General features: G+C 60.2%; 41 protein-coding genes and 3 tRNA genes. 34 read left to right on the top strand and 10 right to left on the bottom strand.

The window, feature by feature from the left end:
* Nucleotides 1-77 precede the first annotated feature (77 nt).
* Nucleotides 78-153, top strand: a tRNA-Gly gene (locus ACQRAX_RS24895).
* A 105-nt stretch (nucleotides 154-258) separates the two neighbouring features.
* On the opposite strand, the gene ACQRAX_RS24890 is transcribed toward ACQRAX_RS24895, so the two are convergent.
* Complete coding sequence (locus ACQRAX_RS24890; protein ID WP_045187118.1) at nucleotides 259-666, bottom strand: PA2817 family protein; 408 nt, start codon at nucleotides 664-666, stop codon at nucleotides 259-261.
* A gap of 68 nt (nucleotides 667-734) precedes the next feature.
* Entirely contained in the window at nucleotides 735-3,182 is a 2,448-nt protein-coding gene (locus ACQRAX_RS24885) for an acyl-CoA dehydrogenase (protein WP_412040736.1), read from the bottom strand.
* A 183-nt stretch (nucleotides 3,183-3,365) separates the two neighbouring features.
* On the opposite strand from ACQRAX_RS24885, the gene ACQRAX_RS24880 reads away from it, so the two are divergent.
* The 3 genes from ACQRAX_RS24880 (at nucleotide 3,366) to ACQRAX_RS24870 (ending at nucleotide 5,836) form a co-directional block, all read left to right on the top strand.
* Nucleotides 3,366-3,989 carry a glutathione S-transferase gene (locus ACQRAX_RS24880; RefSeq protein WP_412040735.1) on the top strand — a complete coding sequence of 208 codons (624 nt, stop codon included), beginning with the start codon at nucleotides 3,366-3,368 and terminating at the stop codon, nucleotides 3,987-3,989.
* Between the two features lie 138 nt (nucleotides 3,990-4,127).
* Nucleotides 4,128-5,060, top strand: coding sequence for an ABC transporter ATP-binding protein (locus ACQRAX_RS24875; RefSeq protein ID WP_412040734.1), 933 nt, complete (start codon nucleotides 4,128-4,130; stop codon nucleotides 5,058-5,060).
* On the top strand, nucleotides 5,057-5,836 hold the full coding sequence (locus tag ACQRAX_RS24870; protein ID WP_412040733.1) for an ABC transporter permease: 780 nt from the start codon (nucleotides 5,057-5,059) through the stop codon (nucleotides 5,834-5,836). Before ACQRAX_RS24875 ends, ACQRAX_RS24870 begins: the two co-directional genes overlap by 4 nt.
* Here the strand turns inward: ACQRAX_RS24870 and ACQRAX_RS24865 are convergent.
* Nucleotides 5,804-6,346 (bottom strand): DUF2062 domain-containing protein, encoded by a 543-nt coding sequence (locus tag ACQRAX_RS24865; protein ID WP_412040732.1) that lies wholly within the window; start codon nucleotides 6,344-6,346, stop codon nucleotides 5,804-5,806. The genes ACQRAX_RS24870 and ACQRAX_RS24865 overlap by 33 nt on opposite strands.
* Before the next feature lie 143 nt (nucleotides 6,347-6,489).
* On the opposite strand from ACQRAX_RS24865, the gene ACQRAX_RS24860 reads away from it, so the two are divergent.
* From ACQRAX_RS24860 to murB, 8 genes are all read left to right on the top strand, one after another.
* Entirely contained in the window at nucleotides 6,490-8,712 is a 2,223-nt protein-coding gene (locus ACQRAX_RS24860; RefSeq protein ID WP_412040731.1) for a DNA internalization-related competence protein ComEC/Rec2, read from the top strand.
* 70 nt (nucleotides 8,713-8,782) lie between these two features.
* Nucleotides 8,783-9,418 (top strand): MotA/TolQ/ExbB proton channel family protein, encoded by a 636-nt coding sequence (locus ACQRAX_RS24855; protein ID WP_167332113.1) that lies wholly within the window; start codon nucleotides 8,783-8,785, stop codon nucleotides 9,416-9,418.
* On the top strand, nucleotides 9,415-9,846 hold the full coding sequence (locus tag ACQRAX_RS24850; RefSeq protein ID WP_412040730.1) for an ExbD/TolR family protein: 432 nt from the start codon (nucleotides 9,415-9,417) through the stop codon (nucleotides 9,844-9,846). The genes ACQRAX_RS24855 and ACQRAX_RS24850 overlap by 4 nt, the downstream gene beginning before the upstream one ends.
* Nucleotides 9,846-10,856 (top strand): tetraacyldisaccharide 4'-kinase, encoded by a 1,011-nt coding sequence (lpxK, locus tag ACQRAX_RS24845; protein WP_412040729.1) that lies wholly within the window; start codon nucleotides 9,846-9,848, stop codon nucleotides 10,854-10,856. The genes ACQRAX_RS24850 and lpxK overlap by 1 nt, the downstream gene beginning before the upstream one ends.
* 38 nt (nucleotides 10,857-10,894) lie before the next feature.
* The gene (locus ACQRAX_RS24840; RefSeq protein WP_045187141.1) at nucleotides 10,895-11,080 is read left to right on the top strand and encodes a Trm112 family protein; all 186 of its coding nucleotides are present in this window, start codon (nucleotides 10,895-10,897) and stop codon (nucleotides 11,078-11,080) included.
* Nucleotides 11,077-11,841, top strand: a complete 765-nt coding sequence (gene kdsB, locus ACQRAX_RS24835; RefSeq protein ID WP_412040728.1) for a 3-deoxy-manno-octulosonate cytidylyltransferase — start codon at nucleotides 11,077-11,079, stop codon at nucleotides 11,839-11,841. The genes ACQRAX_RS24840 and kdsB overlap by 4 nt, the downstream gene beginning before the upstream one ends.
* The gene (locus ACQRAX_RS24830) at nucleotides 11,841-12,305 is read left to right on the top strand and encodes a low molecular weight protein-tyrosine-phosphatase (RefSeq protein WP_412040727.1); all 465 of its coding nucleotides are present in this window, start codon (nucleotides 11,841-11,843) and stop codon (nucleotides 12,303-12,305) included. Before kdsB ends, ACQRAX_RS24830 begins: the two co-directional genes overlap by 1 nt.
* On the top strand, nucleotides 12,302-13,321 hold the full coding sequence (murB, locus tag ACQRAX_RS24825; protein WP_412040726.1) for a UDP-N-acetylmuramate dehydrogenase: 1,020 nt from the start codon (nucleotides 12,302-12,304) through the stop codon (nucleotides 13,319-13,321). The genes ACQRAX_RS24830 and murB overlap by 4 nt, the downstream gene beginning before the upstream one ends.
* Before the next feature lie 129 nt (nucleotides 13,322-13,450).
* On the opposite strand, the gene rne is transcribed toward murB, so the two are convergent.
* Nucleotides 13,451-16,552 carry a ribonuclease E gene (rne, locus tag ACQRAX_RS24820; RefSeq protein ID WP_412040725.1) on the bottom strand — a complete coding sequence of 1,034 codons (3,102 nt, stop codon included), beginning with the start codon at nucleotides 16,550-16,552 and terminating at the stop codon, nucleotides 13,451-13,453.
* A 744-nt stretch (nucleotides 16,553-17,296) separates the two neighbouring features.
* Here rne and rluC point away from each other — a divergent pair.
* The 3 genes from rluC to ACQRAX_RS24805 are packed head-to-tail and all read left to right on the top strand — an operon-like array spanning nucleotide 17,297 to nucleotide 19,928.
* Nucleotides 17,297-18,253 carry a 23S rRNA pseudouridine(955/2504/2580) synthase RluC gene (rluC, locus tag ACQRAX_RS24815; protein WP_412040724.1) on the top strand — a complete coding sequence of 319 codons (957 nt, stop codon included), beginning with the start codon at nucleotides 17,297-17,299 and terminating at the stop codon, nucleotides 18,251-18,253.
* Nucleotides 18,243-18,920 carry an HAD family hydrolase gene (locus ACQRAX_RS24810; protein WP_412040723.1) on the top strand — a complete coding sequence of 226 codons (678 nt, stop codon included), beginning with the start codon at nucleotides 18,243-18,245 and terminating at the stop codon, nucleotides 18,918-18,920. The genes rluC and ACQRAX_RS24810 overlap by 11 nt, the downstream gene beginning before the upstream one ends.
* 6 nt (nucleotides 18,921-18,926) lie before the next feature.
* Nucleotides 18,927-19,928: a S49 family peptidase gene (locus ACQRAX_RS24805; protein WP_412040722.1), complete on the top strand. Its 1,002-nt coding sequence runs from the start codon at nucleotides 18,927-18,929 to the stop codon at nucleotides 19,926-19,928.
* 74 nt (nucleotides 19,929-20,002) lie between these two features.
* On the opposite strand, the gene ACQRAX_RS24800 is transcribed toward ACQRAX_RS24805, so the two are convergent.
* Nucleotides 20,003-20,581: a Maf family protein gene (locus tag ACQRAX_RS24800; protein WP_412040721.1), complete on the bottom strand. Its 579-nt coding sequence runs from the start codon at nucleotides 20,579-20,581 to the stop codon at nucleotides 20,003-20,005.
* A 95-nt stretch (nucleotides 20,582-20,676) separates the two neighbouring features.
* Here ACQRAX_RS24800 and ACQRAX_RS24795 point away from each other — a divergent pair, with 95 nt between their 5' ends.
* From ACQRAX_RS24795 to ACQRAX_RS24740, 12 genes are all read left to right on the top strand, one after another.
* Nucleotides 20,677-21,204, top strand: coding sequence for a YceD family protein (locus ACQRAX_RS24795; RefSeq protein WP_045187160.1), 528 nt, complete (start codon nucleotides 20,677-20,679; stop codon nucleotides 21,202-21,204).
* A 13-nt stretch (nucleotides 21,205-21,217) separates the two neighbouring features.
* The gene (gene rpmF, locus ACQRAX_RS24790; RefSeq protein ID WP_010223221.1) at nucleotides 21,218-21,400 is read left to right on the top strand and encodes a 50S ribosomal protein L32; all 183 of its coding nucleotides are present in this window, start codon (nucleotides 21,218-21,220) and stop codon (nucleotides 21,398-21,400) included.
* A gap of 3 nt (nucleotides 21,401-21,403) precedes the next feature.
* Nucleotides 21,404-22,414 carry a phosphate acyltransferase PlsX gene (plsX, locus tag ACQRAX_RS24785; protein ID WP_412040720.1) on the top strand — a complete coding sequence of 337 codons (1,011 nt, stop codon included), beginning with the start codon at nucleotides 21,404-21,406 and terminating at the stop codon, nucleotides 22,412-22,414.
* 129 nt (nucleotides 22,415-22,543) lie between these two features.
* Nucleotides 22,544-23,482 carry an ACP S-malonyltransferase gene (fabD, locus tag ACQRAX_RS24780; RefSeq protein WP_412040719.1) on the top strand — a complete coding sequence of 313 codons (939 nt, stop codon included), beginning with the start codon at nucleotides 22,544-22,546 and terminating at the stop codon, nucleotides 23,480-23,482.
* A gap of 16 nt (nucleotides 23,483-23,498) precedes the next feature.
* Nucleotides 23,499-24,239, top strand: coding sequence for a 3-oxoacyl-ACP reductase FabG (gene fabG / locus ACQRAX_RS24775; protein ID WP_045187164.1), 741 nt, complete (start codon nucleotides 23,499-23,501; stop codon nucleotides 24,237-24,239).
* 195 nt (nucleotides 24,240-24,434) lie between these two features.
* Nucleotides 24,435-24,671: an acyl carrier protein gene (gene acpP, locus ACQRAX_RS24770; RefSeq protein WP_003175607.1), complete on the top strand. Its 237-nt coding sequence runs from the start codon at nucleotides 24,435-24,437 to the stop codon at nucleotides 24,669-24,671.
* Between the two features lie 104 nt (nucleotides 24,672-24,775).
* On the top strand, nucleotides 24,776-26,020 hold the full coding sequence (gene fabF, locus ACQRAX_RS24765; protein ID WP_412040718.1) for a beta-ketoacyl-ACP synthase II: 1,245 nt from the start codon (nucleotides 24,776-24,778) through the stop codon (nucleotides 26,018-26,020).
* A complete protein-coding gene (gene pabC / locus ACQRAX_RS24760; RefSeq protein ID WP_412040717.1) occupies nucleotides 26,020-26,835 on the top strand; it encodes an aminodeoxychorismate lyase in 816 nt (271 codons plus the stop codon). Before fabF ends, pabC begins: the two co-directional genes overlap by 1 nt.
* 3 nt (nucleotides 26,836-26,838) lie before the next feature.
* Nucleotides 26,839-27,987, top strand: coding sequence for an endolytic transglycosylase MltG (gene mltG / locus ACQRAX_RS24755; RefSeq protein WP_412040716.1), 1,149 nt, complete (start codon nucleotides 26,839-26,841; stop codon nucleotides 27,985-27,987).
* A 19-nt stretch (nucleotides 27,988-28,006) separates the two neighbouring features.
* Nucleotides 28,007-28,639, top strand: coding sequence for a dTMP kinase (gene tmk / locus ACQRAX_RS24750; protein WP_412040715.1), 633 nt, complete (start codon nucleotides 28,007-28,009; stop codon nucleotides 28,637-28,639).
* On the top strand, nucleotides 28,632-29,618 hold the full coding sequence (locus ACQRAX_RS24745) for a DNA polymerase III subunit delta' (RefSeq protein ID WP_412040714.1): 987 nt from the start codon (nucleotides 28,632-28,634) through the stop codon (nucleotides 29,616-29,618). The genes tmk and ACQRAX_RS24745 overlap by 8 nt, the downstream gene beginning before the upstream one ends.
* Nucleotides 29,619-29,660: 42 nt before the next feature.
* Nucleotides 29,661-30,443 (top strand): TatD family hydrolase, encoded by a 783-nt coding sequence (locus tag ACQRAX_RS24740; protein ID WP_412040713.1) that lies wholly within the window; start codon nucleotides 29,661-29,663, stop codon nucleotides 30,441-30,443.
* Nucleotides 30,444-30,683: 240 nt separating this feature from the next.
* Here the strand turns inward: ACQRAX_RS24740 and ACQRAX_RS24735 are convergent, their stop codons facing one another.
* A complete protein-coding gene (locus tag ACQRAX_RS24735) occupies nucleotides 30,684-31,817 on the bottom strand; it encodes an aminotransferase class V-fold PLP-dependent enzyme (RefSeq protein ID WP_412040712.1) in 1,134 nt (377 codons plus the stop codon).
* A gap of 72 nt (nucleotides 31,818-31,889) precedes the next feature.
* On the opposite strand from ACQRAX_RS24735, the gene ACQRAX_RS24730 reads away from it, so the two are divergent.
* The 4 genes from ACQRAX_RS24730 (at nucleotide 31,890) to ACQRAX_RS24715 (ending at nucleotide 34,866) form a co-directional block, all read left to right on the top strand.
* Nucleotides 31,890-32,528: a TetR/AcrR family transcriptional regulator gene (locus ACQRAX_RS24730; protein ID WP_045187184.1), complete on the top strand. Its 639-nt coding sequence runs from the start codon at nucleotides 31,890-31,892 to the stop codon at nucleotides 32,526-32,528.
* Between the two features lie 126 nt (nucleotides 32,529-32,654).
* Nucleotides 32,655-33,623 (top strand): GTP 3',8-cyclase MoaA, encoded by a 969-nt coding sequence (locus tag ACQRAX_RS24725; RefSeq protein ID WP_412040711.1) that lies wholly within the window; start codon nucleotides 32,655-32,657, stop codon nucleotides 33,621-33,623.
* Between the two features lie 66 nt (nucleotides 33,624-33,689).
* A complete protein-coding gene (locus ACQRAX_RS24720; RefSeq protein WP_101292044.1) occupies nucleotides 33,690-34,295 on the top strand; it encodes a DUF4823 domain-containing protein in 606 nt (201 codons plus the stop codon).
* Nucleotides 34,296-34,305: 10 nt separating this feature from the next.
* Nucleotides 34,306-34,866: a DUF1285 domain-containing protein gene (locus ACQRAX_RS24715; RefSeq protein ID WP_412040710.1), complete on the top strand. Its 561-nt coding sequence runs from the start codon at nucleotides 34,306-34,308 to the stop codon at nucleotides 34,864-34,866.
* A gap of 116 nt (nucleotides 34,867-34,982) precedes the next feature.
* Here the strand turns inward: ACQRAX_RS24715 and ACQRAX_RS24710 are convergent.
* Together ACQRAX_RS24710 and ACQRAX_RS24705 are read right to left on the bottom strand one after the other, a co-directional pair.
* Nucleotides 34,983-35,058, bottom strand: a tRNA-Asn gene (locus tag ACQRAX_RS24710).
* Nucleotides 35,059-35,120: 62 nt separating this feature from the next.
* Nucleotides 35,121-36,317, bottom strand: coding sequence for an amino acid aminotransferase (locus ACQRAX_RS24705; RefSeq protein ID WP_412040709.1), 1,197 nt, complete (start codon nucleotides 36,315-36,317; stop codon nucleotides 35,121-35,123).
* 308 nt (nucleotides 36,318-36,625) lie between these two features.
* Here ACQRAX_RS24705 and uvrB point away from each other — a divergent pair, with 308 nt between their 5' ends.
* Nucleotides 36,626-38,641, top strand: coding sequence for an excinuclease ABC subunit UvrB (gene uvrB, locus ACQRAX_RS24700; RefSeq protein WP_045187195.1), 2,016 nt, complete (start codon nucleotides 36,626-36,628; stop codon nucleotides 38,639-38,641).
* Between the two features lie 57 nt (nucleotides 38,642-38,698).
* On the opposite strand, the gene ACQRAX_RS24695 is transcribed toward uvrB, so the two are convergent.
* Both ACQRAX_RS24695 and ACQRAX_RS24690 read right to left on the bottom strand, forming a co-directional pair.
* Nucleotides 38,699-40,189 carry an MDR family MFS transporter gene (locus ACQRAX_RS24695; RefSeq protein ID WP_412040805.1) on the bottom strand — a complete coding sequence of 497 codons (1,491 nt, stop codon included), beginning with the start codon at nucleotides 40,187-40,189 and terminating at the stop codon, nucleotides 38,699-38,701.
* Between the two features lie 49 nt (nucleotides 40,190-40,238).
* Complete coding sequence (locus ACQRAX_RS24690; RefSeq protein WP_412040708.1) at nucleotides 40,239-41,288, bottom strand: HlyD family secretion protein; 1,050 nt, start codon at nucleotides 41,286-41,288, stop codon at nucleotides 40,239-40,241.
* 145 nt (nucleotides 41,289-41,433) lie between these two features.
* Between ACQRAX_RS24690 and gltX the strand changes: the two genes are divergently transcribed.
* Together gltX and ACQRAX_RS24680 are read left to right on the top strand one after the other, a co-directional pair.
* Nucleotides 41,434-42,915 (top strand): glutamate--tRNA ligase, encoded by a 1,482-nt coding sequence (gene gltX / locus ACQRAX_RS24685; RefSeq protein ID WP_412040707.1) that lies wholly within the window; start codon nucleotides 41,434-41,436, stop codon nucleotides 42,913-42,915.
* A gap of 212 nt (nucleotides 42,916-43,127) precedes the next feature.
* Nucleotides 43,128-43,203: transfer RNA gene (locus tag ACQRAX_RS24680), tRNA-Ala, on the top strand.
* Nucleotide 43,204: the final 1 nt, after the last annotated feature.

Here is a 43,204-nt window from a genome sequence, read left to right as displayed (position 1 = left end):
TCCCCTTCGTCTAGTGGCCTAGGACACCGCCCTTTCACGGCGGTAACAGGGGTTCGAGTCCCCTAGGGGACGCCATTGCGGGAATAGCTCAGTTGGTAGAGCACGACCTTGCCAAGGTCGGGGTCGCGAGTTCGAGTCTCGTTTCCCGCTCCAAACAAAAAACGCCGTTCGTTTGAACGGCGTTTTTTTTTTCGTCTGGATTTCTTGCAAACCGTTAGGGGTTGCAGGGCAGGTGTCAGCCCTGCAACCCCTTGTAGATCAATGCTTGCTGTCGTCGTCAGACATGCTCAGCAGCTGCTTTTCCTGGTTCCAGTCGAACGGCTCGTCGTTCTGCTCGGCCTCATAGCGGCGCTCTTCCAGCTCCTGATAGAGGGCCAGCTCCTGTTCGGGCATAAAGTGCAGGCAGTCACCGCCAAAGAACCACAACAGATCCCGCGGCACCAGGTGGGCGATCTGCGGGTAGCGTTGAATGATCTGGCACATCAGGTCCTGACCCAGGTAGGTGCTCTCCGGATCGACCGGCAGCTGCAGCATCAGGTCGTCGAAGCGCTCCAAGAACAGCGCGTGGCTTTCTTCCGGCACTTGTTCGGCTTCGCCCAGAGCCGCGAGGATAGTGCGCAGGTGGGTGAGCAGGGCGAGATGATATTCCAGGCGATCGGTAGCCATGCTGGCAGTCCTCTTGAGCAAAAACGGGCGCGGGAGTATACGGCTCCCGGCGCCCGATGTCCCGGCCCTTAACGAATTTTGCCGGGGGTAGGCAGCAGTTCCTCCTTGCTGAAGGCGTCTACGTCAATGACCTTGCGCCGGGCGGCCTCGGCGGCCTTTAGAGTGGTTGCTTCGGTCTCCTGCAAGATACCCGCACGCAGCGCCGCATCGATCGTCGACTCGGCCGCTGCGGGGCTGACTTCGCCGCCCTTGAGCGCCTGGTGCAGCTTTTTATGCAGCGGCGCGCACGCTTCGAGCAGGGTGCAGGCTTGCTGCAGGGCGCCAACCGGGTCATCGGCAGCCTCTGGGCGATAGCAACCGGCTAGCAGCTCTTCCAGTGCCGGGTCGCCTTTGGCGCGGCCAATCAACGCGGCCACTTCCGCATCGAGGGCGTCACTCGGGCCGGTATGGCGGCGACCGAACGGGAACACCACCAAGCGAAGGGCGCAGCCGAGGAAGCGGTTGGGGAAGTTGTCGAGTAAGCGGTCCAGTGCTTTCTCGGCCTGGCCCAGGCTTTCTTCCAGGGCCCAGCGCAGCAACGGTCGCATGTGCTCTGGGGAACCCAGGTCGTGGTAACGCTTGAGCGCAGCCGAACCCAGGTAGAGGTTGCTGAGCACGTCACCCAGGCGTGCTGACAGGCGTTCGCGGCGTTTCAGTTCACCGCCGAGCAGCATCATCGAGAGGTCTGCGAGCATGGCGAAGGCCGCTGCCTGGCGGTTGAGTGCACGGAAGTAGCCTTGGCTCAGGGCATCACCTGGCACCTTCTCGAAGTGACCCAGGCCGAGTCCGAGGACCAAGGTGCTGGCAGCGTTGCCGACTGCGAAGCCGATGTGCTGCATCAGCAACTGGTCAAACGCCTTGAGGGCCTGGTCGTGGTCTTCGCGCCCGGCCAAGGCCATTTCCTTGAGTACGAATGGGTGGCAGCGGATAGCGCCCTGACCAAAGATCATCAGGTTACGCGAAAGGATGTTGGCTCCTTCGACCGTGATGAAAATCGGTGCGCCCTGCCAATTACGCCCCAGGTAATTGTTTGGGCCCATGATGATGCCTTTGCCGCCGTGCACGTCCATGGCGTGCTGAATGCATTCGCGGCCACGCTCGGTCAGGTGATACTTGAGAATCGCCGACAGCACCGAAGGCTTCTCGCCCAGGTCCACAGCCTTGGCCGTGAGCAGGCGAGCGCTGTCCATCAGGAAGGCATTGCCGCCGATCCGCGCCAGCGATTCCTGGATGCCCTCGAAGGCTGCCAACGGCACATTGAACTGCTCGCGAACCCGCGCGTATTGGCCAGTGACCAGGCTGGTGTACTTGGCGGCACCGGTGCCTACGGCAGGCAGGGAGATCGAGCGGCCCACCGACAGACAGTTCATCAGCATCATCCAGCCTTTGCCGAGCATGTCCTGGCCGCCGATGAGAAATTCCAGCGGGACGAACACGTCCCTACCGCTGTTGGGGCCGTTCATGAAGGCCGCGCCCAAGGGCAGGTGGCGTTGGCCGATCTCGACCCCAGGGGTGTCGGTGGGGATCAATGCCAGGCTGATCCCCAGCTCTTCTTCCTGGCCCAGTAAGTGTTCAGGGTCGTAGGCCTTGAACGCCAGGCCCAGCAGCGTAGCCACTGGCCCCAGGGTGATATAGCGCTTTTCCCAATTCAGACGCAGGCCGATAACTTCTTCGCCCTGCCACTGGCCCTTGCAGATGATCCCGGTGTCGGGCATCGCTCCTGCATCGGAGCCGGCCAGCGGGCCGGTAAGGGCGAAGCAAGGGATTTCCTCGCCACGGGCCAGGCGCGGCAAGTAGTGCTGGCGCTGTTCGTCGGTGCCGTAGTGCAACAGCAGTTCAGCCGGCCCTAAAGAGTTGGGGACCATGACGGTCGACGCCAGGTCGCCGCTGCGGGTTGCCAGCTTCATTGCCACCTGCGAGTGGGCATAGGCAGAAAAGCCTTTGCCGCCGTACTCCTTGGGGATGATCAGAGCAAAGAAACCGTGCGACTTGATGTGCTCCCAGGCTTGCGGCGGCAGGTCCAGGTCCTGACCGATTTGCCAGTCGCTGACCATCGCGCAGAGGTCTTCGGTCGGGCCATCGATGAAGGCTTGTTCTTCTTCGCTGAGCTCAGGCTTGGAATAGTCGAGCAGGGTATTCCAGTTCGGGCGCCCGCTGAACAGCTCGCCATCCCACCAGACGGTGCCGGCATCAATCGCTTCGCGTTCGGTTTGCGACATCGGTGGCAGGGTGCGCTGGAACCATCCGAACAGCGGTCCGCTGAAAACTTTGCGGCGCAGATCCGGCAGCAGCACCAGTGCGGCTTTGGCCGCCAGCACCAGCCAAAGGACCGCCAGCAACCAACCGGGAGCACTACTGAAGACACCCATCAGCAGCACGTACACCGCCAGTACCGCCAACGCCGGTACAGCGGCGATGCGGCGGTGGGCCAGATACGCCGCACCGATCACCAGAACGACTAACCACAACAGCAACATATTCTTTCCTCCGTGAAACCTAAGGGCATTCTGCGATCCATCAGAGCTTAGACGGCATCCGACAATCGGCTTGTCAGAACAGTGACCGGCTGTGGCCGTGGGAGTTCGCCAAAAAGCGTGGGCGATTGTCAGGGCTGGCGCCTGGGGTAGACTGGGCGACCGCACATTTATCAGGACGACGTCATGCTCAAGATCTGGGGCCGGAAGAATTCGACCAATGTCAGAAAAGTACTGTGGTGCGCTGAAGAGTTAGGGCTGGAGTACGAGTCGATCGATGCCGGTGGTGCCTTCGGGCTGGTCAGCGAGCCCGAGTACCGGACGCTGAACCCTAACGGTCTGGTGCCAATGATCGAAGACGATGGCCTGGTGCTGTGGGAGTCCAATGCCATCGTGCGCTACCTGTCGGCGCAATATGGTGCCGAGGCTGGCTGGTATGCCGACGCTGCGCGCCAGCGCGCTGAAGCGGACAAGTGGATGGATTGGGTCACCTCATCGTTGGCCACGCCTTTCCGGCCACTGTTCTGGGGTATTTTGCGCACGCCCGCCGAGCAGCAGGATTGGGTGGCGATCAATGCCGCACACAAGACCTGCGCACAATTGCTGTCCATCGCCGATCAGGTATTGGCGCAGCGTCCGTACCTGTCGGGAGAGCAGTTGGGGATGGGCGACATTCCTTTGGGCTGCTTTGCCTATGCCTGGTTCGAGATGCCGATCGAGCGTCCTGAAATGCGCCATCTGCGTGCCTGGTATGAACGTTTGCAGGAGCGTCCGGCCTTTCAGGTCGCGGTGATGACCGCCTTGACCTGACCACTACGGTCAGCCTGATAGTTATTATCGATACACGTGACTGTACTTGTATGGCCTGGACAAGCACCATGGTCATATTCACTGCGGCCAGCTTGCATGGCCGCGTCTAGAACCTTCCAAACTGGTACGCGACCCGCTATGAGTTCTGCTCTGTCCATAAGGCAGCTAACCAAAACCTACGGCAACGGTTTCCAGGCCCTCAAGGGTATCGACCTGGACGTCGCCGAAGGTGACTTTTTCGCCTTGCTCGGCCCCAATGGCGCTGGCAAGTCCACCACCATTGGCATTCTCTCGACCCTGGTCAACAAAACCGGTGGCACGGTGAGCATCTTTGGCAATGACCTTGATCGCCAGCCGGCGGCGCTCAAGCGCTGCATCGGTGTCGTGCCACAGGAGTTCAACTTCAACCAGTTCGAGAAAACCTTCGACATCGTCGTGACCCAGGCCGGTTACTACGGCATCCCGGCCAAGGTGGCCAAAGAGCGTGCCGAAAAGTACCTGACCCAGCTTGGCTTGTGGGATAAGCGCGACGTGCCGTCGCGATCACTGTCTGGCGGCATGAAGCGCCGTCTGATGATCGCCCGCGCGCTGATCCATGAGCCGCGCCTGCTGATCCTCGACGAACCAACGGCGGGGGTGGATATCGAACTGCGCCGCTCGATGTGGAGTTTTCTCACCGAGCTGAACCAGCAGGGCATCACTATCATCCTCACCACCCATTACCTGGAAGAGGCTGAGCAGTTGTGCCGCCACATCGGCATCATCGACCACGGCACCATTGTCGAGAACACCAGCATGCGCGCGCTGTTGAGCAAGCTGCATGTCGAGACCTTCCTGCTCGATCTCAAGCAGGACCTGCCGCAGGCGCCGAACCTGGTCGGTTATCCGTGTCGGTTGGTCAGCCCGCACACTCTGGAAGTGCAAGTGGACAAGGATGTGGGTATCACGGCGTTGTTCGGCCAGCTGGCCTTGCAGAACATCGAAGTGCAAAGCCTGCGCAACAAGACCAATCGTCTCGAGGAGTTGTTCGTGTCTCTGGTTGAGAAAAATCTGGCGAAGGTGGCGGTATGAGTTCGGAGCTGAGCGCCAATCTGGTCGCCCTCAATACCATCGTCTATCGCGAAGTGCGCCGTTTTACCCGGATCTGGCCGCAGACCCTGCTGCCCCCGGCGATCACCATGGTCCTGTACTTCGTGATCTTCGGTAACCTGATTGGTCGGCAGATTGGCGACATGGGTGGGTTCACCTACATGGAGTACATCGTCCCGGGGCTGATCATGATGTCGGTGATCACCAATTCTTATGGCAACGTGGTCTCGAGCTTTTTTGGCAGCAAGTTCCAGCGTTCGATCGAAGAGCTGATGGTGTCGCCCGTCTCGCCGCATACCATTTTGATCGGCTATACCCTCGGCGGGGTGTTACGCGGCTTGGCAGTAGGGGTGATCGTTACCCTGCTGTCGCTGTTTTTCACCGACCTGCAGGTGCACCATCTGGGTATCACTATTCTGGTGGTGTTGCTGACAGCAACCATCTTCTCGTTGCTGGGCTTCATCAATGCGGTGTTTGCGCGCAACTTCGACGATATCTCGATCATTCCGACCTTCGTCCTGACGCCGCTGACCTACCTGGGTGGGGTGTTCTACTCGATCAACCTACTGCCACCGTTCTGGCAGACCGTGTCGATGGCTAACCCGGTGTTGCACATGGTCAACTCGTTCCGTTACGGCATTCTCGGGGTGTCGGACATTCGTATCGGCGTGGCGATCAGCTTCATGCTGATTGCCACCGCCGTACTGTATTTCGGTTGCAACCGCCTACTGGTCAGTGGGCGTGGAATGCGTACCTGAGACCTTCTGCTTGCGCCGGCGCCACTGCCGGCCTACCCACCAGCGCCAATAGAGCATGGTCAGGCAGTAGGCCAGGGCGCCGAGCAACAAGCCACAGACCACCGAGCCGAGCAGGAAGGGCTGCCACAGCGTCGACAGCTCACCGGTGATCCACTCGAAAGTCAGTTCTTCCGGCAAGGTCCTGGGTGGTACCTGCATCAGCCAGGCGCCCATCTGGTAGGTGCAGAAAAATACCGGCGGCATGGTGATCGGATTGGTCAGCCAGACCAGGCTGACGGCAATCGGCATGTTGCCGCGAATCATGATCGCCAGGCTTGCGGCCAGGAGCATTTGCATCGGCACCGGGATAAAAGCTGCGAACAGGCCAACCGCCATCGCCCGTGCCACTGAATGTCGATTCAGGTGCCAGAGGTTCGGGTCATGCAACAGCCGGCCGAGAAAGCGTAAGGATTTATGTTCCCTGATGCTGGTCGGGTCGGGCATGTAGCGTTTAAAGAGACGACGCGGCATGTAGGCTCTCGACTGGGTGAAGGGCGCAAGTATGCACGGATTCTAAAAAGCCCCCATTACAGACTTTGTGACAATTATTGAGTGAGCCCTCGTGCTAACTGATCTAAGCCTCAGAGCAAGGAATTGTTCTGGAGCTTGAAACCATGCGCACAGGGATGTTGGCGCTGGCACTTGGCCTGTTGTGCCTGAGTGTACTACCGGTTTTGCCATCGGTCGGGATGCTGGCGGTATTGGCCATTATCGGCTTTTTTTGTCTGCCTTGGAGGGCGCGTCCGCTTGGCCTATTTTTGCTGGGGGTGTGTTGGGCTTGCCTGTCGGCGCAGCAGGCGCTGGATGATCGCCTGGCTTCAGTGCTCGATGGGCGCACCCTGTGGCTGGAGGGCAGGGTGGTTGGTTTGCCCCAGCAAAACGGCCGATCCGTACGCTTCGAACTTGAGGGGGCTCAGTCGCGTCGTGCGCAGCTGCCGCAACGCCTGCAATTGAGTTGGTTTGCCGGACCGGCACTCAACAGTGGCGAGCGCTGGCGCCTGGCGGTCACCCTCAAACGTCCCTATGGTTTGCTCAATCCTCACGGCGCGGATCGCGAAGCAGCCTTGCTCGCTCGGCGTATAGGTGCCACGGGTACGGTCAAGGCCGGGCAACGCCTGACGTCTGCCGGGGGCGCTTGGCGCGATAGCCTGCGCCAGCGTTTGCTGAGCGTGGATGCGCAGGGGCGCGAGGCAGAACTGGTGGCGCTGGTGCTCGGCGATGGCGCAGGTTTGGCGCGGGACAGCTGGCAAGCATTGCAGGCGACCGGCACCGTGCATTTGCTGGTGATTTCCGGCCAGCACATTGGTTTGTTTGCCGGCTTGATCTATGGGGTGGTTGCCGGCTTGGCACGTCTTGGTTGGTGGCCGCAGGCTTTGCCGTGGCTACCTTGGGCCTGCGGCTCAGCCTTTGCCGCAGCCTTGGGCTACGGCCTGCTGGCCGGCTTTCAAGTACCGGTACAGCGGGCTTGCGTAATGCTGGCGGTGGTCTTGCTCTGGCGTTTGCGCTATCGCCATCTGGGCGTCGGTTTGCCCTTGTTGCTGGCACTCACGGCAGTGCTGTTGTGGGAACCTTTGGCCAGTCTCTTGCCGGGGTTCTGGTTGTCTTTCGGCGCTGTTGCGGTGTTGATTTTCACCTTCAGTGGCCGACTAGGCCGCTGGCGCCCGTGGCAGGCGTGGGGGCGGGCGCAGTGGTTGATTGCCTTGGGCCTGTTGCCGATATTGCTGGCACTCGGCCTGCCGATTAGTCTCAGTGCGCCGCTGGCCAATCTGTTCGCCGTGCCCTGGATCAGTCTGGCTGTATTGCCGTTGGCGTTGCTGGGAACCTTGCTGTTGCCCGTGCCGTTTGTTGGGCAGAGCTTACTCTGGTTGGCTGGCGGCTTGCTTGACGGACTGTTTCGCCTGCTTGGCCTTCTCGCTCAATTGCAGCCAGCATGGATACCGCAGCCGTTGCCATGGCCGCTGTGGGTATTGTTAGCGCTGGGCACGGTGCTGGTGCTGCTGCCGCCGGGCCTGCCGATGCGCGTTTTGGGCTGGCCCGTGCTGTTGCTGGCGGCGTTTGCGCCGCGAGAGCGAGTGCCGCATGGTCAGCTGGAGGTCTGGCAGCTGGACGTTGGCCAGGGTCTGGCGTTCGTGCTGCGTACCCGTGAGCACGTGCTGCTGTACGACGCCGGCCCGGCGATGGGCGATCACGACTTGGGTGAACGCGTGGTTTTGCCGACCTTGCACAAGCTGGGGGTCAGGGCCGTTGACCTGATGTTGCTCAGTCATGCTGACGCTGATCATGCCGGTGGTGCATCAGCGCTCAAGCGCGGCTTGCCGGTGCGACAAATACTCAGCGGTGAAGCTGCCAAGCTGCCGCCCGCCTTGCAGGCGCAGCCCTGTGTCAGCGGCCATCGCTGGCAATGGGACGGGGTCAGTTTTTCCCTCTGGCAATGGCAAGGCGCGCGTGACAGCAATCAGGATTCCTGTGTCTTGCTGGTCGAAGCGGGCGGCGAGCGTCTGTTGCTCACGGGCGATATCGATGGTGCGGGTGAGCGTGCCTGGCTCGGTGATTGGCAGGCTACTGGCATCGACTGGCTGCAAGCGCCGCATCATGGCAGTCGCACCTCCTCCACTCAGGCCTTGCTGGCAGCGACGGCGCCGCGCGGCGTGTTGATCTCCAGAGGGCGTTATAACGCATTTGGCCACCCCCATGCCGAGGTCATGGAACGCTACCGGATAAATGGCATCGAAGCCTACGACAGCGCCGTGCATGGCGCGCTGCGCCTGCGCCTGGGAGCTTTCGCCGAGCCTTTGGGGGTGCGCAGCCAGCGCCGGTTCTGGCGCGACCCTGGTTGACGACCTTCGGCAGATGAGCGTGCCGGGGTCCTATGGTAGAGTGGCGGACTTTTTCAAGGGGATGCTAACTGTGTGGGAATTGGTCAAGTCCGGTGGTTGGATGATGCTGCCGATCATTCTGAGTTCCATCGCCGCCATGGCTATCATTGCCGAGCGCCTCTGGACCTTGCGCGCAAGCCGGGTCACGCCGCCACACCTGCTCGGTCAAGTATGGATGTGGATCAAAGACAAACAGCTGACCAGCGACAAACTCAAGGCCCTGCGCGCTGACTCACCTTTGGGCGAGATCCTCGCCGCCGGTCTGGCCAACTCCCGCCATGGTCGCGAGATCATGAAGGAGTGCATTGAAGAAGCCGCCGCTCGGGTTATCCACGAGCTGGAGCGCTACATCAATGCCCTGGGCACCATCGCCGCCATGGCGCCGCTGCTCGGCCTGCTGGGTACCGTGCTGGGTATGATCGACATTTTCAGCTCGTTCATGGGCACTGGCATGACCGCCAATGCCTCGGTGCTGGCCGGTGGTATTTCCAAGGCGCTGATCACCACGGCTGCAGGCCTGATGGTGGGCATTCCCGCGGTGTTCTTCCACCGCTTCCTGCAGCGCCGTATCGACGAGCTGGTGGTCGGTATGGAGCAAGAGGCAATCAAGCTGGTAGAAGTGGTGCAGGGCGATCGCGATGTCGACCTGGCCGAGGGCAAGGCGTGAAATTCCGGCGCAAGCCACGGGAGACCGTGGACATCAACCTGGCATCGCTGATCGATGTGGTGTTCATTCTGCTGCTGTTTTTTGTAGTGACCACCACCTTTACCCGTGAAACCCAGCTGCGGGTCGAACTGCCGGAGTCGGTCAGCGGTGCACCGGCAGCCGACAGCGAGGTCAAACAACTGGACATCACCATCAGCGCCGAAGGCGTCTATTCGGTGAATAACAACCTGTTGCCCAAGAGCGACCTGGCGACCCTGATCGAAGCCCTGCAGAAAGAATCTGCCGGTGACACCAAACTGCCGTTGTCGATCAGCGCCGACGGCAAGACCCCGCACCAGGCGGTGGTCACTGCCATGGATGCGGCCGGTAAGCTCGGTTTCAGCCAATTGCGCATGACCACAGTCGAGGCGGCTCAAGGAAATCCCTGATGGCCTTCGCCGACCGTTTACTCGATGCCTGGTACGCCGGGCATCCAGCCCTGGCCTTGCTGCGTCCGTTGGAGGCGCTGTATCGCCGCGTGGTGCTGCGCAAACGCGCGCGTTTCCTGAGCGGGGAAAGTGCCAGTTACCGTGCGCCAGTGCCGGTTATCGTGGTGGGTAACATCACCGTCGGCGGCACCGGCAAGACGCCAATGATTCTCTGGTTGATCGAGCATTGCCGCCAGCAAGGGCTGCGCGTGGGGGTGGTCAGTCGCGGTTATGGTGCCAAGCCGCCGCAGTTGCCCTGGCGGGTCAGTGCCGAGCAAAGCGCAGCCGAGGCGGGTGACGAGCCGCTGTTGATCGTCCAGCGTAGCGGCGTAGCGTTGATGATCGACCCTGATCGTTCGCGCGCCGTGCAGGCGCTGCTGGCCAGTGAGCAACTGGACCTGATTCTCTGTGACGACGGCATGCAGCACTACCGCCTGGCCCGTGATCTGGAACTGGTATTGATCGATGCCGCCCGCGGCCTGGGTAATCGTCGCTGCTTGCCCGCCGGGCCGCTGCGCGAACCCGTCGAGCGTCTGCAGGCAGTGGATGCCTTGCTGTACAACGGCGCTACGGCTGATGCTGATAACGGCTATGCCTTTACCCTCAAGCCGACTGCATTGGTCAACCTGCGCAGTGGCGAGCGTGTCAGCCTCGCGCATTTCCCAGCAGGCCAGGCCGTGCACGCGGTTGCCGGTATCGGTAACCCGCAACGTTTCTTCAATACCTTGCAGGCGTTAAACTGGCAGCCCGTACCGCACCCTTTTGCCGATCATGCTGAGTTCAGTGCCAAGGCCCTGAGTTTCACCCCGGCGCTGCCGTTGATCATGACCGAGAAGGACGCGGTCAAATGCCGCGCCTTCGCGGCAGACGACTGGTGGTACCTTGCGGTCGACGCTGCGCCTTCAGCGGCGTTCGCCGCCTGGTTCGATGGCCAGCTTGAGCGACTGTTGCAGGTGCCATCGCGGCCCTGATTCTTTTCTTTTTCCGGCCACTGGCCTGAGGAATACCCATGGACACCAAATTGCTCGATATCCTCGCCTGCCCAATCACCAAAGGCCCGCTCAAGCTCAGCGCGGACAAGACCGAGCTGATCAGCAAGGGCGCAGGCCTGGCCTATCCGATTCGTGATGGCATTCCGGTGATGCTCGAAAGCGAAGCGCGTACCTTGAGCGATGATGAGCGTCTGGATAAATGAGCCTGACCTTTACTGTAGTCATTCCTGCTCGGTTGGCCTCCACCCGCCTGCCGGGCAAGCCGTTGCTGCCCATCGCCGGCAAACCGATGATTCAGCATGTCTGGGAACAGGCACGTAAAAGCAGCGCCAGCCGGGTGGTGATCGCCACTGATGACGCCGGTATCTACCAGGCCTGTGAGGCGTTTGGCGCTGAAGTGCTGATGACTCGTGCCGATCATGACTCGGGTACTGACCGTCTCGCCGAAGTTGCTACCAAGCTTGGGCTGGCGGCCGATGCAATCGTGGTCAACGTCCAGGGTGATGAGCCGCTGATTCCGCCGATCATCATTGATCAGGTGGCAGCCAACCTGGCGGCGCACCCGGAAGCGGGCATTGCGACGCTGGCCGAACCGATCAGCGATGTGTCTGCAGTGTTCAACCCCAATGCGGTCAAGGTAGTCAGTGATTGCAACGGCCTGGCCTTGACCTTCAGCCGGGCACCGTTGCCCTGGGCGCGAGATGTTTTCGCCCAAGGCCGTGACAGCTTGCCGGCAGGCGTGCCTTACCGCCGTCATATCGGTATGTACGCTTACCGCGCCGGTTTCCTCCAGGATTTCGTTGGCTGGGGGCCGTGCTGGCTGGAGCAGACCGAATCGCTGGAGCAACTGCGGGCGCTCTGGCATGGCGTGCGTATTCACGTCGCTGACGCTATCGAGGCACCGCCGGTGGGCGTTGATACCCCCGATGATCTGGCGCGCGTACGGCGCATTCTGGAGGCTTGATGCGGGTTCTGTTTGTGTGCCTGGGCAATATCTGTCGTTCGCCCACCGCCGAAGGCGTCCTGCGGCATCAGCTACAAGCTGAAGGCCTGGGTGAGCTGATCGAAGTGGCTTCGGCCGGGACCGGCGACTGGCATGTTGGCAAGCAGGCGGACAGCCGCACTCGGCGCGCTGCGCAGTTGCGCGGTTACGATCTGTCGCAACAGCGCGCGCAACAGGTCAAGGCTGCACATTTCCATGACTATGACCTGATCCTGGCCATGGACAACAGCAACCTGGGTCTGTTGCGGGCTATGCAGCCCGCTGGGGCCAAAGCTGAGCTGGACCTGTTCCTGCTTCGCTACCAAGGGGCGCTGGACGAAGTGCCGGACCCTTACTACGGCGGTGAGCAAGGTTTCGAGCAGGTGCTGGACCTGGTCGAAAGCGCCTGCCGCAAACTGGTTATCGAACTCAAAGGACGGCTATGAGCGGGCAATGGCAACAACAGGTATCGCTCAAACCGTACAACACCTTTGCTATCGACGTTAAGGCGCGCTATTTCACCGAGGCGCATAACGACAACGAGGTCCGTCAAGCGCTGGCTGAGGCGAGCGAGCAGGGCATACCAGTGCTGGTGGTCGGCGGTGGCAGCAACCTGCTGCTGACCGCTGACATTCAGGCGTTGGTGCTGCGCATGGCCAGTCGTGGCTTGCGCATCCTTGCCGATGACGACCAGTGCGTAGTGGTTGAGGCCGAGGCGGGTGAGCCTTGGCATGAGTTCGTGCAATGGAGCCTGGCTCAAGGTCTGGCTGGGCTTGAGAACCTCAGCCTGATTCCGGGTACTGTCGGCGCGGCGCCGATGCAGAACATTGGTGCTTATGGCGTCGAGATCAAGGACGTGTTTGCCGGGCTTACGGCCCTGGATCGCCAGACCGGTGAGTTGCGCGACTTCAGCCTGCAAGCGTGTGCCTTTGCTTACCGTGACAGCCTGTTCAAGCGCGAGCCGGGACGTTGGTTGATTTTGCGCGTGCGCTTTGCCTTGAGTCGGGTGATGCACGCGCACTTGGATTATGGCCCGGTGCGTCAGCGCCTGAGCGAGCAGGGTATCGCTCAGCCAACGGCACAGAATGTCAGTGACGCGATCTGCAGTATTCGTCGTGAAAAGCTGCCGGATCCACGTGAGCTGGGCAATGCCGGGAGCTTCTTCAAAAACCCGGTGGTTGCCGCGGTACTGGCTGACAAGATTCGTCTGCAGTATCCGGGGCTGGTGGCTTATCCACAGGCTGACGGGCAGATGAAGTTGGCGGCCGGCTGGTTGATTGAGCAGGCGGGTTGGAAGGGATATCGTGAAGGTGATGCCGGCGTTCACCGTTTGCAGTCGCTGGTGCTGGTTAACTATGGCCAGGCCAGTGGCCTGCAGTTGTATCAGCTGGCGCAGAAGATCCAGGCCGATATCTTTGAGCGCTTTGGCGTTGCGCTTGAGATGGAGCCGAATCTGTATTGACCTTGTGGGGCGCGAGCTAATCCAGCGGCCAAGCACTCAAGTCCAGCCCCGAGAGCAGCTTCCCCCAATAATCCGAGGCAAAAAAAGCCCCGCCAGTTTCCTGGCGGGGCTTTTTTTCAGCCTGGATAATTAGACGAGCGGTTTATGCTCTTCTGCAGTTTCCAGAGTTTCAGCTTGATCAACCGGTGCGGCCTGGGCCGCAGCAGCTGCAGCTTCGGCTTCACGCTTGCGGCGACGCACTTCACGTGGGTCGTTCGGGGCGCGACCGTTCGGCAGCATCACTACCGGGGCTTCAACCACGGCGGGCTCGGCAGCTGGGGTTTGCGCTACGGCAACAGGCGCTGGCTCGGCAGCAACCGGCTGAGTTGCTTCGGCTTCAACCACAGGGGCCTGAACGGCTTCTGGTTCGCGAGGGGCTTCAACAACCGGTTCGGCGACGATAGCGACTTCAACAGGCGCTTCTTCTACCGCTGGTTGAGGGGCAACTTCGACCATTGGCTCAATGCTCGGCTCAACCGCGGCCACAGGCTCGCTGACCGGTTGTTCGAGCACTGGGGCGATTGCCACTTCTTCAGCATCCTCAGGCTTATGCGCTTGCACAGCAACTGGCTCGACCGGAGTCGGCTCGGCTGCCACTTCAACAGCCTCTACAGCGACTGCTTCCACGGCGGCAGGGGCCGCTACAGGTGCGGTCTCTTCAACTGTGGCCGTTGCGCGTTCGGCTTGAACGTTGGCTTGCGCTTCAGCGTCAGCGCTGATGTTGCTGGTCGCAACCGCAGCGGTGACGGCCAGGCCTGCGGCCAGTTCGGCTGCCGACGGCTCATTACCTTCTTCGCTGCCGTCTTCGGCGCCTTCAACAACATTGCCGTTGGCATCACGCTGACGCTCACGACGGTTGCTGCGGCGACGCTGGCCACGGGAGCGACGGCGTGGGCGATCGCCTTCGCTGCCTTCCTGGTTGTCATCCTGCAGCAGCTCTTCGTTTGGCAGTTGCTCTTCAGTCGCTTCAGCAGCCTGTTCGGCTGGGCGCGGCTGACGCTCTTCACGTGGTGGGCGTGGTTGACGCTCTTCGCGTGGCGCACGTTCTTCACGCGGAGCGCGTTCTTCACGTGGGCTGCGCTCTTCACGCGGTGCACGTTCTTCACGAGGCTGACGCTCTTCACGCGGTGCACGCTCAGGGCGCTCTTCACGTACGGCCGGAGTGGCAGCGTCCAGTGGCTCGCGCAGTTCGCGGACCGGACGCTCTTCGCGGGAGCGGCGCTCTTCACGCGGCGCGCGAGGTTGACGCTCTTCGCGTGGCTGACGTGGTGCGCGCTCTTCGCGGACCTGGGTTTCTTCGCGGGCTTCGCGTGGTTGACGCTCTTCACGCGGTGCACGCTCTTCGCGAGGCTTGCGATCTTCATCGCGGCGGCCATTGCGATTGCGGCTCTGCTGGCGACCGTTACGACGCTCTTCGTTGCGCTGCGGACGCTCGGTAGCCGGTTTCTCGGCGACCACTGGTGCGGCGGCAGGTTCTTCTTTGCCGGCGAACAGGCTGACTAGCGACTTCACCAGGCCTTTGAACAGGCTTGGCTCTGGCGCGACGTGAACCGGGGTTGCTGCAGGTTGTTCAGCGGCAGCTGGAGCCGGTGCATTGGCGCGAGCTGGCGCAGTCTTGACCGCAGCTTCCTGGCGAACCAGGGTGCGGGTAGCGGCAGTTGGCTGAACTTCTTCAGTCTCGGTGGCAGTGATTTCGTAGCTCGACTGGCTGTTCAGCGCTTCCGGGCTGTCATCACGCAGGCGTTGAACTTCGAAGTGCGGGGTTTCCAGGTGGTCGTTCGGCAGGATGACGATACGTGCCCGGGTGCGCAGTTCGATCTTGGTGATCGAGTTACGCTTTTCGTTGAGCAGGAAGGCGGCAACTGGAATTGGCACTTGCGCGCGAACTTCGGCTGTGCGGTCTTTCAGGGCTTCTTCTTCGATCAGGCGCAGGATCGCCAGCGACAGGGATTCGACGTCACGGATGATGCCGGTGCCGCTGCAGCGTGGGCAAACGATACCGCTGCTTTCGCCCAGGGATGGACGCAGGCGCTGACGGGACATTTCCAGCAGGCCGAAGCGCGAAATGCGACCGACCTGTACGCGGGCACGGTCAGCTTCCAGGCACTCACGAACCTTTTCTTCGACGGCGCGCTGGTTCTTGGCCGGGGTCATGTCGATGAAGTCGATGACGATCAAGCCGCCGATATCACGCAGGCGCAGCTGGCGGGCGATTTCTTCAGCCGCTTCCAGGTTGGTCTGCAGGGCAGTTTCCTCGATGTCGCTACCTTTGGTGGCGCGCGCCGAGTTGATGTCGATGGAGACCAGGGCTTCGGTTGGGTCGATAACGATCGAGCCACCGGACGGCAGATCGACGACGCGCTGGAAGGCGGTTTCGATCTGACTTTCGATCTGGAAGCGATTGAACAGCGGGACGCTGTCTTCATACAGTTTGATCTTGCTGGCGTACTGCGGCATCACCTGGCGGATGAAGGTCAGGGCTTCTTCCTGGGCATCGATGCTGTCGATCAGCACTTCGCCGATGTCCTGGCGCAGGTAGTCGCGGATAGCGCGGATGATGACATTACTTTCCTGGTAGATCAGGAAAGGCGCAGCGCGGTCCTGGGAGGCTTCTTTGATCGCGGTCCAGAGCTGCAGCAGGTAGTCCAGGTCCCATTGCATTTCTTCGCTGCTGCGGCCAAGGCCGGCAGTGCGCACGATCAGGCCCATGTCAGCAGGGGCGACCAGGCCGTTCAGGGCTTCGCGCAGTTCATTGCGCTCTTCGCCTTCGATGCGACGGGAGATGCCACCGGCACGCGGGTTGTTCGGCATCAGCACCAGGTAACGACCGGCCAGGCTGATGAAGGTGGTCAGGGCGGCGCCCTTGTTGCCACGCTCTTCTTTCTCGACCTGAACGATGACTTCCTGGCCTTCGCTGAGTACTTCCTTGATGTTCACCCGGCCTTCTGGCGACTTCTTGAAGTATTCGCGGGAGATTTCTTTCAGCGGCAGAAAGCCATGACGCTCGGAGCCGAAGTCGACGAACGCGGCTTCAAGGCTAGGTTCGATCCGGGTGATCCGGCCTTTGTAGATGTTGGCCTTCTTCTGCTCACGGGCACCGGACTCGATGTCCAGGTCGTAGAGACGTTGGCCGTCTACCAGCGCTACACGCAACTCTTCGGGTTGAGTCGCGTTAATCAGCATTCTTTTCATGTAATACCGTCGGTTTCCGGGCTGCCGGAAACGGCGTTCGGCACACACGACTTCTCACGGTCGGTGTCAGGTGCGCAAGGGGTGGCGGGCCACCCCCGTGTCCAGCGACGTTCGAGCCAGACTGGTAACCCAGTACAGCCGAAATCGCGACGACGCGTCCTGCTTGCTGTGGTGTCAAATGCACTCAGTCAGGAGGAGGAATCAGCCTTCGGCCGTGGACGCCCCAGGGGCATCTTGATCAAGACCGGGTCCGGTCGTCTGGCCAAAAGGCCTGTGGACTGGACGCAGTACTACACGGTCCGACGGTTGTGCATCTCCACCCTACACGTATCCCTGATAATTCGGGTGCTGCCGCGCGCTGAATCCGCAACGGGTTGCATTTATCGCCAGCTCCAATACGGGAGCCCGCGCCTTTTATGTCCAAGGCTGGTATTTCCGAAGCTGTCGCCATGACTGCGTGAAATTGACGGCACTGACAGAGGCATCGAAAAAATCTGGAGGAGGGCAAAACACCGCTCTTGTAGTTTTTTATCGGTCTTCTCTGCACGGCGCTGGTGGCGATTCCAGGCATTTCTGTAAACTGGCGAAAGCCCCGTCGGACGGCCTCGCGTCCTCGAGATTTTGCGTCGGTCAGGGCCGGCTAGAAGCCGTGAGTCCGCTGGCCAGCCGCTTTTGGCGGCGTTCGCGACTATAGCAGCAATCATTAAGTGCTTCAAATCCATAAAAAATTGTTATGATTGGCAAATGACGACTAATGCCCCTCCGACCCCCGGCGTCCAGCTGATTGAGGTCGCGCCGGAACTTGCCGGCCAACGAATCGATAATTTTCTCATAACGAAGCTCAAGGGCGTTCCCAAGACCTTGATTTACCGCATTTTGCGCAAAGGCGAAGTGCGGGTGAACAAGGGGCGGATCAAGCCCGAGTACAAGCTGCAGGCCGGAGACATCGTGCGCGTGCCGCCCGTTCGTCTGCCTGAGCGCGATGAGCCTGTACCTGTGGCTCAAGGTTTGCTTCAGCGCCTTGAGGCCGCCATTGTCTATGAAGACAAGGCCTTGATCGTGTTGAACAAACCTGCCGGTATCGCCGTGCATGGTGGTAGCGGTCTGAACTTTGGCGTGATTGAAGCCTTTCGTCAGTTGCGCCCCGATGCCAAAGAGCTGGAGTTGGTTCACCGCCTGGACCGCGACACCTCCGGCCTGCTGATGATTGCCAAAAAGCGCAGCATGTTGCGCCACCTGCATGCCGCGTTGCGCGGTGATGGTGTCGACAAGCGCTACATGGCATTGGTTCGTGGTCATTGGGCAACGGCGAAAAAGCAGGTTAACGCACCATTGCTCAAGAGCAATCTGCGCTCGGGTGAGCGTATGGTCGAAATCAACGATGAGGGCAAGGAGGCGCTGACCCTATTTCGCGTCCTGCGCCGTTTCGGTGAGTTCGCAACGATGATCGAGGCGCGGCCGATTACCGGGCGTACCCACCAGATTCGTGTGCATGCGCTGCATGCCGGGCATTGCATTGCCGGCGACAGCAAATATGGCGATGAAGACTTCACTCGCGAAATTCGCGAGTTGGGTGGCAAGCGCCTGTTCCTGCATGCCTATGCGCTGACCGTACCGCTGCCTGATGGTGGCGAGCTCAAGCTTGAGGCGCCGGTAGATGAGGTGTGGGCAAAGACCGTGGAGCGCTTGAGTGCGTCGTGATTATGATCTGCTGATTTTCGATTGGGATGGCACGCTGGCCGATTCGGTCGGGCGTATCGTCGAGGCCATGCATGTGGCGGCGGGGCGCGCGGGTCAGCCTGGCTGCGATGAAGAGGCCGTCAAAGGTATTATTGGTCTGGCGTTGGCCGAGGCCATCAGTACTTTGTATCCACACCTGGATGCCGAGCAGGTAGCGGTGTTTCGCCAGCACTATGCTGATGTGTACATGGCGCTGGATGAGCAGCCATCGCCGCTGTTTGACGGTGTAGTGGAGTCGCTGGAGGCGTTTCGCATCCAGGGCTACCGCCTGGCGGTGGCCACTGGCAAGGCGCGCCGTGGCCTTGATCGGGTGTTGCGGGCCAATGGCTGGGAGGATTACTTCGATATCACCCGGGCTGCCGATGAAAGTCGCGGCAAGCCACACCCGCAGATGCTTGAGGAGATTCTCGCGCATTGCCAGGTTGAACCGTCGCGGGCGTTGATGGTCGGAGATTCTTCGTTCGATTTGTTGATGGCCAGCAATGCTGGCATGCATTCGGTGGCGGTCAGCTACGGGGCCATGTCGCCGACGGCGTTGAGCGCCTTTGGCCCGCAAATCTGTATCGAGCACTTTTCACAGTTGCAGGCCTGGTTGAGCCGGTCGCCTGCTGCAGCAATTCCAGGGTAGGTGAGCATGACTGACGAATGGAAGGCGCCCAGCGCCGAAGGCAATGAAGTCAATGAGAGCAGCGAAGAGCGCAAAAGCTGGAAGCTCCTGGAGAAAACCCTGCTGGCCGGTGTGCAGGAGCAGCGCCGGGCGCGGCGCTGGGGTATTTTTTTCAAGCTGCTGACCTTCGCCTACTTGTTTGGCATTCTCGCGTTGTTCAGCCCCTGGTCGAGCATGGACAAGGCGGCTTCCCGTAGCGTCAATCACACAGCGCTGGTCGAGGTGCGCGGGGTGATTGCTGATCAGGAGCCCGCCAGTGCCGATAACATCGTTGGCGGCTTGCGTGAGGCGTTCAAGGACAGCAAAACCAAGGCGGTCATCCTGCGTATCAACAGCCCGGGCGGCAGTCCGGTGCAGTCGGGTTACATCTACGATGAGATTCGCCGTCTGCGTGCTGAGTACCCGAAAATCAAGCTGTATGCGGTGATCAGTGACCTGGGGGCATCCGGGGCCTACTACATTGCCAGTGCCGCGGATGAAATCTATGCCGATAAGGCTAGTCTGGTTGGCTCCATTGGTGTTACAGCTGCCGGTTATGGCTTTGTCGGCACCATGGAGAAGCTGGGTGTCGAGCGGCGAACCTATACCGCCGGTGAGCACAAGGCGTTCCTCGATCCGTTCCAGCCGCAAAAGCCTGAAGAGACCGCGTTCTGGCAGGGTGTGCTGGAAACCACTCATAAGCAGTTCATTGCCAGCGTCAAGCAAGGTCGTGGTGAGCGCCTCAAGGACAAAGATCACCCTGAGCTGTTCAGTGGTTTGATCTGGTCCGGGGAGCAGGCTTTGGCCTTGGGGTTGGTGGATGGCTTGGGTAGTGCCGGCTATGTGGCGCGCGATGTAGTGGGGGAGAAGGAATTGGTGGATTTCACGGTTGAAGAATCGCCGTTCGACCGCTTCTCCAAGCGCCTGGGCACCAGTATTGCCGAGCGACTGGCGATGTGGATGGGCTTTCAGGGGCCGTCACTGCGCTGAGTGATTCGCTGATTGAAAAGCCGACCCATTGAGGTCGGCTTTTTTATGGGGCAATCCCTGGCCCCTTTGGGGTGTCAGGGCAAGCTCACGCCTTCGGCCAGGAGCATGTCCACCAGGCGGATCAGTGGCAGGCCAATCAGGCTGGTGGCGTCGACGCCGTGGGTGCTCTGAAACAAGCTGACTCCCAGGCCTTCGGCTTTGAAGCTGCCGGCGCAGTCATACGGCTGTTCGGTGTGCAGGTAGCGTTCGATGCGCGCCAGGTCCAGCTCGCGCATATTTACCGTGAACGGCACGCAGTCGACCTGGCAATGCCCGGTGTGGCTGTTGAGCAGGGCTAGGCCGGTGAGAAAGGTGACATGGTTGCCACTGGCTTCGAGCAGTTGTGCGCAGGCGCGCTCGAATGTGTGCGGCTTGCCGAGGACCTGCTCACCAAGGACCGCGACCTGGTCGGAGCCGATGATCAGGTGAGCGGGATGGCTGGCGGCGAGGGCCTGGGCTTTTTCCTGGGCCAGGCGTTTGACCAGGTCAAGGGCGGGTTCTTCAGGCAGGCGCTGTTCGTCGATATCGGGCGAGACCCAGCTGAAGGGTAGGCGCAAGCGCTCAAGCAATTCGCGCCGATAAGGCGAGCTGGAAGCCAGTAATAAAGGCAGCATGATAAACTCCTGGGCAGGTGAAACGATTCTAACATGCTGAATGGCGCCGAATTTCCTTTGACAGGGGCGGGGGTCATCCCTAGAATGCTGCGCCTATGTTGAATGACCCGATTCCACCTCACGTTGACCCGCGCAAATTGGCCGATCGTGGTGTTTCCCTTGAAGGAACACTGCAGCTCGCCGATTTGGAGAGACTCTGCGACCCGCTTTCCGACAATGTCGGTACGGTGCAGGCTAAATTCGATTTTGAGCGAGACGAGCAGAAGGCTGTGGTTATCCACACCGACCTGAGCGTCGAGGTCAAGATGGTTTGCCAGCGTTGTCTTGAGCTGGTCACCCTGCCGATCCACAGTGAGTGTACGTACGCTGTGGTGAAGGAGGGTGCGAATACCCAGTCGTTGCCGAAAGGTTATGACGTGCTGGAACTGGGCGAAGATCCTTTGGATCTGCAGGCCTTGGTCGAGGAGGAGCTTTTGCTCGCCCTGCCCATCGTGCCTGCTCATCATCCGGAAGAATGCCAGCAGCCGGCGGGCGCCGATGAGCCCGAACCGAGCAAGGACGAGGTAACACGGTCCAACCCGTTCAGTGTATTGGCGCAGTTAAAGCGTGACCCAAACGTTTAGGAGTTAATCAATTATGGCTGTTCAGCAGAACAAAAAATCCCGCTCTGCCCGTGACATGCGCCGTTCGCACGACGCCCTCTCGGAAAACGCTCTGTCCGTAGAGAAAACCACTGGTGAAGTGCACCTGCGTCACCACGTATCGCCAGAAGGCGTATACCGTGGTCGTAAAGTGATCGACAAGGGCGCTGACGAGTAATCCTTGTCCGCTCAGATCATCGCGATTGACGCAATGGGCGGGGACTTCGGTCCCCGCAGCATTGTTCAGGCGAGTATTGCTTGCCTGTCGGCTACCCCCTCGCTGTACCTGACCCTTGTCGGTCAACCCTCCCTCCTTGAAGATCTTATCGCTGGCCAGTCGGCAGCGGATCGCGCGCGCCTGCAGATTGTTGCCGCCAGCGAAGTGATCGGCATGGATGAGCGACCGGCCCAGGCATTGCGTGGCAAGCCCGATTCGTCGATGCGCGTGGCTCTGGAATTATTGCGTGATGGCAAGGTGCAGGCCTGTGTGAGTGCCGGTAACACCGGTGCGTTGATGGCGCTGTCGCGTTATGTGCTCAAGACCCTGCCTGGCATTGATCGCCCGGCTATGGTCGCGGCCATTCCGACTCAGGCTGGCTACTGCCAGTTGCTCGACCTGGGTGCCAATGTCGACTGCAGTGCAGAGAATCTCTTTCAGTTTGCTGTGATGGGCTCGGTGGCGGCTCAGGCCTTGGGTATTTCCCGGCCTCGTGTAGCGCTGCTCAATGTCGGTACCGAAGACATAAAAGGTAACCAGCAGGTCAAGTTGGCAGCCAGCCTGTTGCAGAACGCCCCTGGGCTTAACTACATTGGCTTCGTCGAAGGCGATGGCCTGTACCGTGGTGAAGCGGATGTAGTGGTGTGCGACGGTTTTGTCGGCAATATCCTGCTCAAGTCCAGCGAAGGCCTGGCTACCATGATCGGCGCGCGCATCGAGGCGTTGTTCAAGGGCGGATTCGGCGCGCGTCTGGCGGGTGCCGTGGCCATGCCGCTGCTCAGGCGCCTGCAGGCTGACCTGGCCCCGGCGCGGCATAATGGCGCAAGCTTCCTTGGCCTGCAGGGTATCGTCATCAAAAGCCATGGTTCTGCCGGCGTGCAGGGCTTTCAAAGCGCAATTCAGCGCGCTCTGATCGAAATCCAGGAGAACCTCCCGCAGCGTCTGCACGGCCGCCTGGAAGACCTGTTGCTTTAGGCATATGCCGCAGGAAGTGGTTAAATGTGACCGCTTGGTCCGCGTTATCATCCAAGTCTTCAGTTTCTTGTGCTCAGCCAGGTGCTGGGTGCTTCATTTCCGACGACAAGATCATTAGGGGCTTGTTCAATGTCTGCATCCCTCGCATTCGTCTTTCCCGGTCAAGGTTCACAGTCCCTCGGCATGCTCGCCGAGCTGGGCGCCCAGTATCCACTGGTTATTGACACCTTCCGTGAGGCCTCCGAGGCTCTGGGCTATGACCTCTGGGCGCTGACCCAAGAGGGTCCGGAAGAGCAACTCAATCAAACCGACAAAACCCAGCCGGCCATCCTCACCGCCTCGATCGCCCTGTGGCGTCTGTGGCTGGCTGAGGGCGGTGCGCGTCCGGCTTTCGTTTCCGGGCATAGCCTGGGCGAATACAGTGCGCTAGTCGCCGCTGGCAGCCTGAGCCTGGCTGATGCCGTGAAGCTGGTGAAGCGTCGCGGCGAGCTCATGCAAGAGGCCGTGCCGGCTGGGCAGGGCGCCATGGCGGCGATTCTCGGTCTGGACGACGCCGGCGTCGTTGCGATTTGCGCCGAAGCGGCGCAGGGCGAAGTAGTCAGTGCGGTGAACTTCAACTCGCCTGGTCAGGTGGTCATCGCCGGTGCCAAGGCGGCCGTCGAGCGCGCCATGGAAGCCTGCAAGGCCAAGGGTGCCAAGCGTGCCTTGCCGTTGCCGGTGAGCGTGCCGTCGCACTGCGAGCTGATGCGTCCGGCTGCCGAGCGTTTTGCCGAGTCGGTCAATGCCATCGATTGGCAGGCGCCGCAAATTCCGGTTGTGCAGAACGTCAGCGCGGCTGTTGCCGCTGACCTGGACACCCTCAAGCGTGACCTGCTCGAGCAGCTGTACAAACCGGTGCGTTGGGTCGAATGCGTACAGACCCTGGCTGCCAATGGCGCGGTGCAACTGGTCGAGTGTGGCCCGGGCAAGGTCCTGGCTGGCCTGAACAAGCGCTGCGCTGATGGCGTGAACACCTCTAACCTCAACACCCCGGATGCTTTCGCCGCCACCCGCGCGGCGCTGGCCTGATTTAGGAGAAGCTTGCATGAGCCTGCAAGGTAAAGTTGCCCTGGTTACCGGCGCCAGCCGTGGTATTGGCCAGGCTATCGCCCTGGAACTGGGCCGTCTGGGCGCTACTGTGATCGGTACCGCCACCTCCGCTTCCGGCGCTGAGCGTATCGCTGCGACCCTCAAGGAACACGGCATCACCGGCACCGGCCTGGAACTGAACGTGACCAGCGACGAGTCGGTCAGCGCTACCCTGGCCAAGATCCAGGAGCAATTCGGCGCGCCGACCATTCTGGTTAACAACGCCGGTATTACCCGTGACAACCTGATGATGCGCATGAAGGATGATGAGTGGTTCGATGTCATCGATACCAACCTCAACAGCCTCTACCGTCTGTCCAAGGGCGTGCTGCGTGGCATGACCAAGGCGCGCTGGGGTCGTATCATCAGCATCGGTTCGGTGGTAGGTGCCATGGGTAACGCCGGGCAGGTCAACTACGCTGCCGCCAAGGCCGGGCTGGAAGGTTTCAGCCGTGCTCTGGCGCGTGAAGTCGGCTCCCGTGCGATTACTGTGAACTCGGTGACGCCGGGCTTTATCGATACCGACATGACCCGCGAACTGCCGGAAGCGCAGCGCGAAGCACTGCAGACCCAGATCCCGTTGGGGCGTCTGGGCCAGGCTCAGGAGATCGCCAATGTGGTCGCTTTCCTGGCCTCTGAGGGCGCAGGTTATGTGACCGGCGCGACCATTCCGGTCAACGGCGGCATGTATATGTAAATCCAATGTGACGGATTGCTTCAAAAAAATGTCATACGAGCTGTCTAAAATCCGTTATAAAGCTGCAACCAGATTCTAGTCGGTTGGCAGGTGTGGTCTGGCGAGACGTGTTGAGCTTGAAAAGCAGACGTCTTTCTATACACTTACACACCGGCCAGCTGCCTGACATATGTCCATTAGGAGTGAAAACAAGGTATGAGCACCATCGAAGAACGCGTCAAGAAAATCGTCGCCGAGCAACTGGGCGTTAAAGAAGAAGAAGTAGTGAACACTGCTTCCTTCGTCGAAGATCTGGGTGCCGATTCCCTTGACACCGTTGAGCTGGTGATGGCTCTGGAAGAGGAATTCGAGACCGAAATCCCTGACGAAGAAGCCGAGAAGATCACTACTGTTCAAGCTGCTATCGACTACGTCACCAGCCACCAGGCTTAAGACGTTGTAGTCGTCGCTTCTTGTCATGGAAAAACCGCACTGCCTTCGCCGGCGTGCGGTTTTTTCTTTACAAGAGATGTAGTCAATTGAATAAGGAGAGTGCTGTGTCGCGTAGACGCGTCGTGGTCACCGGTATGGGTATGCTGTCGCCACTGGGTACGGATGTGCCGAGCAGTTGGCAGGGCATTCTGGCTGGCCGCAGTGGCATAGGTCTGATTGAACACACGGACCTGTCTGCCTACTCCACCCGTTTTGGCGGCTCGGTAAAGGGCTTCGAGGTTGAGCAATACCTGTCGGTCAAGGAAGCCCGCAAGCTCGATCTGTTCATTCAGTACGGCCTGGCAGCCGGTTTTCAGGCAGTGCGCAACGCTGGCCTGGAAGTTACCGACGCCAACCGCGAGCGCATTGGCGTAGCCATGGGCTCGGGTATCGGTGGCCTGACCAATATCGAAGAAACCAGCCGGACTTTGCATGAGCAGGGCCCGCGGCGCATTTCGCCGTTCTTCGTGCCGGGTTCGATCATCAACATGATTTCCGGTTTCCTGTCGATCCATCTGGGGGTACAGGGACCTAACTACGCCATTGCCACAGCCTGTACCACCGGTACTCACTGCATCGGTATGGCGGCGCGCAACATTGCCTTCGGTGAAGCCGACGTGATGATTGCCGGCGGTGCCGAAATGGCTGCTTGTGGTCTGGGTATGGGCGGCTTTGGTGCCTCGCGAGCACTGTCGACCCGCAATGACGACCCGGCCCGCGCCAGTCGTCCGTGGGACAAAGGTCGTGATGGCTTCGTTCTGGCTGACGGTGCCGGTGCGCTGGTGCTCGAAGAGCTCGAGCACGCCAAGGCCCGTGGGGCGACAATCTATGCCGAGCTGGTTGGTTTTGGCATGAGTGGCGACGCCTACCATATGACCTCGCCGCCGGAAGACGGCAGCGGTGCCGCGCGCTGCATGGTCAACGCGCTGCGCGATGCCGGTCTGAATCCCGATCAGGTCAACTACATCAACGCCCATGGCACCTCGACGCCGGCCGGCGACCTGGCCGAGTCTTCGGCGATCAAGTCGGTGTTCGCTGATCACGCCTACAAGTTGGCTGTCAGCTCGACCAAATCGATGACCGGTCACCTGCTCGGTGCTGCCGGTGCGGTTGAGGCGATCTTCAGCGTGCTGTCGATCAACGGCCAGGTTGCCCCGCCGACTATCAACCTCGATGAGCCAGATGCCGGCTGCGACTTGGACTTCGTCGCACACGAGGCGCGCAATATGCCGATTGATGTGGTGCTGTCCAACTCCTTCGGCTTTGGCGGTACCAACGGCTCGCTGGTGTTCCGCCGGTTCGCCGGCTGATGCACAGCTGGCTCGATGGCCTGCCGGCGGATGCAGTCAACCTGCAAAGCCGGGCCCTGGCCTACGGCGATGGTCTGTTCGAGACCATTGCTGTCAGGGCGGGGCGGCCATCATTGCTCGGCTATCATCTCGAACGCCTGGCGCTGGGTTGCCAGCGCCTGGCAATCGATGCCGATCAGGCGTTGATCGCAGATGAGTTATGCCGTTACGCCAGTGCGCTGGGTGACGGTGTGCTCAAACTTATTCTAGTGCGTGGTGACAGTCAGCGCGGCTACGCGCCGGCCGCTGGCGTGGCACCACGGCGTATTCTTCAGGGCAGCCCTTTGCCCGCGTATCCAGCCGAGCATGCCGAGCAAGGTGTGCGCCTGTTCGACTGTTCCACGCGTCTTGCCCAGCAGCCGCTGCTGGCCGGGCTCAAGCACCTCAATCGCCTTGAGCAGGTACTGGCGCGAGCTGAATGGCAAGACAGCGACCATGCTGAAGGCTTGATGCGTGACACCTCGGGGCGGATCATTGAAGGGGTGTTCAGCAATCTCTTTTTGGTCCGTGGCGCTGAATTGCTGACTGCTGACCTGAGTCGCAGTGGTGTGGCCGGAGTGATGCGTGCAGCGCTGATCGAGCAGGCAACTGATGCCGGAATCACCCTGCGCATCAGCGATCTATCCCTGCAGGACCTGGAGCAAGCCGATGAAGTCTTCGTCTGCAACAGTGTCTACGGGATCTGGCCAGTGCGGGCATTTGCATCGCTGAACTGGTCGCCGGGCCCGCTCACCCGTAAACTGCAGGCCATTGCCCGTACGCTACTGGATACCTGATTTGTGAGACGTAAATTCTTGGTGCTGCTGGAGACTGGATTGATCCTGGCAGGCCTGTTCCTGGGGTTTTCGGCCTGGAAAGTGAACTCAGCACTTGAGCAGACCCTGCACGTGAGTCAGGAACAACTGCTCGACGTGCCCACTGGCACCAACCCTAACCGTATGTTCTACCGTATGGAGAGCCAAGGCCTGCTCGACGATGCCTTTTGGCTGCGTCTGTATTGGCGCTTCAATATGGCCGGTGTGCCGTTGCATACCGGCGAATACCGCATGACCCCTGGCATGACCGTACGCGAGCTGTTCGAAGTCTGGCGCCGGGGTGATGTCGTGCAGTACAGCCTGACCCTGGTTGAAGGCTGGAACTTCCGTCAGGTGCGCTCGGCAGTGGCCAAGCATGAAAAGATCAAGCAGACCCTCGATGGCCTCAGCGATGCCGAGGTGATGGACAAGCTCGGTCACCCCGGAGTTTTTCCAGAAGGGCGATTCTTCCCTGACACCTACCGCTTCGTGCGTGGCATGACTGACGTGGAGTTTCTCCAGCAGGCGTATGCGCGCCTCGATGAGGTGCTGGCCAAGGAGTGGGCCGAGCGTCCGGCCGATTTGCCATACCGTGATCCGTACCAGGCGCTGATCATGGCGTCGCTGGTGGAGAAGGAAACCGGTGTGCCTCAGGAGCGTGGGCAAATCGCCGGGGTGTTCGTGCGCCGCATGCGTATTGGCATGTTGCTGCAGACTGACCCGACGGTAATCTACGGCATGGGCGAGCGCTACAACGGCAAGATCACCCGCGCCGACCTGCGTGAGCCGACGCCCTACAACACCTATACCAATGCGGGGCTGCCACCGACGCCGATCGCCATGGTCGGGCGTGAAGCCATTCATGCCGCGTTGAACCCGACGCCGGGCAGCAGCCTGTATTTCGTCGCCCGTGGCGACGGTAGCCACATTTTCTCTGATGACCTGGATGCGCATAACTCAGCAGTTCGCGAGTATCAGATCAAGCGCCGTGCCGACTACCGTTCGAGCCCGGCACCGGTGATCGAGCCTGAGGCTGAACCTGCGGTCGAGCCGCAGACCCCGGAACCCACCGAGGTGAGTCCTGAGCCCGCGCCTGAGCAGTCGGCACCGGCCAGTGAAACCTCCCCGCAATGATCAACTGTAAGGACTGCCTGTGAGCGGCTTGTTTATCACCCTGGAAGGCCCCGAAGGCGCGGGCAAGAGCACCAATCGCGAGTACCTTGCCGAGCACTTGCGGGCCCAGGGCATGGATGTGGTGCTGACCCGAGAGCCTGGCGGCACGCCGCTGGCCGAACGAATTCGTGAATTGCTGCTGGCCCCTAGCGATGAACCGATGGATGCCGACACGGAGCTGCTGTTGGTTTTCGCCGCCCGTGCCCAGCACTTGGCGCAGGTCATTCGCCCGGCGCTGGCGCGTGGCGCGGTAGTGTTGTGTGATCGCTTCACCGACGCTACCTACGCCTATCAGGGCGGTGGTCGTGGGCTTTGCGTGGAGCGTATTGCCACCCTTGAGCAATTTGTTCAGGGTACACTGCGCCCGGACCTGACCCTGGTCTTCGATCTGCCGGTAGAGATTGGCCTGTCACGGGCGGCGGCCCGTGGTCGTCTGGATCGTTTCGAGCAAGAAGGCAAAGCCTTCTTCGAAGCTGTCCGTCAGGCTTACCTGGCACGCGCCAAGGCGGCCCCGCAGCAGTATCTATTGATCGATGCCGCGCAGTCGTTGCCCCAGGTGCAGCAGGCATTGGATGCCTTGCTGCCGCAGATTGTGGAACGCGGCCGTGGCTGAGGCCTTTCCCTGGCAGCAGGCGTTGTGGCGACAACTGGCGGGACGCACTCAGCATGCTCACGCCTACCTGTTGCATGGGCCGCAAGGCATCGGTAAGCGGGCCTTGGCCGAGCGCCTGATGGCCTTGCTGCTGTGCCAGCGGCCAGCCAACCTGCATGCCTGTGGGCAATGCAAGTCGTGCCTGTTACTGGTGGCCGGCAGTCATCCGGACAACTACGTGTTGGAGCCGGAGGAGGCCGATAAGCCGATCAAGGTCGATCAGGTGCGTGACCTGGTGTCCTTCGTGGTCCAGACCGCGCAGTTGGGCGGGCGCAAGGTGGTGCTGATTGAGCCGGTCGAAGCGATGAACATCAACGCTGCCAACGCCTTGCTCAAAAGCCTGGAAGAACCTTCCGGCAACACCGTGCTGCTATTGGTCAGTCACCAGCCCAGCCGCTTGTTGGCGACCATCAAGAGTCGTTGTGTGCAGCAGGCGTGCCCATTGCCTGATGCCGCACAAAGCTTGGCTTGGTTGAGTTCGGCATTGCCTGAATGCGATGAACAGGAGCGCCTTGAGTTGCTTACGCTAGCCGCAGGTTCACCCTTGGCGGCAGTCAAACTGCAGGCGCAGGGAATCCGCGAGCAGCGGGCGCTGGTGGTCGATGGGGTGAAGAAACTGCTCAAGCAGCAGCAATCGCCCAGTCAGTTGGCCGAAGCCTGGAATGCCATTCCCTTATTGCAGCTATTCGACTGGTTCTGCGACTGGTCAAACCTCATCCTGCGCTATCAGTTGACCGAGGACGAGGAAGGTTTAGGCTTGAGCGATATGCGCAAGGTTGTGCAATACCTGGCGCAGAAGAGCGGCCAGGGCAAGGTCCTGGAGATCCAGGACTGGATCCTCGCCCAGCGCCAGAAGGTCTTGGCCAAGGCCAATCTCAATCGCGTGTTGTTGCTCGAAGCGTTACTGGCCTCCTGGGCGATGTTGCCCGGCCAGCGGTGAGTCGAGCTGCCCATTATTTAATTTCAGTGTTGTCATGTGCCCATGCTTGTAGATTCCCATTGCCACCTCGATCGTCTCGACCTCAGTGCTCACCAGGGCTCCCTGGATGCAGCGCTGGACGCCGCCCGTGCCCGCGGCGTCGGTCACTTCCTGTGCATCGGCGTCAGCGCCGATAATGCCAAGGCGGTCAAGGATCTGAGTGAGCGTTATGCCGACGTCGACTGTTCGGTGGGTATTCACCCGCTGGATCTGACCCCGGACGGCGCGCCGCCGCTGGACTGGTTGCTCAAGGAGCTTGAGCACCCGCATGTGGTGGCCATTGGCGAAACCGGCCTGGACTACCACTACGAGCCGGAAGCGGCGCAGGTGCAGCAAGACTCCTTCCGCTTGCACTTGCAGGCTGCGCAGGTTACGGGTAAGCCGGTGATTATCCACACCCGTGCGGCGCGTGCTGACACCCTGACGCTATTGCGCGAAGCAGACCTGGACCAGGCGGGTGTGCTGCATTGCTTCACCGAAGACTGGGACATGGCCAAGGCTGCGTTGGACCTGGGCTATTACATCTCCTTGTCCGGCATTGTCACCTTTCGCAATGCCGATGCCTTGCGCGATGTTGCCCGGCAAGTACCGGCTGACCGCTTGCTGGTCGAGACCGACTCGCCTTATCTGGCGCCGATTCCCTACCGGGGCAAAGCAAACTTGCCGCAATACGTGCGCGAAGTGGCGGAGTTCGTGGCAATGGTGCGCGGTGAGCGCTACGAGCAATTGGCTGAGCAGACCACCGCCAACTTCAAGCGCCTGTTCCCATTGGCACGGGTGACCTGATCCCGCTCCTGCAGGTGTAATAAATCGCAGGCAAAAAAAACCCGGGTTCTGGGGGGTGAATCCGGGTTAAGACCATTAGGAGTAAAACAAAGGTACGCGGTCCCTGAGCACCTTTATCGGCGCGCCACTGGGGGGGTGTGCCGCGCCAACACCTGAAGTATTGGTCAGGATTGGCGGGCTGCCAGCGTTGCCTGGTCGTTTTTTAAACAGATTTGGAATACAGCCACGCCTGCTGAGCACTCATCGCTCTGCTATCTGCCTGACAATTTGCAGAGTTTCGTCGATCACCTGCTTGGTGGTGTAGAAGTGCGGGGAAAACCGCACCCCAGGCCCACGGGTGATGCAAACCACCTGTTCCTGCTTGAGGCGCAGATAGGTCTCGGTGTTTTCAACCCCCGCGATGCTGAACGAAACGATCCCCGACCGGCGTTGTGGATCCTCCGGGCTGTGCACCGTTACCCCGGGAATGGCCGCCAATCCGTCGTAGAACCACTGCACGCGCTCGGCAAGCAGTGTCGCTACCTGTTCCATGCCAACCTCTTCAAGCAACGACAAGCTGGCATCCAGTGCCGCCGCGCCCAGCATGTTCGGGCTGCCGCACTCAAAACGTCGGGCGCTGCGGGCTGGTTCCCACGTGGTGCGGCTGTAGTCGCCCATGTGTTCAAGCATATGCCAGCCATACTCACTGAGCTTCAGTTGCGCACGAACCTCTGCACGGCAATAGAACACGCCCAGGCCTTCCGGGCCGAGCATCCATTTGTGGCCGTCAGCCATGGCGAAGTCGCACTGATAAGCCTGGACATCAAAGGGTAGGGCGCCCAACTGCTGGATGGCGTCAATACAAAACAGTACGTTTCGCTCGCGGCAGCCCTGGCCGAGTCGTGCCAGGTCCAAGTGCAAGCCGCTGGCGAACTGCACTGCGCTAATTGCCAGCAGGCGCACGCGCGGGCCGCAGGCAGCGAGCAGATCGGTTTCCGGGTCCTGGCCTTTAAGGCTCACCTGGAGCACTTCAACACCCTGATCGGCTAAGGCTTCCCAGACGATGCGATTGGAGGGGAACTCTTCATCGCTGATGACAATCTGGTCACCTGTCTGCCACTGCAGCCCGAACGCGACGAATGAAAGCGCTTCGGAAGTATTTTTGACCAGGGCGATATCATCAGTCGATGGCGCATTCGTCAGGCGCATCAAGCGTTCGCGCAGGCGCTGCTCCATGGCCATCCAGTCCGAATAGTCCCTGGCACCGAGCAAAACGTTCTCATTGGCGAAGCGGGCAACGGCCTGGCTGGCCCTTCTGGGCCAGGGTGCGACGGCTGCGTGGTTCAGATAGCGAAGGCCTGAGGCCTGCTCAAACTCATCAAGAAAGATAGACATGGTCGGATGATCCGTGCATTTTGGCGCAAGTTAGGCATAATAACCGGCTTCGATTTTGATCCAGTCCTTCTTATGCAGAAAGAACCTCGTAAGGTCCGTGAGTTTCGTCGCCGTGAGCAAGAAATTCTCGATACCGCGCTCAAGCTGTTTCTCGAACAGGGTGAAGACAGCGTCACCGTCGAGATGATCGCTGATGCAGTCGGTATCGGCAAAGGCACGATCTACAAGCATTTCAAATCCAAGGCGGAAATCTACCTGCGCCTGATGCTCGACTACGAGCGCGATTTGAACGAACTGTTGCACTCTGCCGACGTCGACCGCGACAAGGAAGCGCTGTCGCGAGCCTACTTCGAATTCCGCATGCGTGATCCGCAGCGCTACCGCTTGTTCGACCGCCTCGAAGAGAAAGTGGTCAAAGGTAACCAGGTGCCGGAGATGGTCGAGGAGCTGCACAAGATCCGCGCCTCCAACTTCGAGCGCCTGACCCTGCTGATCAAGGGCCGCATCAGCGAAGGCAAGCTCGAAGACGTGCCGCCGTACTTCCACTACTGTGCCGCCTGGGCGTTGGTGCATGGTGCTGTGGCGCTCTATCACTCGCCGTTCTGGAGCAATGTGCTAGAAGATCAGGAAGGTTTCTTCCAGTTCCTCATGGACATCGGTGTGCGCATGGGCAACAAGCGCAAGCGTGATCCGGATGTTGCCGGCAACTGAGCCGTTTTACGGGGTGACGGCGCGACTGAGATAAGCCCGCAGGCCTATACTCATGTAAGAGGCTTGCAAAAACCTGATTTTTGAGTCAGGTTTTGCAGGCCCGATTCATCCATGCCGGAGTCACCCATGATCGTCGACCGCCAAGGCAGGCGTTTTCGCAACTTGCGTGTCAGCCTCACCGCTGCCTGCAACTATGCCTGTACCTATTGCGTTCCGGACGGTAAACGTCTGGTGGCAGCCCAGGATGAGCTGTCGGCGCAAGCCATGGCGCGTGGTGTGGCTTATCTGATCGAAGCTGCCGGCATTGAGCGAGTGCGGGTGACCGGCGGCGAGCCATTGGTCAGTCCCAAGCTGGAAACCTTCCTGACTTCCATCGCTGACCTGGGCCTGGACGAAATCAGCCTGACCACCAATGGCCAGTTGCTGGCGCGCAAGCTGCCGCTGCTGCGTGCTGCCGGTATTCGTCGCCTCAACGTGTCCCTTGATACGCTCGATCCCGATGCATTTCGGCGCATTGCCCGCGGTGGCGACCTGGCCACGGTGCTCGATGGCATGGAGCAAGCCAGTGCGGCGGGGATGAAGATCAAGGTCAACATGGTGCCCTTGCGTGGGCAGAACTTTGATCAGGTGGTACCGCTGCTGGACTATTGCCTGGCCCGCGGATTCGAGCTGCGTTTCATCGAGTTGATGCGCATGGGCCATCTGGCCCGTGACAGCAATGCCTTCCTGCAGCAGTTCGTCAGTCTCGAGCACCTGTTGCAGTTGATTGGCGAACGCTACGAGTACCTGCAGGCCAATGCACCAGTGGATGCCACGGCCCTGCGCTACCAGATTCCCGGTCAGGGCTATTTTGGCGTAATCGCCAACGAAAGCGTGCCGTTCTGTCGGACCTGTTCACGCTTGCGCCTGTCCTCCACGGGTTGGTTGCATGGCTGCTTGTCATCGAGTAACCGTCACTTTATCGGCGACCTGCTGGATAAACCGCGTCATCAGGCCTTGCCCGCCTTGCAAGGATTGCTCGTCAAAGCGCTGGGCGACAAACAGCCGGTGGCGTTTTCCGGTGGGGCAACGGTGATGAAAATCATCGGCGGCTAAGACTGGCGCAAAAGCTGCATCTGTCAGCTGTTCGCCGGTTTTCCGTCACCGGCTTCTGGAGGATAGATGCGTAGCCTGGTTCTGCTGCTGGCGCTGATGGCGCTGGGCGGTTGCATGACAGTCAGCGATATGGGCGAGGGTGCCCGTTATCAAATGAGCGACGCCGGTCTGCTCGATCACAGTGACACTCGTCGTTCGCTGTCGGTGCGTCTGCAACCTGATTCATTCATTTACATCGGTCAGGGGGCCTTCGTGCCACCAGGCAAGGGCCCTTATCCACGGCCTAACGTGGTGGCCGAGGAGGCCTTCAAGGGCTTTATCGAATACTTCCCCATGGTCCGTCGGGCCGAGGGGCCGTTGGGGTTGGAACAGGCGTTGGTTGAGGCCCGCTCAGTGGGCGCCCATTACCTGTTGTATGCGCGCTTTGCCCGAACCGATGACCGCATCGGCAATGGTGATGAGTGGTATGACGAGCAGGCGCTCGACCGTCTGGGTGTCGATACCGGTATTGTCCAGTTGATGCTCATTGAAACCAACACACGCTACCTGATCGATACCGCGCGGATCAAAAGCCGCGGCGGATTGCTGACGTTCCACGATAACAAGCCAGAAGATTTGCTCGGCCCACCCCTTGAGGATTACGCTCGTAGCCTTTTAGGCATGAGTCGTTGAGGAGAGGGTGATGACCGAGAGTGGCAAGGCCAACGATCTGTTGGCGCAGATTCCCAAGTCCGACAAGGGGCTGCCACCGGTGCATCAGTGGAACCCCGACTTCTGTGGCGATATCGACATGCGCATCGCTCGGGACGGTACCTGGTACTACCTGGGCACACCCATCGGACGCAAGCCGATGGTTCGCTTGTTCTCCACCATCATGCGCCGTGATGGTGATGACTACTTCCTGGTAACGCCAGTGGAGAAGGTCGGCATCAAGGTCGATGACGCGCCGTTCGTGGCGGTAGCGGTGGCGGTGCAGGGCAGCGGCGAGCAGCAGGTGCTGCGCTTTACCAGTAATGTCGAGGATCAGGTTGATGCAGGGCCTGAGCACCCTCTGCGCTTCGAGGTCGACCCGAGTACTCAAGAGCCGTCGCCCTACGTGCACATGCGCAGCAACCTCGAGGCGCTGATCCATCGCAATGTGTTCTATCAGCTGGTAGAACTGGCCGAGCCGCGGCAGATCGACGGTCAGCAATGGCTGGGGGTGTGGAGCGGTGGCGTCTTCTACCCCATTGGCCGCAGCTGATTTTATGGGCGGGGCGCTGGTGGAAGATCGGCGCCCTGTCAGTCGTGAGGCGCGAGTCAGGCACTGAAACGAAAAAACCTCCAGTGCTCAGCGCAACTGGAGGTTTTTCAAGTGTTTGGCTCCGCGACCAGGACTCGAACCTGGGACCCAATGATTAACAGTCATTTGCTCTACCGACTGAGCTATCGCGGAATCTGTGGCGTATCTTACTGATTGCTAAGGGGAAGTCAAGCCTCCCCCGAGCAAAAGGTCAGTTACAGGACCTCGACGATCGCCTTGGTCACGCCATGAATGTTGCTCTGATTCAGGGTGGCCACGCAGATGCGCCCGGTATCCAAAGCATAGATGCCGAACTCGTTCTTCAGGCGCGCCACTTGCTCAACGGTCAGGCCCGAGTAGGAGAACATGCCGCGCTGACGGCCGACGAAGCTGAAGTCACGCTGGGCGCCGTATTCGGCCAGCAGCTCGACCATCTGCTTGCGCATGCCGTGGATGCGCTGGCGCATCTCACCCAGTTCTTCTTCCCACATCGCCCGCAGTTCCGGGCTGTTGAGCACGGCGGCGACGATGCTGGCGCCGTGGGTCGGCGGGTTGGAATAGTTGGTGCGGATCACGCGCTTGACCTGGGACAGTACGCGCGCGCTCTCTTCCTTGGACTCGGTGATGATCGACAGGGCGCCAACGCGCTCGCCGTACAACGAGAAGGATTTCGAGAACGAGCTGGAGACGAAGAAGTTCAGGCCCGACTCGGCGAACAGGCGCACTGCGAAGGCGTCTTCGTGGATACCATCGCCAAAGCCCTGGTAGGCCATGTCGAGGAATGGCACGTGGCCCTTGGCCTTGACCACTTCCAGGACGTTTTTCCAGTCGTCCAGACTCAGGTCGACGCCTGTTGGGTTGTGGCAGCAGGCGTGCAGCACGATGATCGAGCCGGACGGCAGGGCATTGAGGTCTTCGAGCATGCCGCTGCGGTTGACGTCGTTAGTAGCAGCGTCGTAATAGCGGTAGTTGTGTACCGGGAAACCGGCGGTTTCGAACAGGGCGCGATGGTTCTCCCAGCTCGGGTCGCTGATTGCCACAACGGCGTTGGGCGACACTTGCTTGAGGAAGTCGGCACCGATCTTCAGCGCGCCGGTACCGCCGACGGCCTGGGTGGTGATCACGCGGCCAGCGGCCAGCAGTGGCGACTCGGCACCGAACAGCAGTTTCTGCACAGCCTGGTCGTAGGCGGCGATGCCGTCGATCGGCAGGTAACCGCGGGAAGCGTGCTGGGCAGCGCGCTGGGTTTCGGCTTCGATCACTGCGCGCAGCAGTGGGATACGCCCTTCTTCGTTGCAGTAAACACCTACACCCAGGTTGACCTTATTGCTACGGGTATCGGCGTTGAAAGCTTCGTTGAGGCCCAGAATGGGATCGCGTGGTGCCAGCTCGACAGCGGAAAACAGGCTCATTATTACCTTGGCTCTGAATGGAGAGTGGAAGAGGTCCGCACGCTCCAGCCGAATGCACTAGAGCGGTGCACAAACGGGGAGTCAGTATAGTGATACCCATCGGTCACGGCGACAGTCTGACGCAGCTTTTCCTGCTGTTTCGCTGAATATTTTTCGACCGTTAGTCGAATTGACCGGTCCATACTCAGAAATGCTCGCGACACTGAGTTGAAACTGGCGTTCTTGACCCCTAATTGGGTATAAGTACTGTCTATAAATACAGTTGCCAGCATTTGCGCAAAAACGTCGCGCTAACACAGAGGTTTGTCATGTCCGAGTTCCAGCTCGTCACCCGTTTCCAGCCAGCCGGCGACCAGCCCGAAGCTATTCGCCTGATGGTCGAGGGCATCGAAGCGGGCCTGGCGCATCAGACGCTGCTCGGGGTGACCGGCTCGGGCAAGACCTTCAGCATCGCCAACGTCATCGCCCAGGTGCAGCGGCCGACCCTGGTGCTGGCGCCGAACAAGACCCTGGCGGCGCAGTTGTATGGCGAGTTCAAGGCGTTTTTCCCCAATAACGCGGTCGAGTATTTTGTTTCCTACTACGACTACTACCAACCCGAAGCCTATGTGCCGTCGTCTGACACCTTCATCGAGAAGGATGCTTCGATCAACGACCATATCGAACAGATGCGCCTGTCGGCGACCAAGGCGCTGCTCGAGCGTCGCGACGCGATCATCGTCACTACGGTGTCGTGTATCTATGGTTTGGGCAGCCCGGAAACCTACCTGAAGATGGTTTTACACGTCGATCGCGGCGACAAGCTCGATCAACGTGCCTTGCTGCGTCGCCTGGCCGACTTGCAGTACACCCGCAACGAAATGGACTTTGCCCGCGCCACCTTTCGCGTGCGCGGTGATGTGATAGATGTTTTCCCGGCCGAATCGGACCTGGAAGCCATCCGCATCGAACTGTTCGATGATGAAGTGGAGAACATTGCCGCCTTCGACCCGTTGACCGGCGAGGTGATTCGCAAGTTGCCGCGCTTTACTTTCTATCCCAAGAGCCACTATGTAACGCCACGTGAAACCCTGCTCGACGCGGTGGAGGGCATCAAGGAGGAATTGCAGCAACGCCTCGAATACTTGCACAAGGCCAACAAGCTGGTCGAAGCCCAGCGTCTGGAGCAACGCACCCGCTTTGACCTGGAAATGATCCTCGAACTGGGTTACTGCAACGGCATCGAGAACTACTCGCGCTACCTCTCCGGGCGTCCGGCCGGCGCGCCGCCGCCGACTCTCTATGATTACCTGCCGCCTGACTCATTGCTGGTGATCGACGAATCCCACGTCAGCGTTCCGCAAGTCGGGGCAATGTACAAAGGCGACCGCTCGCGCAAGGAAACCCTGGTCGAGTACGGCTTCCGCCTGCCATCGGCGCTGGACAACCGGCCGATGCGTTTCGATGAGTGGGAGAGCGTCAGCCCACAGACCATCTTCGTTTCCGCTACCCCAGGCAACTATGAGGCCGAGCATGCTGGCAGGGTCGTGGAGCAGGTGGTGCGTCCGACCGGTCTGGTCGACCCGCAGGTTGAAGTGCGTCCGGCCACCACCCAGGTTGACGACCTGCTCTCGGAAATCCGCAAGCGTGTGGCGGTGGAGGAGCGGGTACTGGTCACGACCCTGACCAAGCGTATGGCCGAGGACCTCACTGATTACCTGGCCGATCACGACGTGCGGGTTCGCTATCTGCACTCGGATATCGACACGGTGGAGCGGGTCGAAATCATTCGCGATCTGCGCCTGGGCACCTTCGATGTACTGGTGGGGATCAACTTGCTGCGCGAGGGCCTGGACATGCCTGAGGTGTCGCTGGTGGCGATCCTCGATGCCGACAAGGAAGGTTTCCTGCGTTCTGAACGCTCACTGATTCAGACCATCGGGCGGGCGGCGCGTAACCTCAATGGGCGGGCGATTCTCTATGCCGACAGAGTGACCGGCTCAATGGAGCGGGCAATCGGCGAAACCGAGCGTCGCCGTGACAAGCAGATTGCCTTCAACGCCGCCAATGGCATCGTGCCCAAGGGTGTGGTCAAGGACATCACCGATATCATGGAAGGCGCCAACGTGCCCGGCTCACGCAGCAAGAAGCGCAAGGGCATGGCCAAGGCGGCCGAAGAAAGTGCGCGGTATGAGGCCGAATTGCGCTCGCCTGGCGAGATAGCCAAGCGCATCAAGGCGCTGGAAGAGAAGATGTACCAGTTGGCGCGGGATCTGGAGTTCGAGGCGGCAGCGCAGATGCGTGACGAGATTGCGGCATTGCGTGAGCGTTTGATTACGGGTTGAGGGGGGGAGCCGCTGCCATCAGACAGCGGTTACGAGTCAAAAAGCCTGTAACACAGGTCAGTGAGCTTCCCCAGCCTTCAAACCCTGCGGCAACTTGCGCGTCATCAACACCGCCAGCATGCTGATCGCCAAACCAATGCCGACAAAATGGAAGGCATCGTTGTAGGCCATGATCATCGCCTGCTGGTGGGTAATCTCACTTAACTTGCCCAGCGCGGCGGCATCACTTCCCAGTCTCTCAGCCAACTGCGCCAAACGCTCGGCCACTTGCGGGTTGCTCGGCACCAGCGACTCACGCAGGTAGTCGAAATACACCTTGCTCCGTGCATCCAGCAGCGTCGCCAGCAGGGCAATGCCAATGGCGCCACCGAGGTTACGCAGAATGTTGAACAGGCTCGACGCCGAGCCCGCATCCTGAGGCAGGATGTAGCTAGTGGCGATCAACGAGATGGTCACCATGATCATCGGTTGCCCGAGGGCGCGGACGATCTGGATATGGTTGAACTGCTCGCCGGCAAAGTCCGGATTGAGTACCCCAGAGCCGAAGCTGGCCAGGCCGAACAAGCCAAAACCCACGGTGCAAAGAATCTTCGGCGAAATCACCTTCATCAGTTGTGGCACCAGTGGAATCAGAAACAGCTGGGGAACCCCCATCCACATGATCACTTCGCCAATTTGCAGGGCGTTGTAGTTCTGGATCTGTGCCAGGTACAGCGGCAACAGGTAAATCGAACCGTACAAGCCAACCCCCATGCCTAAACTGGCGATACTCGATAAACCGAAATTGCGGTTACCGAGAATGCGCAGATTGATCAGCGGGTTGGGCTTGGAGTACTGCACGATCACAAAGCTGATCAGGCTCAGTAGGGCGATGCTGCCGAGGCTGACGATCAGGCTCGACTCCAGCCAGTCCTTGCGATGGCCTTCTTCAAGGAATACCTGCAGGCAGCCGAGGCCGACGCCAAGGGTAACGATGCCCGCGTAGTCGGTGCTTTTCAGCAGTTCCCAATGCGCTTGCTTCTTTTCCAGGCCATACATCAGGCCGCCGATCATGAGCAGGCCCGGTGGGATGTTGATGTAGAAAATGTATTCCCAGCCCCAGTTCTCGGTCAGCCAGCCACCCAGGGTCGGGCCAATGGACGGCGCAAAGGTAGCCGTCATGGCGAACATGGCCATGCCCTTGGCACGATGGTGTTCGGGCAGTTTGATCAGGGTCAGGGTAAAGGCCAGGGGAATCAGCGCGCCGCCGGTAAAACCCTGCATGGCGCGGAAGATGATCATGCTTTCCAGGTTCCAGGCCATCGAGCACAGTAGCGACGACACCAGAAAGCCCAGAGACACCCAAACCGCCAGTCGCCGCGCCGACAGCAGCTGTACCAGCCAGGCGGTCAGCGGAATCATAATGATCTCGGCCACCAGGTACGAGGTGGAGATCCATGAGCCTTCCTCCAGGGTGGCCGAAAGGGCGCCCTGGATGTCCTTGAGTGAGGAGTTGGTGATCTGGATGTCCAGTACCGCCATGAACGCGCCGAGCATGACGCTCATCACTGCGATCCAGTCGCGTCGGCTCGGTTCGCCGACGGGACGGATCAGTTGATCACCGGCCATTGCTGGCGCTGTCTCGGATGTCCACGGTGGCGGTAACCGACATGCCTGGGCGGATTCTGCCGTTGAGCGGGTTGTCTGCGGCGAAGGTCAACTTCACCGGAATACGCTGCACTACTTTGGTGAAATTACCGGTGGCGTTGTCGGGTGGCAGCAGACTGAACTGGGCGCCAGAGGCGGCAAACAGGCTGTCGACTTGCGCCTGGATCGGCGTGTCGGGGTAGCTATCGAACACCAGTTCGGCTCTCTGCCCGGCTTGCATATGGCCGATCTGGGTTTCCTTGAAGTTGGCCTGAATCCAGATGTCCTGGTCCGGTACGATCGACAACAGGTAAGCGCCGGCTTGTACCACTTGGCCGTTGCGGGCGGCGCGTTGGCCGATCATGCCGCTGATGGGGGCATGGATTTCGCTGCGAGTCAGGTTCAGTTCAGCTTGCGCCAGGTCGGCGCGGGCGTTGACGATCTGCGCGTCGAGGCGTTTGATTTCAGCGGTCAAGGCGTTGACCTGTTGGCGCTGGCCTTGCAGGTCAGCCAGGGCTTTGCTGACGTGCGAGCGGGCGACATGGTTTTCCGCAGACAGGGTGGTCACGCGTTCTTCCGAGACATAACCGGGTTTGCGCAGGGCTTGTGCGCGGTTGAGGTCAAGTTCAGCGCGACCTAGGGTCGCCTGATTGGCGGCAACCTGGGCCTGGCCGGCAGCGATCAAACTCGATTGCTGGGTCAGACGGCTTTCGGCCTGCAGACGCTCCGCTTCACGGGTATCCAGTGCTGCGCGGGCGCGCTCCACCGCCAGACGGAAATCATCCGGTTCCAGGCGCACCAGCAGGTCGCCCTTGGCCACGTGCTGGTTATCCTGCACCAGTACTTCGTCGATGCGCGCGCTGAGCTGGCTGGAAACCCGGGTGATTTCGCCTTGCACATAGGCATTGTCGGTGCTCTCGTAGAAGCGTCCCTTGAAGTACCACTGGGCGAGAAAGGCGAGGGCGATCAGCAGGACCAGGGTCAGGAAAACCAGGAGGCGACGTTTCAGTTGGGCGGGCATGAGGTACTATCGTTCCAAAAATGTAAGCAAATTTAACCGCGTTTGGATCCACCGCCACAAGTGCTGATCACGCCCATTGCTGGAGCCGGGTGCCCGCTCCCTGTTAATATCCAGCCTTTGATTCATCTCTAGTTCGAGACTCTTCATGACCACCGTTCGTACGCGCATCGCGCCTTCGCCGACAGGCGATCCCCACGTCGGCACCGCTTATATCGCCCTGTTCAACTACTGCTTTGCCAAGCAGCACGGTGGCGAATTCATCCTGCGTATCGAAGATACCGACCAACTGCGTTCGACCCGTGAGTCCGAGCAGCAGATTTTCGACGCCTTGCGCTGGCTCGGTATCGAGTGGAGCGAAGGTCCGGACGTCGGCGGCCCGCATGGCCCGTACCGGCAGAGCGAGCGCGGCGATATCTACAAGCAATACGCCCAACAACTGGTCGACATGGGCCATGCCTTCCCGTGCTTCTGCACCGCCGAAGAGCTGGACCAGATGCGTGCCGAGCAAATGGCCCGCGGCGAAACCCCGCGCTATGACGGTCGTGCCTTGCTGCTGTCGGCCGAAGAAGTGGCGCGTCGCCTGGCCGCTGGCGAGCCTCATGTGATCCGCATGAAGGTGCCGAGCGAAGGCGTCTGCGTGGTGCCGGACTTGCTGCGTGGCGATGTCGAGATCCCATGGGATCGCATGGACATGCAGGTGCTGATGAAGACTGACGGCCTGCCAACCTACTTCCTCGCCAACGTTGTCGATGACCACCTGATGGGCATCACCCACGTGCTGCGCGGCGAAGAGTGGCTGCCCTCGGCGCCCAAGCTGATCAAACTGTACGAGTACTTCGGTTGGGAGCAACCCACCCTGTGCTACATGCCGCTGCTGCGTAACCCGGATAAAAGCAAGCTGTCCAAGCGCAAGAACCCGACTTCAGTGACCTTCTATGAGCGCATGGGCTTCATGCCGGAAGCCATGCTCAACTACCTGGGGCGCATGGGCTGGTCGATGCCCGATGAGCGCGAGAAGTTCTCCCTGGCTGAGATGGTCGAGCACTTCGACCTGTCGCGGGTGTCCCTCGGTGGTCCGATCTTCGACATCGAGAAGCTGTCCTGGCTCAATGGTCAGTGGCTGCGTGATTTGCCGGTGGGAGAATTTGCTGCGCGCGTGCAAAAGTGGGCGTTCAACAGCGACTACATGATGAAGATCGCCCCGCACGTGCAGGGCAGGGTAGAGACTTTCAGCCAGATCGCGCCGTTGGGTGGCTTCTTCTTTGAAGGTGCGCTCAAGCTCGATGCGAAACTGTTCGAGCACAAAAAACTGTCGGCCGACCAGGTGCGTCAGGTCATGCAACTGATCCTGTGGAAGCTGGAAAGCCTGCGTCAATGGGAAAAAGACCGTATTACCGGCTGCATCCAGGCGGTGGTCGAGGCGCTGGAACTTAAGTTGCGTGATGCCATGCCGTTGATGTTCGCCGCGATCAGTGGCCAGGCCAGCTCGGTGTCAGTGCTCGATGCGATGGAAATCCTCGGCCCTGACCTGACCCGCTACCGCCTGCGTCAGGCGCTGGACCTGCTCGGTGGTGTGTCGAAGAAGGAAAACAAAGAGTGGGAGAAGCTGTTGGGCACCATTGCCTGATTGCTTTGTCACAGGGTTTCACCCCAGTAATTCCGGGGTGTTTCCCTGCTTTGGGTGGTAAGTGTTTGTTATCTCGGAAATTTTTTTTGAATTTTGTTGAAAATATATTTGACAGGTTCGCAATCCGATCTTAATATGCGCCCCGTCCACAGCGATGAACGAAATGAAGCGCGAAGCACCCAGCCAAGCGATTCAGTTCAGAGCGACATTGTGGGGCTATAGCTCAGCTGGGAGAGCGCCTGCATGGCATGCAGGAGGTCAGCGGTTCGATCCCGCTTAGCTCCACCAA

Origin of the sequence: Pseudomonas sp. UM16, assembly GCF_050312595.1 — a bacterium.
GTDB lineage: Bacteria > Pseudomonadota > Gammaproteobacteria > Pseudomonadales > Pseudomonadaceae > Aquipseudomonas.
The sequence above is the reverse complement of the archived record's forward strand: the minus strand, read 5'-3'. Positions and strand labels throughout refer to the sequence as shown.

Bases quoted from the DNA above. Each gene is read 5' to 3' on its own strand.
- ACQRAX_RS24890 (WP_045187118.1), bottom strand. From the start codon at position 666: ATGGCTACCGATCGCCTGGAATATCATCTCGCCCTGCTCACCCACCTG.
- ACQRAX_RS24885 (WP_412040736.1), bottom strand. From the start codon at position 3,182: ATGTTGCTGTTGTGGTTAGTCGTTCTGGTGATCGGTGCGGCGTATCTG.
- ACQRAX_RS24880 (WP_412040735.1), top strand. From the start codon at position 3,366: ATGCTCAAGATCTGGGGCCGGAAGAATTCGACCAATGTCAGAAAAGTA.
- ACQRAX_RS24875 (WP_412040734.1), top strand. From the start codon at position 4,128: ATGAGTTCTGCTCTGTCCATAAGGCAGCTAACCAAAACCTACGGCAAC.
- ACQRAX_RS24870 (WP_412040733.1), top strand. From the start codon at position 5,057: ATGAGTTCGGAGCTGAGCGCCAATCTGGTCGCCCTCAATACCATCGTC.
- ACQRAX_RS24865 (WP_412040732.1), bottom strand. From the start codon at position 6,346: ATGCCGCGTCGTCTCTTTAAACGCTACATGCCCGACCCGACCAGCATC.
- ACQRAX_RS24860 (WP_412040731.1), top strand. From the start codon at position 6,490: ATGCGCACAGGGATGTTGGCGCTGGCACTTGGCCTGTTGTGCCTGAGT.
- lpxK (WP_412040729.1), top strand. From the start codon at position 9,846: ATGGCCTTCGCCGACCGTTTACTCGATGCCTGGTACGCCGGGCATCCA.
- ACQRAX_RS24840 (WP_045187141.1), top strand. From the start codon at position 10,895: ATGGACACCAAATTGCTCGATATCCTCGCCTGCCCAATCACCAAAGGC.
- kdsB (WP_412040728.1), top strand. From the start codon at position 11,077: ATGAGCCTGACCTTTACTGTAGTCATTCCTGCTCGGTTGGCCTCCACC.
- ACQRAX_RS24830 (WP_412040727.1), top strand. From the start codon at position 11,841: ATGCGGGTTCTGTTTGTGTGCCTGGGCAATATCTGTCGTTCGCCCACC.
- murB (WP_412040726.1), top strand. From the start codon at position 12,302: ATGAGCGGGCAATGGCAACAACAGGTATCGCTCAAACCGTACAACACC.
- rne (WP_412040725.1), bottom strand. From the start codon at position 16,552: ATGAAAAGAATGCTGATTAACGCGACTCAACCCGAAGAGTTGCGTGTA.
- rluC (WP_412040724.1), top strand. From the start codon at position 17,297: ATGACGACTAATGCCCCTCCGACCCCCGGCGTCCAGCTGATTGAGGTC.
- ACQRAX_RS24805 (WP_412040722.1), top strand. From the start codon at position 18,927: ATGACTGACGAATGGAAGGCGCCCAGCGCCGAAGGCAATGAAGTCAAT.
- ACQRAX_RS24800 (WP_412040721.1), bottom strand. From the start codon at position 20,581: ATGCTGCCTTTATTACTGGCTTCCAGCTCGCCTTATCGGCGCGAATTG.
- ACQRAX_RS24795 (WP_045187160.1), top strand. From the start codon at position 20,677: ATGTTGAATGACCCGATTCCACCTCACGTTGACCCGCGCAAATTGGCC.
- rpmF (WP_010223221.1), top strand. From the start codon at position 21,218: ATGGCTGTTCAGCAGAACAAAAAATCCCGCTCTGCCCGTGACATGCGC.
- fabD (WP_412040719.1), top strand. From the start codon at position 22,544: ATGTCTGCATCCCTCGCATTCGTCTTTCCCGGTCAAGGTTCACAGTCC.
- fabG (WP_045187164.1), top strand. From the start codon at position 23,499: ATGAGCCTGCAAGGTAAAGTTGCCCTGGTTACCGGCGCCAGCCGTGGT.
- acpP (WP_003175607.1), top strand. From the start codon at position 24,435: ATGAGCACCATCGAAGAACGCGTCAAGAAAATCGTCGCCGAGCAACTG.
- pabC (WP_412040717.1), top strand. From the start codon at position 26,020: ATGCACAGCTGGCTCGATGGCCTGCCGGCGGATGCAGTCAACCTGCAA.
- ACQRAX_RS24740 (WP_412040713.1), top strand. From the start codon at position 29,661: ATGCTTGTAGATTCCCATTGCCACCTCGATCGTCTCGACCTCAGTGCT.
- ACQRAX_RS24735 (WP_412040712.1), bottom strand. From the start codon at position 31,817: ATGTCTATCTTTCTTGATGAGTTTGAGCAGGCCTCAGGCCTTCGCTAT.
- ACQRAX_RS24730 (WP_045187184.1), top strand. From the start codon at position 31,890: ATGCAGAAAGAACCTCGTAAGGTCCGTGAGTTTCGTCGCCGTGAGCAA.
- ACQRAX_RS24725 (WP_412040711.1), top strand. From the start codon at position 32,655: ATGATCGTCGACCGCCAAGGCAGGCGTTTTCGCAACTTGCGTGTCAGC.
- ACQRAX_RS24720 (WP_101292044.1), top strand. From the start codon at position 33,690: ATGCGTAGCCTGGTTCTGCTGCTGGCGCTGATGGCGCTGGGCGGTTGC.
- ACQRAX_RS24715 (WP_412040710.1), top strand. From the start codon at position 34,306: ATGACCGAGAGTGGCAAGGCCAACGATCTGTTGGCGCAGATTCCCAAG.
- ACQRAX_RS24705 (WP_412040709.1), bottom strand. From the start codon at position 36,317: ATGAGCCTGTTTTCCGCTGTCGAGCTGGCACCACGCGATCCCATTCTG.
- uvrB (WP_045187195.1), top strand. From the start codon at position 36,626: ATGTCCGAGTTCCAGCTCGTCACCCGTTTCCAGCCAGCCGGCGACCAG.
- ACQRAX_RS24690 (WP_412040708.1), bottom strand. From the start codon at position 41,288: ATGCCCGCCCAACTGAAACGTCGCCTCCTGGTTTTCCTGACCCTGGTC.
- gltX (WP_412040707.1), top strand. From the start codon at position 41,434: ATGACCACCGTTCGTACGCGCATCGCGCCTTCGCCGACAGGCGATCCC.